This window comes from Pectobacterium carotovorum, from assembly GCA_016415585.1.
GTDB lineage: Bacteria > Pseudomonadota > Gammaproteobacteria > Enterobacterales > Enterobacteriaceae > Pectobacterium > Pectobacterium carotovorum_K.
Genome location: CP066552.1, coordinates 3748639 through 3804664, shown reverse-complemented (window position 1 = coordinate 3804664; position 56026 = coordinate 3748639). Strand labels below are relative to the sequence as shown.

Here is a 56026-nt window from a genome sequence, read left to right as displayed (position 1 = left end):
TACCGCTGGCACAGCGTGCCGCCAGCGTCGTTGGTGTAGAAGGGGTGGCCGCGTTAGTTGAGAAAGGACGCGAGAATGCCCGACGCAATGGGCTGCCCAATGTCACATTTTTTCACCAAAATCTTGAAGATGACGTCACGCAGCAGCCGTGGGCGGCTCAAGGTTTTGATAAGATATTACTTGATCCGGCACGTGCGGGCGCGGCAGGCGTGATGGAGCAGATAACCAGACTGGCACCTGAACGGGTGGTGTATGTCTCCTGTAATGCCACGACGTTAGCGCGCGATAGCAAAGTATTACTGGCAGCGGGTTTCAGGCTGGCGAATGTTGCGATGCTGGATATGTTTCCACATACCGGTCACCTTGAATCGATGGCACTGTTTTTGCACGATACCGGCACGCGAAAGGCGTAATAGGCAGCAAAGCGGCGTCGTTTGCAGGGTGAAGGGTAACGTAGGGAGAAATTATGGTTGCGGTAAGAAGTGCGCATTTGAATACGGCAGGTGAGTTTGTCCCTGATGCGTGGATTGCTTCACTGGGTATTTCCAGCCAGCAATCGTGTGAACGTTTAGCCGAAACCTGGCGTTACTGTGAGCAGCAAACGCAAGATCACGCCGATGCGTCGTTATTGCTGTGGCGCGGCATTGAAATGGTGGAAATCCTGTCCACGCTGAGCATGGACAATGATAGCATGTGCGCAGCGCTGCTCTTTCCGCTGGCAGACGCGAACGTGGTTGATGAGGCGACGCTGGAAGCCGCGTTTGGTAAAAACATCGTTGATTTGGTGCATGGCGTGCGCGATATGGATGCAATCCGCCAGCTCAAAGCCACGCAGAATGATTCCGGCGCGTCTGAGCAGGTCGATAACATCCGCCGCATGCTGCTGGCGATGGTGGAAGATTTCCGCTGCGTGGTCATCAAACTCGCTGAGCGGATTGCGCACCTGCGTGAAGTGAAGGATGCCCCGGAAGAAGAACGGGTATTGGCGGCCAAAGAATGTACCAATATCTATGCGCCACTGGCTAACCGCTTAGGTATCGGCCAGTTAAAGTGGGAGCTGGAAGATTTCTGCTTTCGCTATCTGCACCCTGATGAATATAAAAAAATCGCTAAGCTGCTGCATGAGCGCCGTATCGATCGTGCGCAGTACATTGACGATTTTGTCAAAACGCTGCGCAACGCGATGAAAGAAGAGGGCGTGCAGGCGGAGATCTACGGTCGTCCTAAGCATATCTACAGCATCTGGCGCAAGATGCAGAAGAAAGCATTGTCGTTCGATGAGCTGTTCGATGTCCGTGCGGTACGCATTGTCGTTGAGCGTTTGCAGGACTGCTACGGGGCGCTCGGTATCGTGCATACCCACTATCGCCATCTGCCGGACGAGTTTGACGACTACGTCGCTAACCCCAAACCAAACGGTTATCAGTCCATTCACACGGTGGTGTTAGGGCCGGGTGGAAAGACGCTCGAAATCCAGATTCGTACGCGACAGATGCATGAAGATGCCGAACTGGGCGTTGCAGCACACTGGAAATACAAAGAAGGCTCCTCCGTGGGCGGGCGTTCCGGCTACGAAGGCCGCATTGCCTGGCTGCGGAAACTGCTTGCCTGGCAGGAAGAAGTGGCGGATTCGAATGATGTACTGGACGAAGTCCGCAGTCAGGTGTTTGACGACCGCGTCTATGTCTTTACGCCGAAAGGTGACGTGGTGGATCTCCCCACGGGCTCCACGCCGTTGGATTTTGCTTATCACATCCACAGCGATATTGGGCACCGCTGCATCGGGGCGAAAATCGGCGGACGTATTGTGCCGTTTACCTACCAACTGCAAATGGGCGATCAGATTGAAATCATCACCCAGAAGCAACCGAACCCGAGCCGTGACTGGCTGAACCCGAATCTGGGATATATCACCACCAGCCGTGGGCGTTCTAAGATTCAGAACTGGTTCCGTAAGCAGGATCGTGACAAAAATATTCTGGCAGGTCGGCAGATTCTGGATGATGAACTGGCACACCTAGGCGTCAGCCTGAAAGCGGCGGAAAAATTGCTGTTGCCGCGTTATAACGTGAATTCACTGGATGAATTACTGGCCGCTATCGGCGGCGGTGATGTCCGTCTGAATCAGATGGTGAATTTCCTGCAATCGCAGTTAAAACAGCCTACTGCGGAAGAGCTGGATCGTGAAGCGTTGCGCCAGTTGACGCAGAAGTCACATCAGCCGCCGGTACGCAGTAATAATAAGGATAACGGCCGCGTGGTGGTGGAAGGTGTAGGCAATCTGATGCACCACATTGCCCGCTGCTGCCAGCCGATTCCGGGTGATGAGATCACCGGGTTTATCACGCGCGGACGGGGCATTTCAATTCACCGCGCCGACTGTGAACAGTTGGACGAACTGCGCGCCAGTTCGCCGGAGCGCATTGTTGATGCAGTATGGGGCGAAAGCTATTCCAGCGGCTATTCGCTGGTGGTGAGGGTGATTGCCAACGATCGTAGCGGCCTGCTGCGGGATATCACCACGATTCTGGCGAACGAGAAGGTTAATGTACTGGGCGTCGCCAGCCGCAGCGATACCAAGCAGCAACTGGCCACGATTGATATGGATATCGAGATCTACAATCTGCAAGTGTTGAGCCGCATTCTGGCGAAGCTCAACCAACTTCCAGATGTGATCGACGCGCGGCGCCAACAGGGGGCGTAAATGGTGGTTTCACCATCTGCCAGTTGAAAACCTTGGCGGGTGTGGTGAACAGTTTCGTGCGTGATTAGCCATATTGTTCTTTGTGGCACCATTGCCACGCCCGACTGAGGGATGCTCAGACGCCGCATCCCTCAGAACCCAGGCTTTTGGCGAGAATTGTGCCGCGATGCGGTTCCTTCGATGAACATGCCCGCTGTCGAGCCGCCTGTGACGCGTTCCATACGCGGCACAGGCTTTCGCCGCGTCCATGCGGCTCACTCGGCGGTCATGTGCATCTCAGCACAATTTTTTACGCCGTTGAAATGAAAATAGTGATGTCTTTGCGCTTTTTAGCCGAAGTTGGCTGCCGTGTTTTGCTATTTTTATACACATTTTTTCAGGAATATTATGACCGTATCTTTGACGAATTTATCCTCCGTCGAGCGCCTGCTCGCCATCATGAAAACCCTGCGCGATCCTGAAAATGGTTGTCCGTGGGATAAGAAACAGACGTTTGACACCATCGCGCCTTATACGCTGGAAGAAACGTATGAAGTGCTGGATGCCATCAGCCGTCAGGATTTTGATGATCTGCGCGGTGAGTTAGGGGATTTGCTGTTTCAGGTGGTGTTTTACGCGCAAATGGCGCAGGAAAAGGGCTTGTTCGATTTCTCCGATGTCTGTAACGCCATCAGCGACAAGCTGGAACGTCGGCACCCGCATATTTTCGGCGATTTGACGCTGACGGACAGCGATGCCGTGCTGGCAAACTGGGAGCAGACCAAAGCGCAGGAGCGGGCGGAGAAAGATCGTCATTCGCCGTTGGACGACATTCCTGATGCGCTGCCTGCCTTAATGAAAGCGCAAAAAATTCAGCAGCGTTGTGCCTCTGTTGGCTTCGATTGGGACAGCCTGGGGCCGGTGCTCGATAAAGTTTACGAAGAGATCGACGAGGTGATGTTTGAGGCGCGGCAAGCCGTTGTCGATGAAGAAAAATTAGGTGAAGAGATAGGTGATTTATTGTTCTCCACAGTCAATCTCTCTCGTCATCTGGGGCACAAGGCTGAGAATGCATTACAGGCGGCAAATCGCAAGTTCACTCGTCGTTTTCGCGAGGTAGAACAAATCGTTACGGCATCGGGAAAAACGCTGGAACAGGCGACGCTGGATGAAATGGAAGCCGCATGGCAGCAGGTGAAAAAACAGGAAATAGGCCATTAATCCGTTTTTAATCACAAACCCTGTTTTTATCGATTTTAATTAATTTATTCTATTGTTATTAAAGGTAATTATTGGTTGTGGTGAGAGCGGTTTTACTTCACCTTCGAGGGTGTTGGAATCGCCACATTGTGTAAAACGAACATTTGTGGCGTTCATCAGGTTCAGGTATACTACTTTCCCGTCTTGGTACCTCCATCGTCTTTAAACCTAAACTCTCAGGTTCAGCATGACAACTAATTATATTTTTGTGACCGGCGGGGTCGTTTCCTCTCTGGGTAAAGGCATTGCCGCAGCCTCTCTGGCGGCTATTCTTGAAGCCCGTGGCCTCAACGTTACCATCATGAAACTGGACCCGTACATCAACGTGGATCCGGGCACGATGAGCCCGACGCAGCACGGTGAAGTGTTTGTCACCGAAGACGGCGCCGAAACCGATCTGGACTTGGGTCACTACGAGCGGTTCATCCGCACCAAAATGTCGCGCCGCAACAACTTCACCACTGGCCGTGTCTACTCTGATGTCCTGCGCAAAGAGCGCCGTGGCGACTATCTGGGCGCGACCATTCAGGTGATCCCGCATATCACCAACGCGATTAAAGAGCGCATCATTGAAGGTGGCGAAGGCCACGATGTCGTTCTGGTCGAAATCGGCGGTACCGTCGGCGATATCGAGTCTTTACCGTTCCTTGAAGCGATTCGGCAGATGGCGGTGCAAGTGGGCCGCGAACACACGCTGTTTATGCACCTGACGCTGGTGCCGTATCTGGCGGCAGCGGGCGAAGTGAAAACCAAGCCGACGCAGCACTCCGTTAAAGAACTGCTTTCCATCGGTATTCAGCCTGATGTGCTGATTTGCCGTTCCGACCGCACCGTGCCTGCCAACGAGCGTGCAAAAATTGCTTTATTCTGTAATGTGCCAGAAAAAGCAGTAATATCCCTTAAAGACATTGATTCGATTTATAAAATCCCGTCGCTATTGAAATCACAGGGGCTGGACGATTATATTTGTAAACGATTCAGCTTGAACTGTCCCGAAGCCAACCTGTCAGAATGGGAACAGGTTGTGTATGAAGAAGCGAATCCGGGCGGTGAAGTCACTATCGGTATGGTCGGCAAATATGTTGCTCTGCCGGATGCCTACAAATCCGTTATTGAAGCCCTGAAACACGGCGGGTTGAAGAACCGTCTGACGGTGAATATCAAACTGATCGACTCACAGGATGTTGAAACCCGTGGTGTCGAAGTATTGAAAGATTTAGACGCTATTCTGATTCCTGGCGGTTTTGGCTATCGTGGCGTCGAAGGGAAAATCATGTCGGCGCGTTACGCCCGTGAGAACAATATCCCTTATCTGGGCATTTGCCTGGGGATGCAGGTCGCATTAATGGAATTTGCCCGTAACGTTGCCGGAATGGAAGGCGCAAACTCAACGGAGTTTATGCCAGACTGTAAGTATCCGGTGGTTGCGTTGATCACAGAATGGCGTGATGAGAACGGCAATGTTGAAGTCCGTGATGAAGCAAGCGATCTGGGCGGCACCATGCGCGTTGGTGGGCAGCAATGCCATCTGACCGAAGGCAGTCTAGTGCGTCAGATGTACGGTGAGCAGACGATTATCGAACGTCATCGTCATCGTTATGAAGTTAACAACATGCTGTTGAAACAGATTGAAGCGGCGGGATTACGGGTTGCTGGTCTTTCCGCCGACCGCAAACTGGTGGAGATTGTTGAATTACCCGATCATCCCTGGTTCGTTGCCTGCCAATTCCACCCGGAATTCACGTCAACGCCGCGAGATGGACATCCCCTGTTTGCCGGCTTTGTGAAAGCCGCTGGCGCGTACCAGAAGCGTCAGGTGAAGTAAGAGTTATATCAGCAACGCGCGATCTATCGCGCGTTGCTCGTCTAGGGTTTTAGTTCTATCTAAAGTTTTAGTTTAACTTGTACTGAGGAAAATCTAATGTCCAAAATTGTTAAAGTCATCGGCCGTGAAATCATCGACTCACGCGGAAACCCAACTGTTGAAGCGGAAGTTCATCTGGAAGGTGGTTTTGTAGGTCTGGCTGCTGCGCCATCAGGAGCTTCTACTGGCTCTCGCGAAGCACTGGAACTGCGTGACGGTGACAAATCCCGTTTTCTGGGCAAAGGCGTAACGAAAGCTGTTGCTGCTGTTAATGGCCCGATTGCTCAGGCTGTACTGGGTAAAGACGCGAAAGATCAGGCGAACATCGACAAGATCATGATCGACCTGGATGGTACTGAGAATAAATCCAAGTTCGGTGCTAACGCCATTCTGGCTGTTTCTCTGGCAGCCGCTAAAGCAGCTGCTGCGTCAAAAGGCCTGCCACTGTACGCGCACATCGCTGAACTGAACGGCACCCCAGGCAAATACTCTATGCCACTGCCAATGATGAATATCATCAACGGCGGCGAGCACGCGGATAACAACGTTGATATTCAAGAGTTCATGATTCAGCCTGTTGGCGCAAAAACGCTGAAAGAAGCCATCCGTATGGGTTCTGAAGTGTTCCACACTCTGGCTAAAGTTCTGAAATCCAAAGGTATGGGTACGGCTGTTGGTGACGAAGGTGGCTATGCGCCAAATCTGGGTTCCAACGCCGAAGCGCTGGCTGTTATCGCTGAAGCGGTAAAAGCAGCAGGCTACGAGCTGGGCAAAGACATCACGTTGGCGATGGACTGTGCAGCGTCTGAATTCTACAAAGACGGTAAATACGTTCTGGCTGGCGAAGGCAACAAAGCGTTCACCTCTGAAGAATTCACCCACTTCCTGGAAGATCTGACCAAACAGTACCCAATCGTTTCTATCGAAGACGGTCTGGACGAATCTGATTGGGCTGGCTTCGCTTACCAGACTAAAGTTCTGGGCGACAAAATCCAGCTGGTTGGTGACGATCTGTTCGTAACCAACACCAAGATCCTGAAAGAAGGTATCGAGAAAGGCATCGCTAACTCTATCCTGATCAAATTCAACCAGATCGGTTCTCTGACCGAAACGCTGGCTGCGATTAAAATGGCGAAAGATGCAGGCTACACGGCTGTTATCTCTCACCGTTCAGGCGAAACTGAAGATGCCACCATCGCTGACCTGGCAGTAGGTACAGCGGCTGGCCAGATCAAAACCGGTTCTATGAGCCGTTCTGACCGCGTTGCTAAATACAACCAGCTGATTCGTATCGAAGAAGCGCTGGGTGATGCTGCACCGTTCAATGGCCTGAAAGAAGTTAAAGGCCAGTAATTACGCCTCTGGCGTTATCAGGTCGCTGAGAAAGCGGCCTGATACGCGCCCAGCGTGATTAACTATAAAAATCCAGAAGCGTGAAAACGTTTCTGGATTTTTTTCGACTGCGTATCACTACAAGGTTCGAAGAACAACCATTCCCGGTTTTGAGCGCATATATTCAAGAAATGGCGAGTCGACAACTTTTCTGTTTGTTTCGAGCGAAGAAGCGTTTCTGAACCATAGGGTGTTATCCTGATGGATGGCGATCCCTACGTGTGAAACATCCAGTCCTTCAAGCGGTGAATAAACACCTACGTAATCGCCTGTTTTCAGATGGCTGATTACCTGCGCATCAATTAAATTGCCTGGGATGAAATTTATTGCCCGCGGGATAATTCCTAATCCTTTAACATATTCCCCGCCCTGCGGGTTATAATTAAGTCGTTTATTGACAGTGTCATAATTTGGACTGATATCTGCGGTTATATCCAGAGCGTTATGTGGATTCTTGGTACTCCAGTCAGTAAAAAAGTGGCGGCGGGTAAGGTAGGTGACACGACAGTCGATATAGCGTGTCTTGACGAGATTTTTCAGAAATGATGTTTGATCTTGGCTCTGACTGAGTGCTTCAACGTAATCTGCGAGCGTGAAACAGTCTACGCCGTTGAAATCAGCAACCAATGCCTCAGCTTCTTCAGGAGAACCAATTAGTGTGCCTGCTTTGTAGGGCGTATTGAGGAAGGCTGATGATACCTGACCGATAATTTCTCCTCTGCTTTTACCTGGTGATGTGGTGACTTCTGAATTAATAATGAAGCTGATTTTCTCGATGGTCGTTTCATCTATAACAGTACGATATTCTTGATTATTAGGTGAAGTGCCGGAGGCTAAAGGGGCTGGAAGATTTTGACGTGAGGACATTGATGCTTTCACCATATATACCTAATTACGTTAATGTGTGTAATTAGTATTATTGACCGGTTTATTTATTTGTGGCTGTAAAAAAATGCTTTATTTTCTTAAATTCATATTTGTATCATATGCATATGTAAATATTTATATTCGTAATATTTTAGTTACATGTATATTGGCAGTGTTACTCAGTGCGCCTCACCCTGTGGATACACTGCAAATCTCGTTCAAATCTGTCCCAGAAAAATTTGCCAGTCGCCCAAATCACTGACTCGAGTAAGTGATTTGGGCTTCAGTGAAAAACATCCGGTCTCCCACTGAAGCCCAACTGTTGGCTGGTCAAATTCATTCACGACGAATTTTTTCTTCTCTTGCCACCTGATTGATGTAGGGTATAGCGCGGGTTAAGCTAACTGTTTGAGAATCGCTTTAGCGACCACTTCCGAGCTGGCTGGGTTCTGACCGGTGATCAGCTTGCCGTCTTCAACGAGGTACGGTGCCCAATCTGGGCCTTTTTCGTAGAGCCCGCCGAGTTTCTTGAATTCATCTTCAATCAGGAAAGGCACCACGTCCGTCAACTGAACCGCCGCTTCTTCACCGTTGGTGAAGCCTGTCACTTTGCGGCCTTTAATCAGTGCATCGCCATTTTCTGCTTTTACATGAATCAGTACGCCCGGAGCGTGGCAGACAAAACCGGTCGGCTTGTTGGCGCGCACAAAAGCTTCGATGAGCGCGATAGAGACTGGCGATTCTGCCAGATCCCACAACGGGCCGTGACCACCGGGATAGAAGACCGCATCGAAATCCTGTTCGCTGACGGTATCCAGTTTTACCGTATTCGCCAGTTCCTGTTGCGCAGCCGGGTCGGCTTTAAAACGGTGCGTCAGTTCGGTTTGAAAATCGGCCAAATCGCTTTTCGGGTCAAGAGGCGGCTGGCCGCCAGCAGGGGAGGCGAGCACCAGCTCGGCACCTGCGTCTTTAAAGGTGTAATAAGGGGCGGCAAACTCTTCCAGCCAGAAGCCGGTTTTATTACCCGTGTTGCCCAGTTTGTCGTGAGAAGTCAGTACCATTAAAATTTTCATCATTTTTCTCTCTAGGGTTGCAGGATGATCGGGTGAATAGACGCTGGTTACCCTTTCAGGGCGGCGACAATCGCGTCTTGTTTCTCATGGTAAGGCGCACGCAGTGTCAGGTTAGACGCGCCATCTTCACTTTGTATGACAATCGGTTTGGCGTGGCTGAAACGGCGGAATCCGTGAACGCCGTGATACGCGCCGATGCCGGATGCGCCAACGCCGCCGAACGGAAGTGTGTCGATCGATACGTGCGTCATCACATCGTTGATGACCAGCGCGCCTGATGTCGTTCTGCTGGCGAAGCGTTGCTGCATGGCTTCATCGTTGCTGAACAGATAGGCCGCCAGCGGACGTGGATGCGCATTGATGTAGTGAATCGGTTCCTCTGCGGCCTGATAGGTTTTGATGGGCAGCAGCGGGCCGAAAATTTCTTCCTGCATGATCGTCATCTCATCGCTTACGCCGAACACCAGATGCGGGGCAATCTTACGGCTTTTGGCGTCGTAGGGCGCTTCGCCTTCCGGTGCCAGACTGACGACCGTCGCGCCTTGCTGCTCAGCCTCTTTCAGGATGCGGATCAAACGATCGTAATGTCTGTCAGCAATGATAGACGTGTAATCTGGATTCGCCTGTAACGTCGGGAAGCTTTTCTGCATAAAGGCTTTTGCGGCATCGCGGAAAGCCTGCTCTTGACCTTCGGGCAGCAGAACATAGTCCGGCGACAGGCAGATTTGTCCGGCGTTGAAGGTTTTCACCGTCAGCGTGCGTTCAACGGCTTCAGTGATATCCGCGCTGCTATCAATTACGACCGGTGATTTGCCACCCAGCTCCAGCGTGACCGGCACCAGATTCTCTGCCGCCGCGCGCATCACCAGTTTCCCAACGGCGGTGCTGCCGGTGAAGACCAGATGATCGAACGGCAGCTCGCTGAATGCTTGACCGATTTCTGCATCACCCAGCACCACGGCCAATTCCAGCGGATCAAAATAGTGGGCAATCAACTCCGCCAGCAGCTCAGACGTACGCGGCGTGAGCTCTGACGGTTTCAGAATTGCGGTATTACCGGCAGCAAAAATGTCAGCCAGCGGGCCGAACGACAGATTCACCGGGAAGTTCCACGGGCTGATCACGCCAATCACGCCCAAAGGCTGATGTTGAATCCATGCCTGCATGCTGGGAGCGGGCTCATCCACGGGTTCTGGCTGCATCCAGCGTTCAACGTTGTCGATGGCGTTCTGGAGTATTTTCAGCGTGATGCCGATGTCGGCGGCGAAAGAGTGATACAGGCTGCGATGGCCGAAATCGTCACTCATAGCCTGCGCGAGCGCCGCATGGTTTTCACGGAGCAGGTTGATGCTGCGCTGTAAGCGATCTTGACGCAGTGAGGCATCGGCGGGGCCAGAGGCAATGTGAGCGCGCTTCATCGTATTCAGGATAGCGTGTAAATCCTTTTTGGATTGTTGTGTCGACATGTTTTGTCTCCTTTTCGTCGTCGAGTACCAGAGAAAACAGAAAGTTAGCCGGGTTTTCCGGGTCACTCAAGATGGGGTAAAGGATACGGCAGGGGTTGATCCGCCCGCCAACAAGATTATTATTCGGGGGGTATAAATAATTTTATGGCCCATACCCGTCATACTTCAAGTTGCATGTGCGTTGGCTGCGTTCACTCACCTGAATCACTTACTTGAGTAAGCTCATCGGGATTCGCTCTCTTGCCGCCTTCCTGAAACTCGAATTATTTAGGGTATAAATATCTATAGGTATCGTATGTCACTTATCCGTCTACGCACGTTTGTGGAAGTCTATCGGCAGCGCTCAATTAGCGGTGCGTCACGCGCGCTCAATCTGACTCAGCCTGCGGTATCGCAGCATATTGCCGGGCTGGAGGTGGCGGTGGGGCGGCGGCTTTTTGAACGTCAGGCAAATGGCGTAACGCCAACGTCGGCGGCAGACGACTTAGCGGCGGATCTGGGGGACAAGCTCGATGAGGCCGAGGCGGCGCTGGCTTCCGCCCGCGCAAGATCGATGGACGTCGCGGGGACGCTGCATATCATTGGCCATGCGGATTTCATGGCCGAAGTGGTGTCGGAACAGCTGTTACCGCTGCTTGAAGCGGGTGTGCGGGTGCACATGCATACTGGCGACGGCGATTTGATTAAACAAATGCTGCTTGAAGGGCACTGTGATTTGGGCATAACGGCGCACCCGGTGACGGATAAGCGGTTGAAAAGCGATCTGTTGAAGAGTGCGACATTACAGGCGGTGGCGGCGCCTGCGATTGTCGAACGACTATTGCAGACGGGCGATCTGCCGCAGGCGATGGCGCAGGAACCGATGCTGGCGTATGACCTTGAGTTTCCTCTAATCGATCACTGGTTGAAGAAGAACCGCATGGAGGAGAAGGGACTGGTGCCTGCCGTGGTGAGTCAGGATCTGCGTGCGCTGCGTCGCGTGCTAACCAGTGGATTTGGCTGGACGGTGATGCCGGTGTATTTATGTCAGGACCTGCTGGATGCGGGGGAGCTTGCCATTATTCCGCCTCCCGTTGGCACAACGCAGCTGGATTACTATCTGGCCTGGGTGCCAGGTGCTCTGCGCCAGCCGCGTTTAGCCCACGCGCGGCAAACCTTCCTGTGGCGACTGCAGCACGCTGAATAGCGCTAGTCTCTGCTAAAAAAAACGCCATTTTTCAAGACATCACAAGGCAACGTCCGTTGGCGACGTTGCCCTTCTTCCCGCTGACTTCCTATCTTCTATCCTGTGATCGCCATAAACGAACTGCTAGTTTCGTTCAGTTAAAATCGCTTTTTATAAAATCTTTGAAGCGGATCGCACCAATCTTCCCTGTGCTGCCAGCGTGGGGCGCGTGGTGGCAAAAGCGCAAAGGTTTTCACGATCGCCGGGCGCTACCGTATCAGCGTGACACCTTCATAATTAAAAATGTTCGGGGAAGGATGGCGATGAAAACGCGTAAGATCGGTTTGGCTAACTATTTAGCCTACGGTTCAGGGGACTTTCTTGGTGCGGGTACCACCGCGCTGACGGCTGCCTGGTTACTCTATTTTTACACCACGTTCTGTGGCTTAACGCCGATTGAGGCAACGTTTATTTTTGCGATGGCGCGCGTGCTCGATGCCGTCGTCAGCCCGCTGATGGGCTTCCTGACCGATAACTTTGGTTCAACCTGGCTGGGCAAACGCTTTGGCCGCCGTAAGTTCTTTATTCTGCTCGGTATTCCCTTCGTGTTCAGCTACAGCTTCATGTGGGTCGGGGATATGGGCTATTGGTACTATCTGCTGACGTACCTGCTGTTCGATGTCGTTTATACGATGGTGCTGGTGCCGTATGAAACGCTGGTGCCGGAAATGACTGATGACTTCAAACAGAAGACCAAGTTCTCCGGCGCACGTATCGCGCTGGCGCAGCTGTCTGCGATTTTGGCCGCGTTTCTGCCGGGCATCCTGCTGGGCTACTTTGGCAAAGACAATGCGGTGTCCTTCTTCTATTCGAGTCTGGTGTTCTCCGTTATCTGTGCGCTGGTGCTGACGCTGGTCTATTTCTTTACCTGGGAACGGCCGCGCGATCAGATGTCGGAAGCGTCGCTGCGGGCGGAGAAAGAGCGTCAGTCTCTGACGTTAGGCCAAAGCCTGAAACGGCTGAACGTTGAGCTGGTTTCCACTCTGCGTATTCGTATTTTCCGTCAGCATCTCGGAATGTATCTGGGCGGGTATATCGCGCAGGACGTGTTTAACGCCGTGTTCACTTACTACGTGGTCTTTGTGCTGATGCAAAGCCCGACGATGGCGTCGAACCTGATGGGAACGATGGCGATTCTGCAATTTATCGCGGTTATCGGCATGATTCCGCTGTGTATTCGCTTTGGGCCGGCCCCGTCTTACCGATTGGTCGTGTGCCTTTTTGGCGTGAGTGCGCTTTCCTATGCGGTCCTGTGGTACAGCGGTCTGCATGACACCTTCTCTCTGCTGCTGTTGATTTCTGCGCTGGCGGGCATCGGGCGCGGCGGGATCAACTACGTACCGTGGAACACCTACACTTACATCGCGGATGTGGATGAAGTGATCACCGCACAGCGTCGCGAAGGGATCTTCGCCGGGATTATGACGCTGACTCGCAAAGCCTCTCAGGCTGGTGCGGTGATGCTGGTGGGCGTGGTGTTACAGCTCTCCGGCTTCGTATCCGGGCAAAGCGTACAGGCACCGGGCGTCAGCCACACGATTCTGATGATTTTGAGCTTCGGCACCGTGGGCGTGCTGGCGCTGGGCTTCCTGGTTTCTCTGCGCTTTAAACTCAACCTGCAAACGCACAGCGTGTTGCGTGAAGAGACGCTGAAAATGCGTGAAGCCGGGCGTCCTGTGCCGGAGAAGATTACGCCGCAGGCGCGCGCAACGGTCGAAATGCTGGCTGGTATGCCGTATGAATCGCTGTGGGGCAACAACAATATCGGCTATCTGAACCGCCACAAAGGCGACAAGCCGGTCACGCACGCCACACAGCCGTAACTGTATTGAACTGTTAACTGATAACTCAATTGGATGAATGACTATGACCGTATTCAGTGTAAAACATAGCCCGCTTTTACGTCAGCCAGAACGCTTCATCTCCCGCGAGGATCTGAAAGCGCTGATTTGCCGTATCACCGACAATCTGGTGAATATTGAGGACAAAACCGGTGAGTTCTTGTTACGGCTGGACGATGGTCGTGTGATTGATACCAAAGGCTGGGCGGGATGGGAATGGACGCACGGCATCGGGCTGTACGGGATTTATCAGTATTACCAGCAAACGGGTGATGAGCAGATGCGCGCCATCATCGACGACTGGTTTACCGAGCGTCTGGCGGAAGGTACGCCGACGAAGAACGTGAACACCGTATGCCCGTTCCTGACGCTGGCTTATCGTTATGAAGAAACGGGCGATGCCCGCTGGCTGCCGTATCTGGAGCGCTGGGCGGAGTGGGTGATGTATGAAATGCCGCGCACGGACAAGCAAGGCTTGCAGCACATTGTTTATAACAATGAAAACCACCAGCAGCTGTGGGACGACACGCTGATGATGAGCGTGCTGCCGCTGGCGAAAATCGGCAAGCTGCTAAATCGACCGGAATTTGTAGAAGAAGCCACGTATCAGTTCCTGCTGCACGTGCAATACCTGATGGATCGCGAAAGCGGCCTGTGGTTCCACGGCTGGACGTTCGAAGGGCAGCACAACTACGCTAAGGCTCGCTGGGCGCGTGGCAACAGCTGGTTGACGATCGTTATTCCTGAATTTATCGAACTGCTGGATCTGCCAGAACACAACGCGACGCGTCGCTTCCTGTTGCAGGTGCTGGAAAGCCAGATTGAAGCATTGGCAAAATATCAGGATGACAGCGGCCTGTGGCATACGCTAATCGACGATCCGAATTCATACCTTGAAAGCTCGGCAACCGCTGGTTTTGCCTACGGTATCCTGAAAGCGGTACGCAAACGCTACGTCGACCCGAGCTACGCTGAGGTGGCGGAGAAAGCGATTCGTGGCGTGATTAATCACGTCAATAAGGACGGTGAGCTGACGCAGGTGTCATTCGGCACCGCGATGGGCAACGATCTGGATTTCTACCGCAACATCGCCCTGACCTCCATGCCTTACGGTCAGGCGATGGCGATCCTCTGTCTGGCGGAATACCTGCGGGTGTATCTGTAACTGGATTAACGCGAGCGTTGCCTCTTAGTCATATCGGTTATGCTGGCTAAGGGGCAGTTTCGTGCGCCACACCGTCGCTATTCATATGCGATACCGTATACGCGCCCGACGCAGGGCGCTCAGTCGCCGCCGCCCTGCGAACCCAGGCTTCCGGCTAAATTATGCCGCTGCGCGGTGCCATCGGTGTTCATGACCGCGATTCGAGCCGTCAGTGACGCGTTTACTCGCCCCATAAATGTGGCTCGCCCTTCGGGCCAGCACAAGTGCTGTTCAAAAACGTCCCTGACGTTTTTGTCCGACGCGGCACTGACTTTCGCGGCATCCATGCCGCTCACTCGGCGGTCACGCCCACCGCTGCATAATTTTTACGCTGGATAACGGCAAAAGCCGTAATAATTGGCAGCATTTGTGTATAAGAAATTAGCGAAGATAAGAGGGATGTTTTATTTCCCGCCCGCTAGATCGATAAAATTCCCTGTGACGTAAAGCGCCGTTCGTCATGTAACCGTCAGTAGCCAAAATAAAAAGATTTTGTACAAAACTGTTCACCCTCTTCACCAAAGTTTTTTATTTTTAATAATCAACAGATTAATGGGTGGTGAGTTGGTGAACAGGTGATGAGTCGCTCATCACTCTATAGTGAGATTTAAGAAGTGTATAGCTATTTACTACACAATTGATTATGATTTTTGTATAACGATTAGCTATACAGGAGGCGGTTGTGAGAACAGAAGCGAAAGAAGCGCCGATCAACATTCGGGCTAAATCATCACAACGGGAACTGATAGACGTTGCCGCGAAGCTGCTTTCAAAGTCACGTACTGATTTTATCCTTGAGGCTGCATGTCGTGAGGCAGAAGAGGTGCTATTGGATCAACGCCTGTTTCTGGTTGATGACTCACAATTTAATGCTTTTATTACCGCGCTGGAAAAACCTGTCGCAACCAATGAACGGTTACAGGCGTTATTAGACAGGAAATCACCGTGGGAATAATGGCACCTGAATTATTATTACCTCAGCATGCCGTTGTTGATTTCCGAAGTTCAGAACCGTCACTGGACGACTGGCTGAAGCGTAAGGCGCTCAAGAATCAAACCATTGGTGCATCACGCACTTTTGTCGTGTGTGAATCGGGTGGGAATCAGGTTATTGGCTTTTACGCGTTGGCAACTGGTAGCGTGCAGCGCCAATCCGTATCGGGTGCGTTACGGCGCAATATGCCTGATCTGCTGCCCGTATTAGTCTTGGGTCGTCTGGCGGTAGATGAACGTTACCAGCGCCGTGGAATTGGCGCGGGACTATTAAAAGATGCGACCTTGCGTTCCCGGCAGGTTGCTGAACAGGTAGGGACGAAAGCGTTATTAGTTCATGCGCTGTCTGAGGAAGCAAAAGATTTCTATCTGCATTGGGGCTTTACGCCCTCGGAAATCCAGCCTAGCGCATTGCTTCTACCACTCTGGTAAGTCTATGTTTGCATAGTGAAAAACTTGATGAAGCCTGTTCTGCTGTTGGGGGGAGCGCGCTATCTCTATCCATGCTACTTATTGATGAATATAGGGAATATCACTTTTTCCTGTGGATCGATACCTTTGGCTAACAGAGATAGTTTTTCGTCCCTTATTGCGCGGGCGTCGGCTAGCGATAATGCTGGGTAAGCCCCAAATCCGATCATGGTGCGTTGGCCGGTCACTGGTTTCTGGTAACGGAATCGCCACAGCTTTTTTCGCAAGAAGCAGGTTTCTTACTCGTAGCAGCTGCAACGTCGTGAATCGTCCATCATCACCCGCCAAAGGAAAGAATGCCTGGCGGCTGCGTTCCCCATGTTTCACTGCATTGGTGTTACCAACGGGAGCACCTGCACCGATACGTTTTCCTCCCCAACCGGACGATCTTGATTGTTGGTTGTGTTTTTTGTTGTCTTTCATGGTTGTGTGAGGGCTTTACTAGCGTAATCTTTTTATTGCATCGTCATATGCTTCGGAGCGCTCACGTTTGCCAACTGACACAACAAAAACCACCACTTTTTCATCTTGAACCTGATAAACCAACCGATAACCGGCAGAGCGCAGCTTTATTTTGTAGCAGTCCGGCATACTCCGTAATTTGTTGGCTTCGATACGTGGGGCATCCAGAATGTCGGCCAGTTTCTTTTTGAATTGATTACGAATAGTCTCGCCCAGCTTGCGCCATTCCTTTAGTGCGCGTTCGTCAAAATCCAGAAAGTACGACATTAAAGATCATCCAGCGTCACGCGTACTGGTTTGGGATTGCGGAGACGTTCACGAACAATTTCAATCAATTCAGCATCTTCATCACTAAGTAATGCCTGTTTAAAGGGAAGTCGTTCATTTTCAGCAATGTATTCCAGTGTAAGGCGCAATGCTTCAGAAGGTGTAACCCCCAGTTTTTCGAGTGCGGCGTAGGAGCGTGTTTTAAGATCATCATCGATACGGAGATTAATGCTGCCCATTATACTCACCTTTGCAGTTACATTTGTCTTTACGTAGTTTCGCTCTTTTTTTATTCAGTTGCAAGGTGTGAGTAGGTTCCTGTCAAATGGACTCTAAATAGCTTTGCATAATATCGCTACACTTGTTGAAGGAGGCACACCCCCAGCTCTGGCCTCGTCAGATGAGAAGTGAAGCATCAATGCGCGAAGTTATTTAGATGCTATTCAGGCCAGTTCAAATGAAGCTAATTCTTTTAACAGGGTATTCGTGATAGGAAGATAGAGCGAATTAGGCTTACGTTGAAAGGCAACAAATCCATACTTCAGATAAAAATCCTTCGCAGCCTGATCTTTGGCATCGACATGCAAAGCCCATATTCCTGTCGTCGAGCGTGATACATTGAGGATCGTATCAACGAGTAATGAACCGCCTATGTCTTTTCCTGCAAATTGAGAATCAACGGCAAGGCGGCCAAGTAACGCTGCAGGTACAGAAGGATAACGCGGGAGTTTCTTGATAATCGTATCGGGAAGGCCGCTGATGTCGATCGCACTGGAAGATAACGTATAAAAGCCTGCTACGTTATTGTTTTCATCAACGGCAGCATAACATTTAGTAAAGCGTTCCAGGCTGTCCTGCCCAGCATACTTTTGCAGGTAGGTATTTAATTCAGGAACGCCGCAATTAAAGTCTTTCTTGTTATGGTTTTTGGCAAGTAGCGTGTAGGTCAATAAGCTCATTTTATCTTCCCAGCGCTTTACGCCTTTTCATTGCGCCTAGTAATGCAGGGGAAACCGGTGATTCAGACAGTAGCGAGTCAGCAAATTGCTTTTGGTCTTCCATTGCCAGTCTCAGGATTGCGGTTTCCTCTACGGCTCTTTTAGCGGCTTCCTGCGTTGCTGTGATAATAAAATCCGTCATTGTACGACCCTGTAACTCGGCGGCATGTTTGATCAAGGCGTGGAGTTCCGAAGGGATGCGCGCTTCCAGTCTTGCGGTGGTAGGCATAGCCACCTCATATGCATTGTTCCGGCAAATTGCCGTACAGGTAGTATATAAAAGATACATATCAAAAGATAGTCTGAGTATTTGCATTGAGGATGAGCGTGCTTATCTCAAAATAAAATGATTTTGCGAAAAACTGTTCATCCTCTTCATCTTGTGTTTTTTATCTTTATTTTTAGTGAGTTAATTGATGAACAGTGAATGAACAGGTGATGAGTAACTCACCACCCTTGCAGGTAAGGTATGCCTAGGCCGTAATTGTGGTACTCTTTATCGCATATATATGCGGATTAAAGGTGAAAGCACATGCGCTATGAAATGGCAGTACTCGCGGCTCTAGTACAAGAGGATTCCCCGAATACGCAATCTATCGTCACCGCTACGGGTATCTCTGAAAGAAAAGTACAGGACGTGTTAAACACGCTCCAGTCAACGATGGATATCAGCATATCACGCGTAAAAAGTGGCAAACGGCAAGCCTTGTCTATCTCGTCATGGGGCGTGTTTGGTGACGGGGAACGGCTGATCGAAAAACTGAAAAACACCGACCTGTCGATATTTAGACAGCATCGGAAAATCACCACAAAAGTGTTGCCAAACAAAACGCGATCCTCGCGTATGGTGACGCTGGATGAAAAGCGCGATTATTACAATCAGGTGAAACTCAAAAACTATCGGGACAGTATGCGTCTTGAAGGATTCAGCGTTGAGGATACGCCGCTTCCCGCTGACAAGCAGGAAAGGGATGCGCTGAGAAAAAATCTGATTGCCATGTATAAAGCCGGTGGCTATGTCTGATAAATACGGCTCAGGGCAAGATCCTTATACCTACCCCGATAGCGATGTTCTGATAAACAAACTCGGCATCAACGATGACAGTCAATTCGACGATGCAGAGCGTCGGTTATCCGAACTGGCTGTTCTCGATATTGAATTTGAAGAACCACCTTACGACCTGCATTACTGGTGTGGGCTGCACGGGAAAATATTCGGGGATTTATTCGCATGGGCAGGAGAAATACGGCGTATCGATATTTCTAAAGGTCAAACACGTTTTTGCGCCGTATCCCGTATTGCAATTGAAGCCAATAAAATTTTTACCCAACTATCCAATGATGATTTTTTACAAGGCCTTGAACGTCCAGCGCTAATCACTCAGTTAGCAGAATACTATTCAGATTTGAATGTGATTCATCCGTTTCGGGAAGGAAATGGACGTTCTCAGCGTTTATTGTTCGAGCATATGATTATCAATTGTGGCTATGGTGTCTCTTTCGAAAATATCGGTGTTCAGAAATGGTTAGCGGCTAACGTGGCCGGATACCACGGCAATACTCAACCATTAGCCGATATTTTTGAGAAAAGTATTCTCTGACCTCTCCAATAAAAAATTTTTCACGAAACTGTTCGCCCTCTTCATCACAGAGTTTTATTTCTACTAATCAATAGATTGCTGGGTGATGAGTCGGTGAACAGATGATGAGCCACTCATCACCTTGATAGATAGGTTGCACAACAAAATAGCCGCGAGTTGAAAACTGTCCGCGCTTATAGTCGGTCTTTGGCTGCTTTATAAACTTCTTGTAGCAGTCAGCCATTCCGTGAAGATGATTGGCGGGAACGTGGGGATTTTGTAAAAACTCTTTCAGTTTTTTGGTGAACTGCTCCCGCACGGGCGCGCCCAGCTTCTTAAATTCTTTCAGTGCGTGCTCTTCAAACTCCAGCTTATAACTCATCCAGATCGACCTTCACATGTTTCCCCTTCATCCGGGAACGGGCAATTTTGGCGAGTTCGATATCTTCCTGATAGTCGGCCAGCGCTTCCCATGTTTCAGGAGAAACATAGTAGCCAGAGATACGGCCATTGGTTAGCACGGCTACAGGTTCGCCGTTAGCTTCTTTAAGCGCGGCATTAGGGGACTTTTTAAAGTCGCTGATACTCACGGCTGCATTTGCAAGGATAGGTTGTACGGACATAATCAGCCCCTTTTAAGTATGATATTTGATACTGAATTTAGCGCTTAACCAAAAAGGCAGTAACATCACGGTATAAATGTGACACCAAATAAAATAATATTGAAAATACATTAAAAACAGGGAGGTTTAATGGATACTACCGAGGAACTTAATAGCACGTATTACTATCACGGGCATGGGAATTTAACTGCCGGAGAGTTATTTAACCTGATCTTTCTTGAAAATTTTTCTTCTCGTACCGATTTGGAAATTACAGCGGCGGCGCTGATCCTCTCAGGGCAACCTTATCTAAAGGTGTCAGGAAAACTATCTGCCGCCACAGCAACACCCGGAACGAGTGTTGCTTCCAAAGTATCACGAGCATTGCTCAGAGATTTACGTTTCCCTTATGGGCTAAGGCCACTTACGCCTATGGGAAAAAATCTTGCGACATTGAAGATGGTTCCAACGAATAAAATTGCCTCTTTTGCTGGTCGTTATATTCCATGGATAGGCTACGTCCAATTGATTGCTATAATGCAATCGGTAGCAAGGGACACCCGTCGACAGTATAACCTGATCGCTAGGCCAGAAGACCGCATTGAATGGACGTATTTCTGATGAACAAAAGAGATATCGAAAATGAGATTATTCAATATCTCATGGAACGTTACCCGATTAGGAAAAATTGGTTTAAATCCGGAATTAGACAAGTCACTAAAGACTGGACGTTACAGGATGATTATCAGTTTCTACCAGAGGATGCTCACGATTTCCTTCTTGATGTATTCGGACATTTTAATATTGAGCATTCAAACTTTGATGGAAGAAATTATTTTGAATATGAGTATCCAATCTGGCAAAAGAAACCACTATCGAAAGCGTTAAAACCGCTCACTGTCGGGATGATTATTGAGTCAGCTAAAGCAGGGAAATGGTTATACCCTGGGGGAAATTGAATTTTAGCCATAAGTGTATGTTTTAATTTATTTTAAAGTTTTGTTATTTTTGTTCATATAACTAAACGTATAACTAAAACAAAAAGTCACTCTAAAAAATAGTCTTCGTATGGTGATAGAGTCTCGTTTGATGTGCTGGTTTTTAGTGCTGGGTGCGATGTAAATTTAATTTTGCTTTACGACGCTCCAACACCATCATTTTTCGGGTGTGTTGCCATAGAATCCCATCTAGCAACATAAACTCGCGCCACTCGGTTGTACCCAAAGAAAGAGATCTGTGCATCAACTCGCCTACACGTTCAGCAAGTAGTAGGTTTCTTACTCGTAGCAATTGCAACTGCGTGAATCGCCCATTATCACCAGCCAAAGGAAAGAATGCCTGGCGGCTGTGTTCCCCATGTTTCACCGCATTGGTGTTACCAACGGGAGCGCCCGCACCAGTACGTTTCCCGCCCCAGCCGGACGATCTTGATTGTTGGCTATGTTTTTTGTCGTCTTTCATCGTTGTGTAGCTGTCAGCCGGTGGATGTGCGTTCGTTAAAATTCATGAAAGTGGTTATTCACCATTTTGATGGTAAACGTCTGTGCGTATGAAAGACGCGCAGAATCTGGAACATATTATCTTTCACACGGTAGGGGATGATGTAGGGATAATGCGTTAACACCAGCTCACGCGTTCCTGGCACACGGCCTGGCCTTCCTATTGCTGGCTGTTGCGGTAGTAATTCCGTTAATCTTTGGACTTCATCTACGAACTGGCTGGCAGCCTGTGGATCGTCTTGCGCGATATAGAGGTATTCGGCTTCTAAATTGGCCGCAGCTTTACGCAGCCATTTAATTTCCATGTCTTGCCGTTCCTAGCTTTTTAAATAGATTGTTTATCTCATCTGATGAGACAAAATCGCCCGCATCGGCTTCTTTAATGGCCTGCTCAATCTCTGCTATCTGCCAGGCTTCCCGCGCAAGATAATCTTCAATGGCTTGTCCAGCCAGAAAAGAGCGGGTACGCCCTGTAGCTTTAGCCAGCGCATCAAGTTGCGCGGTTGTTTCATCATTTAAGCGAACGGACATGACGCCCATATTCTCACCTCACTACGTTGTATGTTTTGTATACATTGTAGTGGGGTGGGAAGAGAGAGGCAAGTGGCTACTCAGTGGTAGCTGGAATGTCGTTCTCTGTGCTGGTGTGAGTTAATCGCTGATCGTCTGTTAAGAGTGAGTAGCAGACATTGTGCATTTAGAGACTAGTGTAACACCAGGACTCTCTGTGGCTGTTTAATGTAGCCTTAGGTTGCTAAGGATGTATTGCTCAAATTCTGCTGTATGTAATCAATGAGTGCTCGCGTTTTAGCTGGCAAATAACGCCTGTCAGAATAAAGTGCGAACAATTGAAGTGGGGCTGGCGGTTGTTCAAACTTAATCTCGATCAGCCGTCCATCGTCGATGTAGGGTTGGCAGGCCTGTTTCGAAAGAATGGCGAAACCAACACCCGCTACCGCCGCGCGTCCTGCCATCTCTCCGCTGTTTACCCTGTAATGGCCTTTAACCTTAATCGTCTCGAATCCCCCCTTTTTATTCATAAACTGCCAGGGAGCACCTTTAAGTGCATTTACCGTGGTAATACAGGGTAATTCTTCAAATTGCTGTATATGAGAAGGGATGCCATAACGCTGAATGATGGAGGGGGCTGCAACGATAGTGCAAGGGATTGTCACCAGATGACGGGCTATGTAATCACTGTCATCCAGTTGGCCACGGCTCACAATGATAGCTAAATCCAGATCGTCTCGCAGGGATTCAAAACCAGACAAATTTGTGACACAGCTAATTTCCAGATCCGGGTGCTGGCAGGCAAAATCGGCAACCACAGAACCCAGCAGTGCAGGACCTATTTCATTGGGAATACAGATACGTAGTGGCCCCTTGAGCTGCATTTGCCGCAACGTTAATTCTGTTTCAGTCTGCTCAAGCGCTTCCAGTAATGGCTTCGCCCGGGTATAGAGCAGGTGTCCCGCCTGGGTGAGTTTCATATGTCGGGTGTTGCGCTCAATAAGCTGAAGATTCAGTCTGTCTTCTAACTGAGAAATACAACGACTCACGTTTGATGTCGGCATTTCAAGGATTTTCGATGCCCCAACAAAACTGTCTCTTTCAACCACCGCAATGAAAACTTTCAGGGTATTAAAATCAAGAGCTGGCCGCATAAACTATCCCATAAATGATAACAATAAGTGTCAGTTTTACCATCTAATGAACCGAATTGATAGCAGTTAAACTCAGATATCTTTCATCCACAGGTCGCTTGCTATGTCACTGGTCACAACAACGTTTAATCATAAAGCCCTCATCCGGATAGCGGTTGTCATGGCTTTTATCCAGTTCACGAATGCACTGGAATATATGATGTTCAACCCTGTTTTTGCTTTTATGGCAGCAGACTTCGTCGTTCCCGTATCATTCTCAGGCTACGTATCCGGCATGTACACCTCCGGGGCAGTCCTCTCGGGAATTATCGCCTTTTACTGGATTGGTCGTTTCAATAAGAAACGTTTTCTCTTCGTCAATATGGCACTCCTGGGGATACTGACATTTTTGACGACATTCACCTCCAGTTTTAGTCTTCTGCTTGCATTACGATTCTGCGCAGGACTGGTAGGAGGCACAACAATGGGGGTGGGTATCAGTATATTGATAAATCTCGCACCGGCTAACTTGCGCGGAAAAATGTTGGCGACGGTCATTGCATCATTTTCGATGGTAAGCATTGTCGGAATGCCCGCGATACTATTTTTGTGTGCTCATTACGGCTGGCATGTCGCTTTGTGGTTTATCAGTACGCTGTGTTTGTTGGCATTGCCACTGATTGTTTCCATCATCCCTCCGGATCCACTCTCTTTCGACACACCCCACGCACTGCCACTCGACGTTAATACTTTGCTGTTCGCTTCCAGTAATGCGCTGGTACAATTTAGCCCGATGCTGATCATTCCTGTTCTGGTACCATTAATGACCCAACTGCTGGGCGCCTCTCAAGACCTGCTGCCATGGCTGTTTTTCGCCGGGGGCATTGCAGGATACCTGTCAACAAAAATGACAGGCGCGTTAACTTCCCGTTTCTCTGCTTTGGTTCTGGCTACAGGGTCAACCATCGTCTTTATAGTGAGTTTGCTAATACCCATTCTGGGCTATCCGCATGCGGGGTTATTTATTACTGTATTTCTCGGTGCATCATACAGTCGTCTGGTTTCCTCCTCGGCGCTGACCATTCAGTTTCCTGATGACAGGCAACGAGCGGGATTCTCTTCATTGCAGTCATCAATAATGTACATGATCACAACGGTCGCATTTTTTCTGTCAGCTTTTCTATTACCTGGGCACGCCATAGCACCACAAAATATGAACACGTTGCTGGGGGTATGTGCAATTTCCGCATCAGGGTTCCCAATCATGGTTATCATTCTGAAAAAGAAACTGGCTAAGCGTACGCTCCAACCGAATCATCTCATCAATGATTAGCATAACGTCCGCTGTTGGCACATAGCAGACCGTCGAGTTTAGCCGATCTCCAGCAGTGTTTTACTCGGCTATAGATCGAAACCGTCCCTAATCTACCATTTCAAGCACGCTCCCCATACCATTCCCCGCCGTGCCGACATCGCCAAAAACCATAGCATTTCGATACATGTGTACCGACCAAAAAATTGATTTCAAATTGAATAAAATGAGGCGTGGCGCGGGTTTCAGCGAGGTACGCAGTTCGCACAGCAATGTGCACAACTGCGTACCAAATTGCGAACTAAACTGCGAATTTTTCCGTACCCGCTCAGTGTCGTTTTGCGTGCTTTCTTGCTGGCAATGGTTTAACCCATCATGATTTTTGTGTGCGCAAATTCTTATAGATAAGCAAAAGTGGGTCGGTTCGGTAGGTTCAGTCGGTTCACGCAGTCAACTGATTGATAGGTAAAATAATTATTTTCAGAATTGAACCGACCTAGGGGTAGGTTCACGCGGTGTGAAAGTCGGTTCATCAAGCCAGCCAGAATAGTTAAATCGCCAGATTTTAGATCCGCTCGATTTCACCAGCAGATACAACCCATCCCCATCCCCATCCTGTAGCGTGTATTCCTTCTCGGCAGGTTTGGCGGCTTTGATCTCGGTATTGCTCAGTGGTGTAGTTATACGAGCCATCGTAGTTATACGCTTTTGTAGTTATATGGGACGGTATAACTAAGCGTATAACTAAAATTTCAGGCTGTAAACGGGGTATACCGATAGATAACAGGCAATAAAAAACCCGCAAACTCAGTGAGAATGCGGGTTTTCATGGTGTTTCCGGTAGTAAACGATACTTGCCGGATACGAATGGCTGGGGGGAGTTGAATTTATTATTTATCTTAATGATTTAAATGAACTAATAGTCAGATAAATTTTCCATATGGTCCTAATGGTGGGCCTAAACGAAATTATTAAACCCTTTATTAGAGTGTGTTAGACATGGTCATAAATCCTCATGAGCAGGAACAGTAGTACAAAAGATAATACAATTTTACAGGCGTGGCCTGAGCGTTAGTGTTTCAGTGAAATACCAGATATTGAATTTTATTTAAGTTATTGATAATATTTTTTTTGATTTTCGCCGATTGGTTAAGATAATTTAAATGCTTGTGCCACTTTGGAGTTTGTCCATAGATAGCTAGCAGGTGATATTCTATGATTCAGTCTAGCTACTGCCTTCTTGATGGTAATTTCTAAGCAGAGGCGGCAATTTATTTGATATAATTTAAATGTTTTCTTAGTGAAGTTATATTGATTTTAGAATTTATATGATTGAATTTTTCTAATTATTTTTGCACTATATTTTTCACAAAGTGAGTTTATGAATAAAGGCTCAACGCTTGCGCAGTATGATAAATATCCTTGAAGATATTTTCTTTTATCGGTTGGCAACGTCTCCCATTTATGTATTAAACTACGAATCTCTCTCTTTTTATCTCTGCCGATTGATATGTTTCCTTGATTAGTTATAGTTAGACCCGTTACCAACATTCTTCTCTTTTGAGATGAATGTAAGGTTTTAGATGTGTTTATGATTAAGTTTTTTGGGTATTCTAAGTTTCTTAAGACAGCTATAACTTTTTTGGGCACTTGGTTTAATATGTTTGGGGTATTCGTTGAAAGGTAAATGTCATCTGCATACCTGCTATACGTTAAAGCATCATGATTACATATTCCTTCTATTGCTCTATCGAGTTTTTCACATACTAAATTAGAAAGCATAGGAGATGTTACAGCTCCCATAGTCAATCGTCCTTTATAACAAACTAGCTTCAAAAAAAGTTCCGTGTCGTCATCTATCCAAGTAGAAGATAATTTATTTTCTTGTAAATAAAGGAATATGTCATTGTGTGTAATAGATTTGAAAAAATTAACAAAATCCAATCTAAGTAAATATTTATTATCTTTATGCAATTCTGCATTTAATTTTACTGTTGACCCATTTCGATAAGCAGTACAGGCATTGTGAACAGGCATTTTTGTTAGAAAATCGTCATGCAATACTCTTTGAAGTAACTTTAACTCTTTATTTGGTTGATAGATTACCCTTGTACCGCCGTTTTTTTTAGGAACACTGAATTTGTTATAGCAATCGCTAGAACTATCTGCAAGATTAAGTATGAACTGCTTTGTTAATATCAAGTTTTCCGAAAGATGTTCAATCAGCATTTTTCATAACCTTACTTAGTTCTTTTTTAAATGAAGGAATCATGATTAAATCAGAAAGAGCTCTGGCTCTCCCTCGAAGGATTTTAACTAACATTTTTTTCGTGGACTCATGATTAAAGAACTTATCGAAATCAACACAAGAGTAATAATTTTTTTCATCGATTTGTGTTTTCTTAAATAATCCTAGAGCAATCCCAAGCGATAACATAAAACTGATATTTTTTTTATTTCCATCGCGTAACTTTATTATCTCTAATGAAATGTTAGATATTTCTTTTTCCCCTATAGGGCCAAGCGATGCAATGACGAACAAAAGGAAAAATAGTAAAACTTTAGGTGAGTAATTATATATACCATGAAGGTTGTTTCTTGATACAGAGGATTTAATTTGTCTGTTCAATCTATCATTAATTTGTGGTATACACGTTAGTATAGTTTTGAAATCAGTATATATTGTGGGGCTAAATTTTGAGTCATTGTTGATCCACATTACTGGACCAGTGTTTATAAATGATGCATGCCTTTCAAATTGTCGATCCAAAATAGGAAGTAATTTTTTTCTTAGGCTAGGGCTTAAAGAAAAAGCACCTAATTCCGCTACTGTGCCAAAGCTTTCTACTAATATAATAACGATATCTGAAATATCAGCTAACCACTCTTCTAATGCTAATGCATTAACATTTTTACCTTTATCATTGGAGCTAATCACTTCCCATGCAAGTTCCGCTCGGAAAGTTAAATACTCTTTATGATGTCTTTTTATATAATGCTCAAGAAATCCTCTATTCTTACAGGTTTTATCTTCCCCGCCACATATGAAAAGAATTTTAGGTAACGAATAATTTAATTGATTCAGCTCGCTAGGTGAGAAGTTTTTAATGAAATCTTTTCTTGCGTTAAGGTATTTTGGATGCCTAAACCACATAAATAATTGCCCTTACATAGGTTACGAGGCGTGAGCTCGAGACGTGGCTCGAGGATGAGATCCTCGTGACGCGGCTCGATCTTGCGACGAGAAACCAAACAATATAATCGGGTCGGCTAAGCACCAACCGCAAGAAATGCAATAAGCACTTCCAGACTAAGGGTGTTTTAAAAGTAACACTAAAAATTAGTTATTGGAAGAGAAATTAGAATCCAGTTAATCAACGTATCCAATGATGCGTTGCACCAGAAGCTAGACTTACACTGCGCCAAAATTTCTTTATGAAGCTACTAACGCGCTACGCTTGTTGGCTCCAGAATGAATTTCTATACCATAGAAATTCATTCTGGAGCATAGAAATTTATATATGGCAAACATATGTCTCAAAACACTCTTTACTGTAGCAATAGCAATTATCTAGGTAGGAATGTAGACCATTAATTACCGAAGACAGTGAAGTGAATCTCTTTTCAATTTTACCACTTCATTATGGCTACCTCTCGCCTCATCATGTCGTCCCATGTTCTCGCCCCATAGTATAGGGCGAACGGATGAGGCGAGAACATGGGGCGAAAGAACGTAGTCGCTTTACGACCATGTGCCGGAAGGTATGCTTTCCGGCACGAACGGCGTGCGCCAGTTCATGCGGGCTGGACGCCCTTATTGCCTGGCTCATGGGGGTAATGTCGCGGCTGGACGCCACGCCAAAACCCCCAAGGTCAACGGCGGCACACCGTCACGCGCTACGCGCGACCAACCCCTTTAAGACGCGCGTTTAGCCTGTTATTTCTCTTCCTCGCAGGCTCGGTGCGAAATAACGGGAAACTCAGCTTTAAATGGGTTGGTCGCGCCACGCTACCGGCTTATGGCCGGAGACTTACCCTCAGTGTCAGCATAGTTGTCACCCCCTCTGAAAATAAACGCGAGGGTGATGGAGTGACAAATGAAACGTATTTCCCCTGAACGAAAATCCGGAATACTGGCAAAACTGCTGCCGCCCTACAATATGACCGTGGCTGCTGTTGCACAGATGGAAGGAATATCCGAAGCTACCCTCTATAACTGGCGAAATCAGGCTAGATCAGAGGGAAAACCCGTGCCCAGAGCAGAGAAAACAACAGACCAGTGGTCAGCAGATGCGCGCTTTGCCGTGATAGTCGAAACCGCCACACTCAGTGAGGCAGAAATCGCGGAATACTGCCGTAAGAAAGGACTCTACCCGGAGCAACTTGTTCATTGGAAACAAGGTTTTATGCAGACTGAAAATCCCGATGATAAAGCAGCCCTCAAGCAGAGTCAGAAAGAAAACAAACAGCTAAAGAGAGAACTTCTCCGTAAAGAAAAAGCCCTTGCGGAGGCGGCAGCCATACTGGTATTGCGAAAAAAGCTCACAGACTACTACGGGGAAACCGACGGGGACGACTGACACCTGAAGGTGAGCGACAGCAGTTTATTCTCTGGATAAATGAAGCGGTAACCTCGGGAGCGCGACTGGCCATTGCCTGCCGTGAAGTCAACATCAGCCTGCGTACCTGGCGACGCTGGCAGTACTTTCCCCGTGACCGGCGAGCTGAGGCGGTAAGACCCGTGCCGTTTAATCGGCTGAGTCCGGAGGAAGAAAACCGGATACGGGGTGTCTGTCATGAACCGGAATATGCCAGCCTTCCCCCCTCACAAATCGTGCCGCGTCTGGCCGACAGGGGTATTTACCTGGCCAGTGAGTCAACATTCTATCGGGTGTTGCGTCGCTCAGGTGAAGTCCATCGCAGAGGACGTCAGGCACGGCAGCAGAAGGTATCAGCACCGACAACCTTTATAGCGTCTGGGCCTTGTCAGGTGTGGTCGTGGGACATCACCTGGCTACCCTCTGTAGTGCGTGGTCGCTGGTTTTATCTGTATATGATACTCGACCTGTACAGCCGAAAAATCACCGGTTATGAGGTGTATGAGACGGAAAGTGGTGAACAGGCAGCGGCACTGATGCAACGTAGCGTGATACGGGAAGGCTGCTGGCGTCAGCCCCTGGTGTTACATGCTGATAATGGTGCGGCGATGAAATCGCAGACGCTGCGGATGAAACTACATGAACTGAATATCACAGCGTCTCACAGCAGACCGCGAGTCAGTAATGATAATGCGTATGCAGAGTCGCTGTTCCGGACGCTGAAATATGTCCCACAGTGGCCGTCATCAGGGTTCCGAAGGCTGGAGGATGCCCGTCACTGGGTGAATCAATTTATCCGCTGGTATAACGAAGAGCATCGTCACAGTGGAATACGCTATGTGACGCCGGCAGAACGACATCGTGGTGAAGACAGAGCTCTGCTGACCCAGCGGGATGAACTGTATAGTCAGGCACAGAAAGCGCATCCTGAGCGCTGGTCAGGGAAGACAAGAAACTGGCAGCCGGAAGGCCCGGTAACGTTGAATCCGGAACGGGAAAAACAGGCGGCTTAAATTAACCAAGGGTGCCAACTACCTTGACACTTACCGCTTAGCGGCGACGGTGTGCGGGGCTAACGCCCCCCAAATAAACCGACGCGTGGGCGCGTCTTTTTGCTCGCTGGGGCGGCAAAATTTATTCGGCTCCCCCCGACCAGCTCGATTCACTTGGGGTGAACGCTCGCCAGTGGGTTCGGGCGACGCAAATTAGCCATTTCTGCGAAATTGAATTTACTCGCCTTACGCCACTTTTTAATCCATGCTGGGTGCATGAATTAAAAAGCCTAAAATCGTTACGTTCTGTGCCAGACCTACCCAGATACTGCCCAGCTTTTTCGTGTGGGATGATTGTATTTACTATGTGGTGAGTTCTTTTATTACATACAACAAAGAGCCTGCCGTTATATGCAGCAGAACGGCAGGGTAATCTTCGCGATTATTATCATCCTCTAATCTGAAATTCCATTTCTGTATTTCCTGTGCTGCCCATTGTTATACCGCGAAGGCCAGATCTCTTCAGGACGTCTATGCAAGGCTTCGGCAATTAAGCGTTCTCCTTTAGGCCAATGTCGTGTTAGTGCGTTTGCCAGTGTGGACGATGCGAGTCCCGCCTCTCTGGAAACCTCTGCCAGCGTTGTACCTCTTTTTCTTAAACCAGCGATGATATCTGCCGGATGCCAGTCTTGTTCAATCATCGGAAGTTACCCATGGTTATGGCTTATAGATAGAGCCAGAGAAGAATTCTCTTCTGGTTCTGCCCGTGCTTGCTTCATCTTTAGTAACTCTAAAGATAATGAATCTTAAGGAATGCTAAAGATGCTGTCAACTTAGTCACCAGTGGCAGATCCTTATGATCCCTGAACGTCTTAAAAATGCGAGGTTACGGGCTAATCTGACGCAAGAGCAGCTTGGCGTATTAGCTGGCATTGGAGAAGAGACGGCCTATTCCCGTCTCTCACAGTATGAGAGTGGAACGCATACGCCGTCGTTTAAAACGGCTTGTGCTTTTGCGCACGCATTGAACGTACCGGAGAGCTATTTCTACACGGTGGACGATGACTTTGCCGAGGCGCTTCTGAAGTTGTATGTCGGTGATACCGTTCAGTGGCAACGCACACCAAATGGCAGATAAATAGTAAACGGCACGAAGTTCGCAATCATCTTTATAAACTCTAAAGAAAATTCATATTGAGGAATGCTAAAGATTATCGCAATACATCAACTGCCGGTAATAACTGAATGATTCCTAAGCGTTTGAAGGCAGCCAGATTAAGAGCGAATCTCACGCAGGAGAAGCTTGGTGTACTGGCTGGTATCGAAGAGGCGACCGCCTATTCACGGCTGTCTCATTATGAAAATGGCACGCATAAACCCACGTTTGAACTCGTCTGCGAATTTGCCCGTGTGCTCAATGTACCGGAGTGCTACTTTTACATTGTTGACGATGAGTTTGCGGAAGATGTGCTGAATTTGTACCTTGATCGAGTTCGTCGCAAAGAAAAATAACACGTCTCCGATTTCACACCATCACTTGCTTATGGTGTGAAATCGGAGAAAAACACGGCTTCATATTATCACCCAATCGCCTTCAGTCCCCGGATTCCGCCTTCCAGCACGCTGCCATTATCCGCCGCTTTCACAAAGTCGGCCCACCATTGCATCATTGGGCGGCGTTGTTCAAGGTAGTCGCTGCGATTATAGGCTCGGCGTACTTCATTCTTATCCACATGGGCGAGAGCGGCTTCGATAACATCGGGCAGGAAGCCTTGCTCATTGAGTGCAGTGCTGGCAATTGAGCGCATTCCGTGTGATACCAGAATGCCGCCCAAGCCAGCACGTTTTAGTGCGGCATTGACTGTCTGACTATTCATTGGCTGTAACGGCTTAATACGGCTGGGAAACACATATTCCCGATGGCTGCTTAAAGGCCGCATAAGTTCCAGAATAGCTAATGCCTGTTCTGAAAGTGGAACGATATGTACCCGCTTCATTTTCATGCGTTCTGCTGGAATACGCCATTCCCTAGCGTCCAGATCGATCTCTTGCCAGCGTGTATCGGACGCTTCAGCAGGACGGGTAAGGGTGAGAAGTTGCCACATAAACAGACAGCGGGTTGGTAACTCGATATTTGCCAGCCGCATCGTTTGCATCAGTTGCGGTAGTTGATCCGGTCGGATGCTGGGCATGTGTTTTTTCTGCGGTTTCTCGAATGCTTTGCTGATGTTGACGCTGGGAGCGGCATCAATCAAACCAACGTTCATGGCATAGATCATCACCTCATTAATCCGCTGACATAAGCGCCTTACTGTTTCCAGTGCGCCTCTGGCTTGTACAGGTTGGATAGCCTGCACCAAGGTACGTGCTTTAATGTCTGTAATACTCATTTCACCGATGGCAGGAAAGATATCCTTTTCGAGTGAGCGCCAAATATCTGAGGCATAGTCAGCGGTGATGCTGCTCTTTTTTAACTGTAGCCATTGTTCAGCAACAATTTTAAAGGGGTTGGATTTGGCTTCCAGTGCTTGCTTGCGTAGGGAATGTTGGTGTTCGTAAGGATCGATATCTTTTGTCAGAAGGGTTCGAGCTTCGCGGCGACGTTGCCGAGCATCGGCTAGGGTAATTTCGGGATAAGGGCCAAACGTAAGTTTGGCTCGTTTTTGGGTGAAAGGGCGAAAATAGCGGTATTGCCAGACTTTCTTACCGTTGGTTTTGATCAGCACTTGCAGGCCTTCACCATCATGTAGCGTGTAATCTACTTCTTTAGGCTTGGCGGTTTTTATCTCTGTATCCGTGAGCGGTTTTGTCAGACGAGCCATAGGTACCTCTACGATTTAGGTACCCGATAGTTAGGTACCTAGCTGCTGGGTACCTAACAAGGTACCTAAAGGCACCGGAAGTCACAAGACATTCGAAGATGTCTAAGGACACAAAAAAGCCCGCGGGGCTTGCGCCATGCGGGCTTTTCGTACTTCATCGGACTTATCTGGTAATACCCGATGTCTAAATTGGTGGAGCTGGGGGGATTTGAACCCCCGTCCGGAACCACTCTACCGTCGGTACTACATGCTTAGTCTATCTTTACATTCGCTTGCCAGCTGCGAATAGACACGCCACTAACAAACTAGCCTGATTAGATTTAGTGCTTCAACCCCAGGCAAGGCATCCACACGATCTCTTTTGGGTTTGACCTCTCTTGATCCCCGTCCTAAGAGCGGAGGCTAGGGAGAGAGGGCTCAAAGCAGGTTATTAAGCTGCTAAAGCGTAGTTTTCGTCGTTTGCGACTATTTTTTTGCGGCTTTTTACGAGGCAAACCGCCCCTCGGCATGCACCTTGGGCTTTGCAAATCCCGTCGAATCCAGAATCAGCCCCCAAGAAACTGTCGCCAGTATACCAGAACTTACCGCCGTTAAGCCAGTGGCTTAGCGATTGGCGTTCTTCATGATACGGGCTTTGTCTAACTTCCATTCACGTTCTTTGATGTCATCACGCTTGTCGTGATCTTTTTTACCTTTCGCCACGCCAATTTTGACTTTGCTCCAGGCGTTTTTCCAATACATGGACAGCGCAACGACCGTATAGCCATCGCGACTGACGCGGCCAAACAGCGAATCCAGCTCGCGTTTGTTGAGCAGGAGTTTTCGCGTGCGTATGGGATCGCACACAACGTGTGATGAAGCCACATTCAGCGGCGTGATCGTTGCGCCAAACAGGTAAGCTTCACCGTTCATGAAGGTGACATAGCTGTCGCTGAGGTTTGCTTTGCCTGCGCGCAGTGATTTGACTTCCCATCCTTGCAGCGCAAGGCCGGCCTCAAATTCTTCCTCAATGAAGTATTCGTGACGGGCGCGCTTGTTCTGCGCAATGGTGGCGGAACCGGGTTTGTATGCTTTTTTCTTTGTCATAGTGCCGTCATTATACTGGATGTCATTGGGAATGAAATCCCCGCCGTGCGTCCGTGTCGTGGTTAATGATATCGTGCGATAAGCTTCGCAGAATTTTTGTCTGTCGGGCTATCAATGCTATTATTTTGCGCGTTTTATGAATCACGGAAAATAGTATGCCAAAGATAAGTCGTTCCGCACTGGTGCCGTTCAGCGCTGAACAGATGTACAAGCTGGTGAATGATGTCGCTTCCTACTCCGCGTTTTTACCGGGCTGTACGGGGAGCCGCGTGCTCTCCTCCTCAGAAGGGGAAATGACCGCCGCAGTGGACGTTTCCAAAGCCGGTATTAGCAAGACTTTTACCACCCGTAACTCGCTGACGCATAACCAGAATATCAATATGCAGTTGGTTGATGGCCCGTTCCGTCAGTTGGGTGGCGACTGGCATTTTACGCCGCTGAGCGCTGATGCTTGTAAAGTCGAACTGCATCTGGAATTTGAATTCACCAATGCCTTGATTGAACTCGCTTTTGGCAAAGTATTCAAGGAGCTGGCGGGAAATATGGTGCAGGCTTTCACGCAGCGAGCAAAAGAGGTCTACAGTGTCCGCAATGCAGGTTGATGTGGTCTACGCGTTGCCGGAACGTCAGTATCTACGCACGGTGAAGCTGGAAGAGGGTAGTACGGTTGAGCAGGCGATTGTGGCATCGGGTCTGCTGGAGCTGCGCCATGATATCGATTTGCAGGTGAATAAAGTCGGTATTTACAGCCGTGCTGCGAAGCTGGCCGACGTTGTTCAGGATGGTGACCGCGTGGAAATTTATCGCCCGCTGATTGCCGATCCGAAAGAACTACGCCGTCAGCGGGCGGAGCGTGCTAAGAGCAAATCCTGAACGATGTCGTTGAACGGCACATGACGTTTTACTGAGCGTCCTTATCGAAATGCCCTTACAAAAAAACACAGGCAAACCTGAAGTGTTCAGATTTGCCTGCTGTTATACCCGCTAGACATCAAGCCGCGTGTGCGTTGGCTTCCTTCAAGTACTCCGCCCATTGTGGGCTTCGTCTTAATGTACCGTTTCGGGCAGCCAGGAGCGTTCATCCTGATTCAGCAGAACGACATTGAAAGCATTAATCCAGCGCGGGCTTGTTGTTGATGTTGGTTAACACGCCACTGCCGCTGAAGGTGAGCGTCAGCGTCTGCTGTTTTACCGACTCATGACCAGGCTGCTGGCGGAAGACGTAAAACCAAGTATCGCTGCCAAACGGATCCTGCATCATAGGAGTACCCAGCGTATAAGCGACCTGTTGTTTGGTCATGCCGGTGTGAATTTTTGCAACGTCAGCCGGTGCCAGATAGTTTCCCTGATTGATGTCCGGCCGATAGACCACCTTTTCTAGTGTGGAACAACCGGCAGTCAGCATAACAACCACCGCGGCGACGACAGTCAGCGTTTTACAGCGCATAGTGATTACATTCCTTAAGGGCATAGGTTGCCGATGATAATAGACCTTGCAGGACTTGGAAACCTGCAAGGCGATTGTATGACCTCAGGAAGGTAAAAAAGTTGAGCTTTTTTACCTGTGATGCACCTTTCTTGCCCTGTCGGCGGTGAATTTTAGGCTGCCAGCAATTCTTTGGCATTCGCCAGCGTGTTTTTGGTTACGGCGCTGCCGCCAAGGAGGCGTGCCAGTTCTTGTAGCCGAGCACGCTTATCCAACGGCTGCATCAGGGTTTCTGTTTCTGCACCGTCTGTTTGTTTGCTCACGAAGAAGTGCTGATGACCGCAGCCCGCGACCTGCGGCAGGTGCGTCACGCACATAACTTGCGTAGATTCGCCGAGTTGGCGCAGCATTCTGCCGACGATGGCGGCGGTTGGTCCGCTAATGCCCACGTCAACTTCATCGAAGATCATCGCCGGTGTGTCCATTTTCTGCGCGGTGATCACCTGAATAATCAGTGCGATACGCGATAGTTCACCGCCCGAAGCCACTTTCGCCAGCGTCTGATGCGGCTGACCGGGGTTGGTGGTCACGCGGAACTCGATACTGTCGGCACCGGTGGCCGTCAGGTTGTCCGGTGTAAACTTCACATCAATGGTGAAGTGGCCGTGTGGCATTGCTAGCTCACGCATATTGGTGGTGATGAGTTGTGCCAGTTCGCTGGCATGGTGCTGGCGGCGCACGTGCAGCTGTTCTGCAAGGTGTAGCGCCTGCTGATGATATTCGCCAACGGAAGCGCTAAGCGCATCATGATCGCTTTCCTGCTGCTCCAACTGCTGCTGTTCTTCCAATAGCTGCTGATGGAACGCTGGGAGCGCCTCTGGAGCAACATGGTGTTTGCGTGCCAGCGCGAGTTGACGCGACAGGCGCAGTTCCAGCTCATACAGCCGAATCGGGTCGAGATCCATTTGTTCACTGTAGTGGCGCAGTTCATCGCTGGCTTCGCTAAGTTGAATGCCTGCTTCTTCGAGCATGGACAGCACGCCAGACAGTTTGTCATCCATGCTGATGAGTTCGCCAAGCTGATGTTTTACGCTGTGCATCATACTGATGATGTTCTGCTCTTCGTCTTCGCTCAGCAGTTGCATAGCCTGTTGGCTCATTGTCAGTAGCTGGCCGCTATTCGCCAAACGTTTATATTCAACGTCAATCTGTTCGTATTCGCCGGGCTGTGGGGAGAATTCATTCAGCTCTTTTAATTGGTATTGCAGCAGTTCCCGGCGAGCTTCGCGCTCAATAGCCGCCTGTTGTAACTGCGCCAGCGCGCGGCAACTTTGGTGCCACTGATGCCAAACCTGCTGCATAGCAACCAGCAGTTTCGGTTCATCTGCATAGGCATCCAGCAGGTGTTTTTGATGATCGGGGCGCAACAGCAGCTGATGAGCATGCTGGCCATGTACCTGAATCAGGTGCTGGCCGAGTTCGCGCAGTTGAGACAGCGGCACGGCGGTGCCGTTAATAAAGCCGCGTGAACGACCATCGGCGCTAATCACGCGGCGTAGCAGGCACTCGTTGCTGTCATCCAACTGGTTTTCTTCCAGCCACTGATGTGCCGTCGGCGTATCCGCCAGCGCAAAGCGGGCGCAAATGTCGGCGCGGGCAGCGCCCGGCCTGACCATGCTGGCGTCAGAACGATTTCCCAGACATAAACCGAGGGCATCAATCGCAATCGATTTCCCCGCACCGGTTTCCCCGGTGATCACGCTCATCCCTGACTGAAAATCGATTTCTAATTCGCGCACGATAGCGAAGTTACTGATAGTGAGTTGCGCCAGCATGATAAACCCCTGTATGTAATCACATGTGATTACATACAGTATAAACTGGTTTTATATACAGTAAAGTAGCTGGATAGAATTTTAGAATAATTTTTTTGACCAGCCGAGTTTTGAACTTAGTGTGTTGAAATAGCTATAATTTTTCGGATGGATAAGATTCAGGTAATGTTCGCTGCGGCGAATCAGTACTTCTTCACCCTCTTGCACTGGCAGCGCAATCTGGCTGTCACAACTGATCTCCAGATCGTTGGTAATGCAGGAAAATTTCAGCCGAATCGTGCTGCTGCTGTTGATGACCAGCGGACGGGCGGACAGCGTATGCGGGAACATGGGCACCAGCGCAATCGCATCCAGAGACGGCGTCAGGATTGGGCCGCCAGCGGAAAGGGAATAGGCGGTGGAGCCTGTGGGGGTGGAGATAATCAGGCCGTCTGAACGCTGAGAAAAGGCGAATTTGTCGTCAATATAGACTTCAAATTCAATCATATGTGCGACTTTTCCGGGGTGAAGCACCACTTCGTTAATGGCGGTACTGATGCTGTCGGGCTGGTTTACGCGGCAAACGTGCGCTTCCAGCATGAAGCGCCGTTCGCTTAGGTAATGGCCGTCGAGCACGTCAGAAAGTTGTTGCTGTGCATGGTCAGGATCGAGATCGGTCAGAAAACCGAGGTTGCCACGGTTTACACCGATCACCTTGATGTCATAGCGCGACAGCACACGTGCCGCGCCGAGCATGTTGCCATCACCGCCAACGACAACCGCCAAATCCGCCTGCTGGCCGATGTCAGCAAGGCTACCAGTCGGCGCATCTTTCAGATTCAGTTCACGGGCGATCTGTTGCTCGATCAGAACCGAGTAACCCTTGTCGGTGAGCCAGTGGTAAAGCATCTCATGCGTTGCCAGCGCCGTTGGGTGGCGCGGATGACCGACAATGCCAATACAATTAAACGGCCTGTTCATTGTAAGCGGTGTGTTCATTGCTGTTTTTGTCCTCAGCGTGGTGTATCGGCAGCGGCTGGAACCAATATGTGACTGGTTCCCTTGAATCCCCGATTTTGATCCCCATAATAAGCAACTAGCGAGATTAATGCTAAACCGCGGAGAATTTCATGAGTAGTAAAGAACAGAAAACGCCTGACGAGCAAGTCCTGGATCAAAAGGAAGCAGCAAAAGGGCAGCAAGCGGATGCCACGCCAGAGACGGCAGACGTAGCTGACCCGCGTGATGCGCGCATCGCCGAGCTGGAAACCCAGTTGAGCGAACTGCAACAGCGCGAACGTGACAATATGCTTCGCGTCCGTGCTGAAGCCGATAACATTCGCCGCCGTGCGGAAATGGATGTTGAGAAAGCGCATAAATTTGCGGTAGAAAAATTTGCCAGCGAAATGCTGCCAGTTATCGACAATCTGGAACGTGCGCTGGATACGGCGGACAAGGCCAATGAATCACTGGCTGCAATGGTTGAAGGTGTTGAACTGACGCTGAAATCGTTGCTGGATGCCGTGCGTAAATTTGGCATCGAGGTTGTGGGTGATGTGGGTGTGCCGTTTAACCCAGAAGTGCATCAGGCTATGACGATGTTACCTTCGGCCGATCACCAGCCGAACCACGTCATGATGGTCATGCAAAAAGGCTATACGCTGAACGGCCGTTTGCTGCGTCCAGCGATGGTTGCGGTATCAAAAGCGCAAGACTAATACACGCACCCTGTTTACAACGTAGCTTTATTCCGAACCCCGTGCCTACCGCATGGGGTTTTTTGTTTATATGCCCCGTCATACTGAATTATTTAGTGTACATTTTGTTAAGATTTGTTTGATAAAAAAGATGTTTTTTAGGTTTTGAATGACTCATCATCATTAGCTATCAAAAGAATTGGTATTACCACTCTAAATGCACTTGATAATCATTATCATTTTTGTGAGAGTAATAAGACACCAGTGTTAGAAGGGTCATACGATGCCGGGTAGCCGTGTTATTGAGTCAACAAGCCGTACATCAAGGAAGGTTAAACTTTCTTTGATGGGCCCGGCGTTTATCGCGGCGATTGGTTATATCGATCCGGGTAACTTTGCCACTAACATCCAGTCTGGAGCGGCCTATGGCTATACGCTGCTGTGGGTGGTGGTGTGGGCGAACCTGATGGCGATGCTGATCCAGCTGCTGTCCGCCAAATTGGGGATCGCAACAGGTAAGAACCTGGCGGAACATATCCGCGATCGCTTTCCGCGTCCGGCCGTTTGGGCGTATTGGGTGCAGGCCGAAATTATTGCGATGGCGACCGATCTGGCCGAGTTTATCGGTGCGGCGATTGGTTTCAAGCTGCTATTGGGCGTGTCGCTGCTGGAAGGTGCGATCCTCACTGCCATTGCCACCTTCCTGATTCTCATGCTGCAACAGCGCGGGCAAAAGCCGCTGGAGATGGTCATTGGCGGCCTGCTGCTGTTTGTGGCGGCGGCGTATATTGTCGAATTGGTCTTCTCTCAGCCGGAGTTGTCCGCATTAGCCAAAGGCATGGCAATCCCAAGTCTGCCTACCTCCGATGCCGTGTTGCTGGCCGCGGGTGTGTTGGGGGCGACCATTATGCCGCATGTGATTTACCTGCACTCTTCCCTGACGCAGCATGAGGGCAACCATACTCGTGCCGAACGTTATTCGGCAACGAAAGTCGATGTCGCGATTGCGATGACCATCGCCGGATTCGTCAATTTGGCGATGATGGCAACGGCCGCGGCGGCGTTCCATTTCAGCGGCAATCAGGATATTGCCGATCTGGATAAAGCCTACCTCACGCTGGAGCCGCTGCTGGGTAAAGCCGCCGCGGTCATTTTCGGTCTGAGTCTGGTGGCGGCGGGTCTGTCTTCTACCGTTGTCGGTACGCTGGCGGGGCAGGTGGTGATGCAAGGATTCGTGCGTTTCCATATTCCACTCTGGGTACGTCGCACGGTGACAATGTTGCCATCGTTTATCGTGATTCTGTCCGGTATGGATCCGACGCGCGTGCTGGTGTTGAGCCAGGTTGTGCTGAGCTTCGGGATTGCGCTGGCGCTGGTTCCCTTGCTGTCCTTCACCGGCAACCGTGAATTAATGGGAACGATGGTGAACGGCAAATGGGTACAGCGCATCGGCCAACTCATTGTGGTGCTGGTGGTTTCCCTGAATATGTATCTGCTGATTGATACGATGTTGGGGATATAATTCTGGGGGAGCGGCACATTTCTCTCTACCGAAATTGTGCCACGTTATTGATCCAGCGTGGCCTTACCAACATAGTGTGGCCCTTCCCATAGCGTCCATTCGCCGATGCAAGAAAGTGTTTCAAGTTGCTCTGCGGAAGCGATAACAGTGACGGTGGCTGAGGTTGTTTCTCCGGAGGTGATTTCACCGTCAAAATGAAATTGCCCCATAAAATATGCTCCGCTGATCGGGTCTTTATGGTTAGGTCGATAGCCAGAGCGGCAGGGTGAGCGTCTTATTGATTCAGCGGCTAAACATAGCCTTACTTTAAACTCAGCGGTTTTATGTTTTACCATCACGACACCAGTTCAGAAAAACGCTTAACAGTTCTGCCAGATTACTGACGCCGCAAAAGCCAATAAATTGCAGATTTTCCGTTTTGCAAAATATCCAGTCGCTGCCTTCTGAATGTGCACTACGACTTAGAGATGTAAAAGGCTTATCAGCAAGTGAGGTTTCAGCCAGATCTATTTTTACTCTCCAGCCTGGGTTGTCCAGTGTATCGATGCTAATGCCGAATGCGTGCTCCCACTTCCCGTTACACTGCGCCTGATACCACCGTTGAATCTCCTGTAACTCGTTCATTAATCATTGTCTCATGAGTATTCAATATGGGGTTTCTTCATGGTTTGCTGGTGTTTCAGCATCGGGAAAGATTTCCTGTAATTCCACTCGCTTGCAGATGACAAATCCAGAATCAAACAGTAATGCTTTAACGTCACTTTTCATTTCAACGGATGGAACGAAGCGGGTTGTAAGTACGCTGGATAACGCTTCTTGATAAGCATCCAGTAAGGGTTTAGGCCCTTGCGCGAGTAATCCATTGCCATTATTGCCGAATGTCGGCTCGTCCTGATGCCGATAAGCGTTGATATAGCGGTTCATCGGGCGCCAGTCGTTGAGAATACGTGTGTGAACACTCCAAACTCGCCCAAGTAGTTCGTAGCTTGATGCTGCTGCTGTGGTGGAATAGTACAACCCACCTCTCGGCGCGTTGTAGTCCCACAATAGTGGATGCTGATCGGTAAAGGTCAGCTCGCCTGAACTAGCAGGTTGAATGTCATGTTCGACAACGCCACAACAGCAAATAATAAAATGACGAAGATAAGATTCAGGTGGTTCACAGTACACTGAGCAATGGTTCTGCTCGTCATAACGCCAGTTATCACAGCAAAAATGGATCGTTAGTGTATTTGTGCTGGTGTACTGCACGCTGGAAATATAGCCATTTAAGTCGTCGTACAGCGCATCGGCTAACTGTTCAATATCCATATTTTTTATCCTTTAAGCTGCGGACTCCCAGAGGAAGTGCAGGTATTCCTGTTCATATTCGGCAAATACGGATATCAGCATAAACGCATTGCGGTTAAACATGGTTAATCCATATCAGATTTATCGGAAGGTTTCCCTACTGCCTTCCTCAACTCCGTCACTGGCACGCCGCCGATCCCCCAGTTGTCCGTTTCAACTTCATCAATCACGACCACGGTGGTTTTCGGGTTCTTATTTAGCACATCGACCAGCAACTGGGTGACGCCTTCAATCAACTGACGCTTTTGTTCAGCGGTGACGCCTTCATTGGTGATTTTGATGTTGACGTATGGCATAGGTTCTCCGGGGTTATGGCGATGGGCGGCGGCGCGGTAAGCAGAGTCCGTCAGAATATTCATAACGCTATGCTCATAGCAATAAATGATGATGCTATCTTGCCCGAGTTCACACTAAATAAAAGTGAACATTAATGAGTTGGTTAATGAGACTGAGAGAATGTTTATATGGCGTGGTGAGAATTTTTAGCTTATGCACAGTTTTGTTAGTACTGGTGTTAGATTTTTTTCATCAATGCACATTTATGAAATATTTTTAGGTGATTTTTTAGTTTCAAGACTAATTGTTTCTATTTTTATTATTATTTGTATTGATTTCTTAATGGAGAGGTTTTATGTCGATTTTTATAAAATAAAAAATGCGCATTTATCTGGTTTTTAATAATGAAAGTTTTTAGTTAATACTGAATTTTTTTTCATCTGTAATGAAATTGAAACATAAATGTACAATAGTTTATATGTTTAGGGAAACAAGACTCGTTTCCATCTATGTGGCTGAATGGGTCAGTATTAGAAGATAAAACACAGTTAGAATTTCAGTCGCCTACATCCTGCCTTACGTCTACCATTCAAGTTGACAGGCTTGTTTTTTCGATGAAATCTGTCAATAGTAGTTTGTATGGTAAGTTATTTTTATGTAGGCCGCGATAATCTCATTGCTGTCTGGACTACACATGAAATTAGAATTTAAAACTAAATCTGACACACTTGCTGCTCTGTATCGTAATCTTAAATTCGCCAATATTTTGCCGAGCTATTCTTTCACTGTTCATGAATGGATATCTAACCGGCACGAAGTGATAGAGCACGTACTTGAAAATGACAGCCTCACATCTGATATTATCGTTCGTTCAAGCTGTACTCTTGAAGATACTTATTCTGGGAGCCGTGCCGGTGCTTTTCACTCAGCAAGAAGTTCACGAAAAGAGCATTCAATAACTAAGACGGTTAATGCTGTAATTGATTCTTATGGTCGTATTAATGCATCTGATAAGGTTCTTGTTCAGCCCTTTCTGAAAGGGACTAAAATGAGTGGGGTTGCGTTTAACCGCGATCCTCGGACCGGCTCACATTATGATGTCATAAATTATACTTTTAATGATGATACGTCTTTAGTTACATCTGGGCGTGGTACCGATCTGCAGACATATATCTCATCGCATGATACTGAGGCTAGGCATAGTGAGTTAAAAGGCGTAATTCTTCTTCTACGAGAACTAGAATCTCTTTATGGCGAGCAACCTCTGGATATAGAATTTGCTGTCGATTCTTCTCATCAATTGGTTTTATTACAAGTCAGGCCATTTGTTGGTGTTCCTATCGCCAGAGTGGAAGTATGCAGGCATCGTCAGCTCTTACGTGAAATACAGGATGCGACCTTAGAGTTTCTGGCTCCAGATTCACGGCTCTCTGGGCAAAAAGGGTTATTGGGGATTATGCCTGATTGGAATCCCGCCGAAATTCTTGGCGCTCGGCCTCGTCGGTTGGCGCTATCTTTATATCGGTTTTTGATAACGGATACCGTGTGGGCAATTGAGAGAAGAAAATATGGCTACAGAGATACACGATATATTCCATTGATTGTGAGTTTGCATGGTATTCCATATGTAGATGTACGTGCGAGCTTCAATTCGCTCGTACCAGCGGAGCTTTCCCAATCTATTTGTGATCGGTTTGTCTCATCTTGTTTGCAAAGGTTAACTGATAATCCCCAATTACATGACAAGGTGGAGTTTGAGGTTATTCCTACTTGCTATACTTTTGATATTGATTCCAAACTCGATAAGCTCTTGGATATCACTTCAGAAGATAAATTATCTATCAAACGTGCTCTGTTGAATCTTACGCAAAGCTATCTTTCGGGTAATGGTCGAAAAAGGATTGCCTCCGATCAGGCTAAGCTCAACAAACTTATGCAATTACAAAGAGAAGGCGAACAATCCAGCATTTCTGATGTAGCGCGGATCTATCAAACTCTGGTTGAGTGCAGAAAGTATGGGACGGCCCCTTTTGCAGGATTGGCGCGTGCAGCGTTCATTGGCATGGATATTCTGAGATCGGCTGTGAATAAAGGCATTATTTCCGATCGGACATATTCTCATTTTTTGGCTTCACTCAGAACTCCCGCCTCTCGGCTTCTTGAGGACATGTCTCGTCTTGAACGGGATGATTTTTTGAGAGTTTACGGTCACCTGCGTCCTGGAACTTATGACATAAGAGTTCCTTCTTATTCTCAAGACCCTGAGCGGTACCTTTCATTTGATATGCCATTTAGTAAAAACCGCATCAGTTGGCAGCTTGATCCAAAAGAGGAACTCGCACTGGAATCAGCTCTGGCGAAAGAAGGGCTGATAATCAGTGCCTATTCTCTGATGGAGTTTATACAGCAGGCTATTGTCGCGAGAGAAGAAGCCAAATTTATCTTTAGCCGATCGGTATCACGTGTGTTGGATATCATTCGTCATCTCGGGCTGAAGCTTGGATTTAACGAGGAGGCTCTTTCACACGCTGATATTATGGATATCGTTGAGTCTAGAACAAACAGCCGTGGCCTGAAGAGGACATTGGAAGTGTCGATTTACCGAGGGAAGGAGCACGATACAGAGACACATTCACTTACGCTCCCACCACTTATCGCCGCTCAGGAAGATATTTCTACCTTTCACATTCCAACTGCTCGGCCAAATTTCATAACGAGAAAGATTGCCGAAGGTTACATAAGATCTTCCGATTGCGGGGATCTGAAAGATGCCATTGTAATGATCCCTAACGCCGATCCTGGTTTTGACTGGTTATTTGGGAGAGGTATATTGGCTCTTATTACCGCCTATGGTGGTTCTAATTCACATATGGCTATCAGAGCTGCTGAGCTTGAGGTTCCTGCTATTATCGGGGCGGGAGAAGCGCTTTTTAATGCATGGGTATCTGCTAAAAAGCTTCGTATTGACTGTTCCGTAGAGCGCGTGGAGGTCATCGAATGAAATTTGCTGCTATCACCATGCGTAGTGACATGATTATTAGTCGAGAGGAACAGCGAGATAGTTTGGATATACGCTGGTATCAGTTTCTGAATGCGTTAGACGCTCAACCTATTATCTTACCGAATAATTGCTTTGTTGCCGAGCAGATCCTAGCTTATAGAAAAATTGATTTTATCATTTTGAGCGGAGGGGGGGATATATTTTCTATATCAGGCAACATGACTGAAAGAGATCAGATCGAAAAAATCCTTCTGAACTACTCAAGAAAAAAAAGTATTCCGGTTATCGGAGTATGTCGTGGTATGCAGAAAATGATAGAAGATTGCGGCGGTGAATTATGCAAAATTGAACGGCATACCAATATAAGGCATCAGGTAACGGGGGCTAACTATTCACAAGTTAATTCATTTCATGATTATGGTGTTAAGGAAATACCTGAACAGTTCGTGCCTTTTGTATTGGCTGATGACGGTACTATTGAAGCTTTTTTTAGCAAAGAATTAAAATGGCTTGGATTAATGTGGCACCCTGAGCGGGAGGAACCTTTTTCAAAAATTGATTTGGTTACCATTATGAATTTTTTAAAAGGAGTTAATCCATGCATGGTTTAATACTTGCTGCTGGGCGTGGTTCTCGCTTAGGGGAATTAACTGAGTATGCTCCAAAGTGTATGGTAAAAATTCATGGAGTTAGTCTGCTGGATAGACAGATAAATGCAATGAAGCTTGCGGGAGTGAGCAATGTGGCCGGTGTGACAGGCTATTGCTCTGAGTTAATTAATAGGTATTTTTCACATAATTTTAAAAACAATTACTGGTCAGTAACAAATATTGCAGGTTCATTGTGTTGTGCAGAGGCTTGGCTGAGTGAATGCACAACTATCGTTAGTTATGGAGACATTTTCTATCCTTCTAGTGCAGTATCTTCTTTAATAGATACCCATGAAGATATCGTTTTAGCTTATGATCCTGATTGGTTTTCCTTATGGGAGGCGAGATTCACTGAGCCATTTTCTGATGCGGAAAATTTTCAATTCATCGATGTAGATACGTCTGAGGTATGTGAGGGACATATACCTTTTGATAACGGGAAGGGGATATTAAAGAGCAGAAAGAGAATAACAAAAATTGGTGGCCGTGCTATGCCGAAAGTCAGAGTAGATGGTCAATATATGGGGTTGTTTAAAATAACGCCTAGGGGTTGGAAAGAACTGAAAGCATGCACAAGCGGCCTTGAAGATGGCGTGGTATTTTCACAATTAGATATGACATCACTATTTTCTTTTGCTATCAATAAAGGTGTTAATATTTATGCTGTTCCTATAAGTGGTCCATGGGGAGAGGTTGATCATCCAAGTGATATATCACTTTATGAGAAAATATTCCCTTCTTTTTTAAATTTATAATTCGACAGTTTTAGTGTGATTTTATTTTTGGGGAATACGTCATCTCTTTTTGTGTTTTTATAAAAAATGATCCAATTCTATAATTGGATTTGTCGTGAAATGGATTTTTCCCATAAAAAATAGACGAAAATGGGAATGATATTAAAACGGAAATGATTTTATACGTGTATCAATCTAATTTGATGAATAATAGGAAGAAAATGAAAATACCTTCGCGCCAAGAATGTTACGAGATTTTTGATAAATATTCTGTTCCAAGCCCGATCCGTCGGCATTGTGAAAAAGTGACAGATGTTGGGGGGCTATTAGGGAAACGCCTGCAAGAAGCAGGTGTTGAAGTAGATATGAATTTACTGGAAGCGGGTTGTTTACTTCATGATGCTTTCAAAGCGGCATCTCTTAAATCACTGGAGCCGCGTCCAGAATGGGGCTATGCACCTTCTGAGCGTGAAATAGAAATTTGGTCGGAGCTGCGTGAACGTTATGAAGGTATGCATGAAACCTTGATCGTTGCCGAAATTTTTAAGGATGAATATCCCGAGTTCTCCAACTTCCTGAAGATGATTGGTTCTACCGGTAACCCTTCGTATCTCCTTGGTGGTGTGGAACTTAAAGTGCTGCATTACGCTGACTGGCGGGTTCAACTGGTTGATATCGTCTCTTTCGACGATCGCCTTGCTTATCTTCGCGAAACTTACCGGGAAAGTTGGGAAAAACACGGGGTCTCGTGGGATGAGCGATATGATCAGGAAAAGCGTCTGGAAAAAGAAATTTTTATTCATCTGGATTTTGGGCCTGATAATTTAAATACCGAGCTTGAGAATGCACCCCAAGTAGCCATCGAGGGGAAATATTAATGTTTGAAATTGAAAGAAAATTTCTTATCGCTTCGGATGGATGGCGTGAAAAAATTGTTGATCAGATTCGGATACGGCAGGGCTATCTTACGTCTGATAACACAGCGAACTCGATTCGAGTAAGGACAGTAGGAAAAGAAGCCTGGATTACCATTAAAAGTGTTGGTTACCTAAAACGTCAGGAGTTTGAATATAAAATCCCTTTCGAAGATGGTCAGCAGATGCTTGAAAGCTTGTGTCCTGGTCATATTACCGAAAAGATACGGTATCGTGTCCTTGAAAAAGAAATTATGTATGAGGTTAATATATTTGAAGGCATGAATGCTGGCTTGAATATGGTCGAGGTTGAGCTTTCAAAAGAAGATGAAGTTATTCAGATTCCGTCTTGGGTCGGTCAGGAAGTTACACACGATAACAGATATTATGGTGCCTTTATTGGTGATAATCCATATACCCTGTGGGCGGTTGAAAAATGCTGATGAATGGAATTATTAGTGATAATAATGCAATAAAAGGGATTATTATTGAAGGGGTAGAGTGTAGCGGAAAGACCACACTCATTCAGCGTGTTCGCTCTGATGTCATTTCTTATGACTGCATAATGCTTGGGCACCAAAATGGTCCACAATTTGATCGTTACATGCGAGATTACATGGTTAATGATCGGGTTATATTCAATAGATCGCATTACAGTGAGTTGATTTACAGTCGTTTATGGAAACGAGGGGTTCCTTTCTCTGCGTCAGAGTTAGATGTATTGAATGATTATATTGTTCGGAATTTTATTACTATTCTTTGTACCGCTGATGTCTGTTGTTTGGCCGAACGATACGAAAAAAGGCAATACAAGCAGAAGGTAAATCTGAATGAATTGTCTGAAATTAAATCTATATTTGATGATGTTCTTACTCCCACAGCAGACTATATTTACAGCAGTAATGATGAACTGGAATTAGATAAAGTATTGAATTATGTAAAGGCCAGGTTAGATATTCGTCCCCAGGGCCAAGTAGATCATCTGTCTGATATTGCTATTACGGCTTCTGCTGAGAAACGGTAAATGATAATTACATGGGGGTTGGGAGCATCGCTTGCGCTGCTGGCAGCCTGTACTTCGGCGATTGCTGCAACGACAGGTGTTGGCGGTGTGCTCTTGTTGAGTGCACTTTACATGCTTTTGCCTGACCCACGTCTGGTGATTCCAATGCATGCATGCGTCAGTCTTGTCAGCAATGCGACCAGATTAATTGCTTACTGGCGTTTTATCGATGTGGGAATTTGGGCACGGTACATGATTGGCGCAATTCCCGGAGTGGCTGTTTCGACATTCATCTTGTATCGCTTATTCAGTGATTACGATGCAATATCACCTTACTTCATGATTATAATAGGGATTGTCGTTTGGTGGAGTACGTTATCTGGTTCAAAAAGGAGCGCGATAGAGCGTAGCCCAGCGGTGAATTTTTATGTAGTTGGAGCCTTTTCTGCACCCGTGAGTATGCTTTTTGGCGCTAATGGTGCCGTTTTAGCTCCCTATTTCCTTAAAACAGATATAGGGCGACAAAGGATTGTTGCTACATCCACAGCATGCCAATTTAGTCTCCATCTAATTAAGATTCCAGCAATTTACACGATTATTTATGGGTTGTTTTCAGGTGAAAATAGCAGTGTAGAATATGAATCAGTAATATTGTCAGTATTTTCCATGGTTACTGCATCAATATTAGGCACGCTACTTGGTGGGAAACTGCTAGAAAATCTGAATGAGAGTAAATTCAATGTAATATATAAGACGGCTATGTATTTAATTTCATCAAAGATATTATTTTTCGATGGGGTGTTAAAAATACCGTTTTTTTACTAAAAACCAATAATTAAATATATCAGAAAGGATAAGTATTATGCTATTTGAGAAAAATATTAGCCGTTGGAAACCAATGAAAGAAGTTAATTCACGTGAATTTAAGGCATTGTTACGTCCAGATTTTTTTGAAGGTTCGAGGGAAGAAGGGTACCAAATAGTTTGGGACAGAATTAAACAGGCTAGTTTAGCTCATGGTTTTGGTGTAGAGGATGTATCGGATCCATTCAGTGAAACACACAAAATAAAAGAGTACTTTGATACTGAAGATCTTGCGTTGCGAAAAAGAGGCCTTCTTATCAGACAAAATTCAAAGGTGGTCGATGGTTCAGTAGTTTACCCTGCATCTTTAACGGCAAAAGAGCTGGGAAGAAATACATACCGTGTTCTTGGCACAAGACTGGATTTTGCTGAAGGGATCACAGGGAAAAGCGAGGTTGAGGAAAAAATTGCACTGAACGATGAAGGTGCGCTTGATGGATATGTTGAGATTAAAAGAAAAATCTATCTGAGCCAACCCCGTGAAGCAACGACTCTCAGATACTTTTCGGAGATATTTCCTGAGCTTAAGCATGTCAGAATGGATATTGATACTGAGCTGAAATCTTACCGGATGCACAGCCATCGTATTTATCCAGGGGCTATTATCCTTACGGATAAACGGCGTATAACATTTGATATTGAAGCATGTTTATACGAGGGAGAAACCTCGCCATTTGTTGTTGGTTGCTCATATACCCTCGATACTCCCAAATATCATGATATGAACAAGTCGCACAAGAAAGCAGAGGATTTTCTCTGCTCAGTCATTGAAGGTTCGTGTAAGGATTTAATTTACCCTCGCGCTGGTCGATGGTTGGGCTCGAAATTGTCAATGATGCTTGAGCAGAATACAAACCAAATTTTAGGGTTTGAGAATTTGTAAAATATATCTTTCCTCACGGGTTTATGGTTGAAAGTGCCAGGGGGAGCGTTGTTCTGGATATGGAATTCTGATTAGCTGCGGAAAATGGTGTATCATTATTGCTGCTTTAAAAGCCCTGATCTTGTATCAGGGTAAGAACCTCCCTCTTTCTGTCCTGTTACCTGGGTTAAGCAATAGAACTTCCCCCTGTCATCAATCGCCGAGGTGTTTGCATGTCGTCCCCCATTGATATCATCGAAAAGAAGTTGCTATCTGATAGCTGGTATATCCTGCATAAATATACTTTTGATTTGAAAAGAAATAATGGTGGGGTGGTGCGCCAGATTCGTGAGGTCTACGATCGGGGGGATGGCGCGACAATCCTGCTGTACAACCGGGCGAAAGGCACGGTAATTCTGACACGACAATTCCGAATTCCCACCTACGTCAACGGTAACGAAAGCGGCATGCTGCTGGAAACCTGCGCGGGTTTGCTGGACGACCATTCGCCCGAAGAATGTATCCGTAACGAGGCCATTGAAGAAACCGGTTATGCGATCGGTAACGTAGAAAAATTGTTCGATGCCTACATGTCTCCTGGCAGTGTGACGGAACGATTGCACTTTTTTGCCGCAGAATACGATGAGTCGCTACGAAAAAATGCGGGTGGTGGTGTGGAAGATGAAGATATCGAAGTGCTGGAACTGCCATTCAGCGAAGCTATCGCGATGATGAACGATGGTCGTATTAAAGACGGCAAGACCATCATGCTGTTACAGCACGCGATTATCCGCGGTTGGTTTGCAAACTGAGGCTATGATGCTGCAACCGCGATATTGTGCTCGCCTATTGGGAGCGCTTTATTTTTCCGGTGTGATGCGGACGATATGAATAATCAGGTACAGCATTTCATCGTTAGAAATGTCGATATTGAGTAGGTTATGAATATAGTCTTTGATCAATCGACTGCACTTATAGGCATCAGGATATTCTTTGGTGACTTGCTCAAAAATAAAGTCATCATTTGAATGGATCAGGCTATTTTCCAACAGACGCTGAATAAAGAATTGCATATGCGTCAGGAAGCGGGAGTAGTTAATCGACTCTTTATCAATCACGATATGGAAGTTGTACTGGATGATATTAAAGATATCTTTCAGCATCTTGACCGACTGGAGCGTGTTTTCCATATTCTGGACGTCGGTTTGGGCGTTGACCAAATGAAACGCGATATTGCCTGCTTCCTCTTCGGGCAATTCCAGCTTCATCCGTTGGTTAATGTCGTTGAGTGCCCGCGAGGCAATCGCAAATTCCTGCGGGTAGAACCGCTTTACCTCGTAAAGCAGACGATTTTGTATGCTGATGCCTTTGCGATAGCGCTCAATCGCAAAGCTGATATGGTCGATCAGCGTAAAAAAGACCTGCTCGCTCAAGCGACCATGAAGCTGCCGGTTCGCATCATCAATAATCTTATTCACGATGTGAACATATTCTTCCCCAACGTGCTCAATCAGACGAGCAAATTCGCGTGGCGATGTACCATCCTTGAGAATAAAGGTCTTCTCAATTTTGGCCGGATCGAGAATATCTCCGGTCTTGCTGTTAAAGCCGATTCCTTTCCCCATAACAATGATTTCGTTGTTATCTGCATCGGAAGATAACACCAGGCTATTGTTCAGTATTTTTATTGCTTTTATCGGTTCAGCCATCATGCGTTTCTTAAGTGACTCAGTGGGAAAGTCAGTGGGATAAGCCTGCTTCATGATGTGTCACGTTGCGGGAAATAGGCTTCCTGCAACGTGACATATCCGGCGTCGTGCTCATCCCCGTTTTAACAACGTGTACTGGATATCGGTATCACGGGACGCTGGGAAATAAGCGCGCTCCATTTGATTCTATGACACCTTGATACCAGTAAAAACTTTTCTTTTTGATGCGGCGCAGATCTTTCAGATCGAATTCGTCGCGGTTCACGTAAATAAACCCGTAGCGTTTACCGTAGCCCTGATGGGTGCTGACCACATCGATCGCCGACCACGGGCAATAGCCAATAAGATCAACGCCATCGCTGATGGCGAGCTGCATCTGTTCAATATGGCGAGCAATAAAATCAATGCGGTATTGATCGTCGATCGTACCGTCGGCCTCGAGCTTATCCGGCGCGCCCATGCCGTTTTCCGTAATCAGGATCGGCAGATGATAGCGCTCGTAAGTTTTCCGCAGCGTTAAGCGCAAGCCAATAGGATCGATCACCCAGCCATAAGGCGTTTTATCAACGTGCGGGTTTTCCGCTGCGCGGTAGACGCCGGGTTCGCCCAGCATGATTTGCTGATCGCCCGCGCGGGCGCTGACATCCGACGCATCGCCTTTGCTGGCGGCAATGGTGGCGGTGGAGTAGTAGTTGATCGCCACGTAGTCGGGCTTTCCTGACTGTAGGATATCGTCATCGCCGAGTAATGTTTCCGGTGCCAGACCACGATCTTCCAGATAGCGCCAGGCCAGCGCGTTGTAACGGCCGTGCACGGCAACATCCAGAAAACTCCAGCAGCGCAGCGTTTCCCAGTTGTGTGCGGCGATAGCATCTTCCGGTTTGCTGGTGGCCTGATACATAGACGTGGTGTTGATCGCCGGACCAATCAGGCCATTGGGCGCGAGTTCGTGACACAAGGCCATGACCTGAGCCTGCGCCAACATCATGTGGTGGTTTTGCTGATACAGCTCTTTTTTAGACGGTAAAACGCCACCTTCCGGTAGGCCAATCGCACCGGGATGCAGAATCATGGTGTTCTGCTCATTGATTGTCAGCCAATATTTTACCTTGTCGCCGAAATGCGTAAACAGCGTGCGGGCGTAGTGAACAAAGGCATCAATCGTGGCGCGATTTTGCCAGCCGCCTTGTGCCTCAAGGCAATGAGGTAAATCGAAATGGTAGAGCGTGACGACGGGTTCGATATTGTGCGCGTTCAACTCATCAATCAGATTGTTGTAAAACGCGATACCCAGCGGATTGATGGCACCGGTGCCATCGGGAAGAATACGTGTCCAGGCGATAGAGAAGCGATAGGCCTTTAAGCCCAGCTCCGCGAAAAGCTGCACATCTTCTTTAAACCGATGGTAGTGATCGCTGGCGACGGTGAAGTCGGCAGTGTTTTCCGGGTGCTGGCATTGATCAATGATTGACGGGCTTTTCCCATCGGCCTGCCAGCCACCTTCTACCTGATAAGCCGACGTCGATGCTCCCCACAGAAAACCTGCTGGGAAGTGTTTTTGCTGTTGATAGTGCATATTTTTCTCACATACAGGAAGACTGAAAAGCATTGGGCACCTTGCCCAATGCTTTTATGGATCGTCAGGCGTTCACTTTAATGATGGTATCCATCGGGGCGATCGGCTGCGGTGCGGTGCAGACGACGCTGGCGTACTCATCGCTATTGATAATCACGACTGGCGTAACCGGGTCATAACCCAGACGCGTGATTTCATGGAGATCGAAGCTAATTAGCCTGTCGCCAGCGGTGACACGGTCGCCCGGTTTGATATAGCCGGTAAAGTGCTTGCCGTTGAGGTTCACCGTGTCCAGACCGACGTGAATCAGCAATTCCAAACCGTTGTCAGCCCGGATACCGATGGCGTGTTTAGACTCAAGGAACGTGATGATTTCGCCACTGACGGGCGCGACCACTTCACCGTTGTCAGGAATAATCGCCACGCCTTGCCCCAGTAATCCCTGTGAGAATACGTCATCGTTGATGTCACTCAGCGCGACCAATTTGCCGGACAGCGGGCTGAGTATAGTTTGTGGTTCTGCGTGGCCTTCTGCGGCCTGCGTTTTTTGAGCAGTATTGGCTGCCGGTGCCGCTTGGCGTTGATCTGCCTGAGCTGAGTCGGTTTGGGCACTGTCAGTTTCATCAACCGGATCGTCGAATCCCATGATCCAGGTGAGAGCAAACGTGACGACAATCGCAATGGCGCAGGTGATCAGTGCATGGACGATGTTCATCGGGTTTTCACCAATGAAAGCAGGCAGCGCTGCCAGCCCCGGTGAGACGAAGGCGTAGCGAACCAGCCCAGCTAAACCGGCATAGATGCCCGCACAGCCCCCGCCAATCATGGCGGCAATCAGCGGTTTCTTCAGTTTCAGCGTCACCCCGTACAGAGAGGGTTCGGTGATACCCAGCAACGCGGTGAAGCCCGCCGAAGAAGCCAGCTGTTTCAGATTCTTGTTCTTGGTTTTAAACGCGACGCACAGTGTGGCGGCACCCTGAGCAATGTTGGAAGCCAGCATACCGGGCCCGTTGATCATTTCGAAGCCGTTACGGGTAAGCTGCGAGGTGGCAATCGGCGTCATCGCCCAGGCCGTACCGGTGATCACCAGGAACGGTTGCAGGCCACCCATCAGCATCGGGATTAACCAGCTTGCCTTGCCGTCAATGATGGCCGCGCCGCTGGCGACCAGATCGTTGAGGAAAATACCGAAAGGCCCGATCACCACTAACGCCAATGGCGCGGTAAACAGCAGCACGATCATCGGTTTGGTGAAGAAGGTGATCATCGACGGTGAGACTTTTTCAGCGAATCTCTCGATGTAGGACATGATCCATACGGTGAGGATGATCGGTAACACCGATCCGGCATAGTCCGCCAGCCGTACCGGAATACCGATAAAGCTGATTGGCCCGCCTGATGCTAACAGCTGAGCCAGATTCGGGTGCAGCAATGCGCCAGCAATTGTCATCGCCAGAATTGGGTTACAGGCGAACTTGATGGAGGCACCGTAAGCCAGCAGCACGGGCAGGAAGAAAAAGGCCGCATCGGAGATGGTATCCAGCAAGCGATAGGTCGTGCTGTCGGCAGAAATTAAGCCCGTCAGCTTGAGGATTGCCAGCAGTGCTTTGATCATCCCTGCGCCAGTAATTGCCGGAATGACGGGGGTGAAGGTGGTGGAGATTACGCTGATGATTTGCGTGAAAATTCCGCCTTTTTTCTGCTGTTTGTTGCCAGCATTGCGCTGGCTGTTCATTTCGCCAATCTCATTCAAAATCGCCCGGTAGGTGACTTGAACGTCGTTGCCGATCACCACCTGAAACTGGCCGCCGCGATCGACCACGCTGATAACGCCGGGAAGTTTAGCAATTGCTTCTGCCTGTACGGCATGGCTGTCGTTGAACTCGAAACGTAAGCGAGTGGCACAGTGGGTCAGTTTGCTGACGTTCTGCTTGCCGCCGCTCAACGCGAGGATGTCGACTCCAAGTTTTTGATAATTCATTTTTTGATGATCCATAGTTTTACCCTGTGTTGACGCCAATTAGGCCAAAAAAAAAGACCAAAATAAAAATGCACCTCTAAAAAAGAGGAAATGCATTTTTATTTTGGTCTTGCCTGCCGAAGCAGTAGCACGCCGCGATAAAAATAGGCTGGTGCAACTTGTGGTGTTGCGCCGCAATATCAGCATGCGGCGCTGGAGTCATGCAATGGACTCAGGTGAATTAATTGATCTGGATCACAAACAATAACGCGGTTTGCGATCCTTTTGCGCGCGATATCGCAGTCTGCTATCGGTGTTTTACTGCATCGTCAGTTTACCGAACCGCCGCTTTACTTCAGCAACGCCTGCGCTTTTTCGACCACGTTATCGACGGTGAAGCCGAATGCTTCGAACAACAGCTCAGCCGGAGCCGATTCGCCGAAGCTTGTCATGCCGACAATCGCGCCG

60 protein-coding genes, 1 other RNA gene and 4 pseudogenes (2 of these 65 running past the window's edge) are annotated in these 56026 nt (G+C 47.9%); 31 read left to right on the top strand and 34 right to left on the bottom strand.

Annotated elements, in window-relative coordinates:
• The 5 genes from rlmD to eno form a co-directional block, all read left to right on the top strand.
• Window positions 1–413: the final stretch of a 23S rRNA (uracil(1939)-C(5))-methyltransferase RlmD gene (gene rlmD, locus JFY74_17050; GenBank protein ID QQG27756.1), read on the top strand. Its footprint begins 937 nt before the window's first position; 413 of the gene's 1350 nt are visible here — the last part of the coding sequence; the start codon falls outside the window, past its left edge; its stop codon occupies window positions 411–413.
• 53 nt (window positions 414–466) lie between these two features.
• The gene (gene relA / locus JFY74_17045; protein ID QQG27755.1) at window positions 467–2704 is read left to right on the top strand and encodes a GTP diphosphokinase; all 2238 of its coding nucleotides are present in this window, start codon (window positions 467–469) and stop codon (window positions 2702–2704) included.
• A gap of 387 nt (window positions 2705–3091) precedes the next feature.
• On the top strand, window positions 3092–3904 hold the full coding sequence (gene mazG / locus JFY74_17040; protein ID QQG27754.1) for a nucleoside triphosphate pyrophosphohydrolase: 813 nt from the start codon (window positions 3092–3094) through the stop codon (window positions 3902–3904).
• A gap of 226 nt (window positions 3905–4130) precedes the next feature.
• Window positions 4131–5768: a CTP synthase (glutamine hydrolyzing) gene (pyrG, locus tag JFY74_17035; protein QQG27753.1), complete on the top strand. Its 1638-nt coding sequence runs from the start codon at window positions 4131–4133 to the stop codon at window positions 5766–5768.
• A 96-nt stretch (window positions 5769–5864) separates the two neighbouring features.
• Window positions 5865–7160: a phosphopyruvate hydratase gene (gene eno / locus JFY74_17030; GenBank protein QQG27752.1), complete on the top strand. Its 1296-nt coding sequence runs from the start codon at window positions 5865–5867 to the stop codon at window positions 7158–7160.
• A 117-nt stretch (window positions 7161–7277) separates the two neighbouring features.
• On the opposite strand, the gene JFY74_17025 is transcribed toward eno, so the two are convergent.
• From JFY74_17025 to JFY74_17015, 3 genes are all read right to left on the bottom strand, one after another.
• A complete protein-coding gene (locus JFY74_17025) occupies window positions 7278–8066 on the bottom strand; it encodes a DUF1460 domain-containing protein (GenBank protein QQG27751.1) in 789 nt (262 codons plus the stop codon).
• 395 nt (window positions 8067–8461) lie between these two features.
• The gene (locus tag JFY74_17020) at window positions 8462–9139 is read right to left on the bottom strand and encodes a type 1 glutamine amidotransferase domain-containing protein (protein QQG30577.1); all 678 of its coding nucleotides are present in this window, start codon (window positions 9137–9139) and stop codon (window positions 8462–8464) included.
• 47 nt (window positions 9140–9186) lie between these two features.
• Window positions 9187–10605, bottom strand: coding sequence for a coniferyl aldehyde dehydrogenase (locus tag JFY74_17015; GenBank protein ID QQG27750.1), 1419 nt, complete (start codon window positions 10603–10605; stop codon window positions 9187–9189).
• A 295-nt stretch (window positions 10606–10900) separates the two neighbouring features.
• On the opposite strand from JFY74_17015, the gene JFY74_17010 reads away from it, so the two are divergent.
• The 3 genes from JFY74_17010 (at window position 10901) to JFY74_17000 (ending at window position 14836) form a co-directional block, all read left to right on the top strand.
• The gene (locus tag JFY74_17010) at window positions 10901–11791 is read left to right on the top strand and encodes a LysR family transcriptional regulator (GenBank protein ID QQG27749.1); all 891 of its coding nucleotides are present in this window, start codon (window positions 10901–10903) and stop codon (window positions 11789–11791) included.
• A gap of 302 nt (window positions 11792–12093) precedes the next feature.
• Window positions 12094–13653 (top strand): MFS transporter, encoded by a 1560-nt coding sequence (locus tag JFY74_17005; GenBank protein QQG27748.1) that lies wholly within the window; start codon window positions 12094–12096, stop codon window positions 13651–13653.
• Window positions 13654–13696: 43 nt separating this feature from the next.
• A complete protein-coding gene (locus JFY74_17000) occupies window positions 13697–14836 on the top strand; it encodes a glycoside hydrolase family 88 protein (protein ID QQG27747.1) in 1140 nt (379 codons plus the stop codon).
• A gap of 119 nt (window positions 14837–14955) precedes the next feature.
• Here JFY74_17000 and JFY74_16995 read toward each other — a convergent pair whose 3' ends face one another.
• Complete coding sequence (locus JFY74_16995; GenBank protein ID QQG30576.1) at window positions 14956–15162, bottom strand: hypothetical protein; 207 nt, start codon at window positions 15160–15162, stop codon at window positions 14956–14958.
• A 395-nt stretch (window positions 15163–15557) separates the two neighbouring features.
• On the opposite strand from JFY74_16995, the gene JFY74_16990 reads away from it, so the two are divergent.
• Both JFY74_16990 and JFY74_16985 read left to right on the top strand, forming a co-directional pair.
• Window positions 15558–15830, top strand: a complete 273-nt coding sequence (locus JFY74_16990; GenBank protein QQG27746.1) for a DUF1778 domain-containing protein — start codon at window positions 15558–15560, stop codon at window positions 15828–15830.
• Window positions 15821–16300: a GNAT family N-acetyltransferase gene (locus tag JFY74_16985; GenBank protein ID QQG27745.1), complete on the top strand. Its 480-nt coding sequence runs from the start codon at window positions 15821–15823 to the stop codon at window positions 16298–16300. The genes JFY74_16990 and JFY74_16985 overlap by 10 nt, the downstream gene beginning before the upstream one ends.
• Before the next feature lie 104 nt (window positions 16301–16404).
• On the opposite strand, the pseudogene JFY74_16980 reads toward JFY74_16985, so the two are convergent.
• The 6 genes and pseudogenes from JFY74_16980 to JFY74_16955 form a co-directional block, all read right to left on the bottom strand.
• Window positions 16405–16560, bottom strand: a pseudogene (locus tag JFY74_16980) (integrase arm-type DNA-binding domain-containing protein).
• Window positions 16556–16762: pseudogene (locus JFY74_16975) on the bottom strand (hypothetical protein). Before JFY74_16975 ends, JFY74_16980 begins: the two co-directional pseudogenes overlap by 5 nt.
• Before the next feature lie 18 nt (window positions 16763–16780).
• Window positions 16781–17068, bottom strand: a complete 288-nt coding sequence (locus tag JFY74_16970) for a type II toxin-antitoxin system RelE/ParE family toxin (protein QQG27744.1) — start codon at window positions 17066–17068, stop codon at window positions 16781–16783.
• Complete coding sequence (locus tag JFY74_16965) at window positions 17068–17307, bottom strand: type II toxin-antitoxin system RelB/DinJ family antitoxin (protein QQG27743.1); 240 nt, start codon at window positions 17305–17307, stop codon at window positions 17068–17070. The genes JFY74_16970 and JFY74_16965 overlap by 1 nt, the downstream gene beginning before the upstream one ends.
• A gap of 204 nt (window positions 17308–17511) precedes the next feature.
• A complete protein-coding gene (locus JFY74_16960; GenBank protein QQG27742.1) occupies window positions 17512–18027 on the bottom strand; it encodes a GNAT family N-acetyltransferase in 516 nt (171 codons plus the stop codon).
• A gap of 1 nt (window position 18028) precedes the next feature.
• Complete coding sequence (locus JFY74_16955) at window positions 18029–18295, bottom strand: DUF1778 domain-containing protein (protein QQG27741.1); 267 nt, start codon at window positions 18293–18295, stop codon at window positions 18029–18031.
• A gap of 303 nt (window positions 18296–18598) precedes the next feature.
• Between JFY74_16955 and JFY74_16950 the strand changes: the two genes are divergently transcribed.
• Both JFY74_16950 and JFY74_16945 read left to right on the top strand, forming a co-directional pair.
• A complete protein-coding gene (locus JFY74_16950; GenBank protein QQG27740.1) occupies window positions 18599–19090 on the top strand; it encodes a helix-turn-helix domain-containing protein in 492 nt (163 codons plus the stop codon).
• Window positions 19083–19667, top strand: coding sequence for a Fic family protein (locus JFY74_16945; protein QQG27739.1), 585 nt, complete (start codon window positions 19083–19085; stop codon window positions 19665–19667). The genes JFY74_16950 and JFY74_16945 overlap by 8 nt, the downstream gene beginning before the upstream one ends.
• Window positions 19668–19872: 205 nt before the next feature.
• Here JFY74_16945 and JFY74_16940 read toward each other — a convergent pair.
• Window positions 19873–20028 (bottom strand): annotated as a pseudogene (locus tag JFY74_16940) (type II toxin-antitoxin system mRNA interferase toxin, RelE/StbE family).
• Window positions 20018–20269 carry a prevent-host-death protein gene (locus JFY74_16935; protein QQG27738.1) on the bottom strand — a complete coding sequence of 84 codons (252 nt, stop codon included), beginning with the start codon at window positions 20267–20269 and terminating at the stop codon, window positions 20018–20020. The pseudogene JFY74_16940 and the gene JFY74_16935 overlap by 11 nt, the downstream one beginning before the upstream one ends.
• 129 nt (window positions 20270–20398) lie before the next feature.
• Here JFY74_16935 and JFY74_16930 point away from each other — a divergent pair, with 129 nt between their 5' ends.
• Complete coding sequence (locus tag JFY74_16930; GenBank protein ID QQG27737.1) at window positions 20399–20869, top strand: hypothetical protein; 471 nt, start codon at window positions 20399–20401, stop codon at window positions 20867–20869.
• A complete protein-coding gene (locus JFY74_16925) occupies window positions 20854–21207 on the top strand; it encodes a DUF1493 family protein (protein ID QQG27736.1) in 354 nt (117 codons plus the stop codon). The genes JFY74_16930 and JFY74_16925 overlap by 16 nt, the downstream gene beginning before the upstream one ends.
• A 142-nt stretch (window positions 21208–21349) precedes the next feature.
• Here JFY74_16925 and JFY74_16920 read toward each other — a convergent pair whose 3' ends face one another.
• The 4 genes from JFY74_16920 to JFY74_16905 form a co-directional block, all read right to left on the bottom strand.
• On the bottom strand, window positions 21350–21709 hold the full coding sequence (locus tag JFY74_16920; protein QQG27735.1) for a hypothetical protein: 360 nt from the start codon (window positions 21707–21709) through the stop codon (window positions 21350–21352).
• A 58-nt stretch (window positions 21710–21767) separates the two neighbouring features.
• Window positions 21768–22052, bottom strand: a complete 285-nt coding sequence (locus JFY74_16915) for a type II toxin-antitoxin system RelE/ParE family toxin (protein QQG27734.1) — start codon at window positions 22050–22052, stop codon at window positions 21768–21770.
• The gene (locus JFY74_16910) at window positions 22042–22287 is read right to left on the bottom strand and encodes a CopG family ribbon-helix-helix protein (protein QQG27733.1); all 246 of its coding nucleotides are present in this window, start codon (window positions 22285–22287) and stop codon (window positions 22042–22044) included. The genes JFY74_16915 and JFY74_16910 overlap by 11 nt, the downstream gene beginning before the upstream one ends.
• Before the next feature lie 206 nt (window positions 22288–22493).
• The gene (locus JFY74_16905) at window positions 22494–23411 is read right to left on the bottom strand and encodes a LysR family transcriptional regulator (GenBank protein ID QQG27732.1); all 918 of its coding nucleotides are present in this window, start codon (window positions 23409–23411) and stop codon (window positions 22494–22496) included.
• Window positions 23412–23514: 103 nt separating this feature from the next.
• Here JFY74_16905 and JFY74_16900 point away from each other — a divergent pair, with 103 nt between their 5' ends.
• Window positions 23515–24723 carry an MFS transporter gene (locus JFY74_16900; GenBank protein QQG27731.1) on the top strand — a complete coding sequence of 403 codons (1209 nt, stop codon included), beginning with the start codon at window positions 23515–23517 and terminating at the stop codon, window positions 24721–24723.
• A gap of 525 nt (window positions 24724–25248) precedes the next feature.
• Here JFY74_16900 and JFY74_16895 read toward each other — a convergent pair.
• The 3 genes and pseudogenes from JFY74_16895 to JFY74_16885 form a co-directional block, all read right to left on the bottom strand.
• Window positions 25249–25395, bottom strand: a pseudogene (locus tag JFY74_16895) (integrase).
• Window positions 25396–26019: 624 nt separating this feature from the next.
• The gene (locus JFY74_16890) at window positions 26020–26931 is read right to left on the bottom strand and encodes a retron St85 family RNA-directed DNA polymerase (GenBank protein ID QQG27730.1); all 912 of its coding nucleotides are present in this window, start codon (window positions 26929–26931) and stop codon (window positions 26020–26022) included.
• Window positions 26921–27856 carry a retron St85 family effector protein gene (locus JFY74_16885; GenBank protein ID QQG27729.1) on the bottom strand — a complete coding sequence of 312 codons (936 nt, stop codon included), beginning with the start codon at window positions 27854–27856 and terminating at the stop codon, window positions 26921–26923. The genes JFY74_16890 and JFY74_16885 overlap by 11 nt, the downstream gene beginning before the upstream one ends.
• A 943-nt stretch (window positions 27857–28799) precedes the next feature.
• On the opposite strand from JFY74_16885, the gene JFY74_16880 reads away from it, so the two are divergent.
• Window positions 28800–30313, top strand: a protein-coding gene (locus JFY74_16880) for an IS3 family transposase (protein QQG27728.1) whose coding sequence is annotated in 2 segments (ribosomal slippage) — window positions 28800–29247 and window positions 29247–30313 — 1515 coding nt in all. Because the reading frame shifts where the segments join, the coding sequence is not laid out codon by codon here.
• 434 nt (window positions 30314–30747) lie between these two features.
• Here the strand turns inward: JFY74_16880 and JFY74_16875 are convergent.
• Window positions 30748–30993, bottom strand: a complete 246-nt coding sequence (locus tag JFY74_16875; GenBank protein ID QQG27727.1) for a helix-turn-helix domain-containing protein — start codon at window positions 30991–30993, stop codon at window positions 30748–30750.
• Between the two features lie 155 nt (window positions 30994–31148).
• On the opposite strand from JFY74_16875, the gene JFY74_16870 reads away from it, so the two are divergent.
• Together JFY74_16870 and JFY74_16865 are read left to right on the top strand one after the other, a co-directional pair.
• Entirely contained in the window at window positions 31149–31430 is a 282-nt protein-coding gene (locus JFY74_16870; GenBank protein QQG27726.1) for a helix-turn-helix transcriptional regulator, read from the top strand.
• 107 nt (window positions 31431–31537) lie between these two features.
• The gene (locus tag JFY74_16865; protein QQG27725.1) at window positions 31538–31804 is read left to right on the top strand and encodes a helix-turn-helix transcriptional regulator; all 267 of its coding nucleotides are present in this window, start codon (window positions 31538–31540) and stop codon (window positions 31802–31804) included.
• A gap of 68 nt (window positions 31805–31872) precedes the next feature.
• Here the strand turns inward: JFY74_16865 and JFY74_16860 are convergent, their stop codons facing one another.
• The 3 genes from JFY74_16860 to smpB form a co-directional block, all read right to left on the bottom strand.
• Window positions 31873–33114 carry a tyrosine-type recombinase/integrase gene (locus JFY74_16860; protein QQG27724.1) on the bottom strand — a complete coding sequence of 414 codons (1242 nt, stop codon included), beginning with the start codon at window positions 33112–33114 and terminating at the stop codon, window positions 31873–31875.
• 190 nt (window positions 33115–33304) lie between these two features.
• Window positions 33305–33667, bottom strand: a transfer-messenger RNA (tmRNA) gene (gene ssrA, locus JFY74_16855).
• A gap of 50 nt (window positions 33668–33717) precedes the next feature.
• On the bottom strand, window positions 33718–34200 hold the full coding sequence (gene smpB / locus JFY74_16850; GenBank protein ID QQG27723.1) for an SsrA-binding protein SmpB: 483 nt from the start codon (window positions 34198–34200) through the stop codon (window positions 33718–33720).
• Window positions 34201–34355: 155 nt separating this feature from the next.
• Between smpB and JFY74_16845 the strand changes: the two genes are divergently transcribed.
• Window positions 34356–34802: a type II toxin-antitoxin system RatA family toxin gene (locus JFY74_16845; protein ID QQG27722.1), complete on the top strand. Its 447-nt coding sequence runs from the start codon at window positions 34356–34358 to the stop codon at window positions 34800–34802.
• Window positions 34783–35073, top strand: coding sequence for an RnfH family protein (locus JFY74_16840; GenBank protein QQG27721.1), 291 nt, complete (start codon window positions 34783–34785; stop codon window positions 35071–35073). Before JFY74_16845 ends, JFY74_16840 begins: the two co-directional genes overlap by 20 nt.
• 238 nt (window positions 35074–35311) lie before the next feature.
• Here JFY74_16840 and bamE read toward each other — a convergent pair whose 3' ends face one another.
• The 3 genes from bamE to nadK all read right to left on the bottom strand — a co-directional run bounded on the left by bamE (window position 35312) and on the right by nadK (window position 38421).
• On the bottom strand, window positions 35312–35647 hold the full coding sequence (bamE, locus tag JFY74_16835) for an outer membrane protein assembly factor BamE (protein QQG27720.1): 336 nt from the start codon (window positions 35645–35647) through the stop codon (window positions 35312–35314).
• Window positions 35648–35799: 152 nt separating this feature from the next.
• Complete coding sequence (recN, locus tag JFY74_16830) at window positions 35800–37461, bottom strand: DNA repair protein RecN (GenBank protein ID QQG27719.1); 1662 nt, start codon at window positions 37459–37461, stop codon at window positions 35800–35802.
• 81 nt (window positions 37462–37542) lie between these two features.
• Complete coding sequence (nadK, locus tag JFY74_16825; GenBank protein ID QQG30575.1) at window positions 37543–38421, bottom strand: NAD(+) kinase; 879 nt, start codon at window positions 38419–38421, stop codon at window positions 37543–37545.
• 149 nt (window positions 38422–38570) lie between these two features.
• On the opposite strand from nadK, the gene grpE reads away from it, so the two are divergent.
• Window positions 38571–39158: a nucleotide exchange factor GrpE gene (grpE, locus tag JFY74_16820; protein ID QQG27718.1), complete on the top strand. Its 588-nt coding sequence runs from the start codon at window positions 38571–38573 to the stop codon at window positions 39156–39158.
• A 262-nt stretch (window positions 39159–39420) separates the two neighbouring features.
• On the top strand, window positions 39421–40659 hold the full coding sequence (locus tag JFY74_16815; protein QQG27717.1) for an Nramp family divalent metal transporter: 1239 nt from the start codon (window positions 39421–39423) through the stop codon (window positions 40657–40659).
• A 44-nt stretch (window positions 40660–40703) separates the two neighbouring features.
• On the opposite strand, the gene JFY74_16810 is transcribed toward JFY74_16815, so the two are convergent.
• The 4 genes from JFY74_16810 to JFY74_16795 form a co-directional block, all read right to left on the bottom strand.
• Entirely contained in the window at window positions 40704–40868 is a 165-nt protein-coding gene (locus JFY74_16810) for a hypothetical protein (GenBank protein QQG27716.1), read from the bottom strand.
• Window positions 40869–40980: 112 nt separating this feature from the next.
• On the bottom strand, window positions 40981–41283 hold the full coding sequence (locus JFY74_16805) for an immunity 53 family protein (GenBank protein QQG27715.1): 303 nt from the start codon (window positions 41281–41283) through the stop codon (window positions 40981–40983).
• Window positions 41284–41304: 21 nt separating this feature from the next.
• Window positions 41305–41970: a hypothetical protein gene (locus JFY74_16800; GenBank protein ID QQG27714.1), complete on the bottom strand. Its 666-nt coding sequence runs from the start codon at window positions 41968–41970 to the stop codon at window positions 41305–41307.
• A gap of 104 nt (window positions 41971–42074) precedes the next feature.
• A complete protein-coding gene (locus JFY74_16795; protein QQG30574.1) occupies window positions 42075–42305 on the bottom strand; it encodes a 4-oxalocrotonate tautomerase family protein in 231 nt (76 codons plus the stop codon).
• A gap of 674 nt (window positions 42306–42979) precedes the next feature.
• Here JFY74_16795 and JFY74_16790 point away from each other — a divergent pair.
• From JFY74_16790 to nudK, 9 genes are all read left to right on the top strand, one after another.
• Window positions 42980–45286: a hypothetical protein gene (locus tag JFY74_16790; protein QQG27713.1), complete on the top strand. Its 2307-nt coding sequence runs from the start codon at window positions 42980–42982 to the stop codon at window positions 45284–45286.
• Complete coding sequence (locus tag JFY74_16785) at window positions 45283–45897, top strand: gamma-glutamyl-gamma-aminobutyrate hydrolase family protein (GenBank protein QQG27712.1); 615 nt, start codon at window positions 45283–45285, stop codon at window positions 45895–45897. The genes JFY74_16790 and JFY74_16785 overlap by 4 nt, the downstream gene beginning before the upstream one ends.
• Window positions 45885–46691: a phosphocholine cytidylyltransferase family protein gene (locus JFY74_16780; GenBank protein ID QQG27711.1), complete on the top strand. Its 807-nt coding sequence runs from the start codon at window positions 45885–45887 to the stop codon at window positions 46689–46691. Before JFY74_16785 ends, JFY74_16780 begins: the two co-directional genes overlap by 13 nt.
• Window positions 46692–46891: 200 nt before the next feature.
• On the top strand, window positions 46892–47548 hold the full coding sequence (locus JFY74_16775; protein ID QQG27710.1) for a hypothetical protein: 657 nt from the start codon (window positions 46892–46894) through the stop codon (window positions 47546–47548).
• The gene (locus JFY74_16770) at window positions 47548–48027 is read left to right on the top strand and encodes a CYTH domain-containing protein (GenBank protein QQG27709.1); all 480 of its coding nucleotides are present in this window, start codon (window positions 47548–47550) and stop codon (window positions 48025–48027) included. Before JFY74_16775 ends, JFY74_16770 begins: the two co-directional genes overlap by 1 nt.
• Window positions 48027–48608 carry a hypothetical protein gene (locus JFY74_16765; protein ID QQG27708.1) on the top strand — a complete coding sequence of 194 codons (582 nt, stop codon included), beginning with the start codon at window positions 48027–48029 and terminating at the stop codon, window positions 48606–48608. The genes JFY74_16770 and JFY74_16765 overlap by 1 nt, the downstream gene beginning before the upstream one ends.
• A complete protein-coding gene (locus JFY74_16760) occupies window positions 48609–49412 on the top strand; it encodes a sulfite exporter TauE/SafE family protein (GenBank protein QQG27707.1) in 804 nt (267 codons plus the stop codon).
• A gap of 37 nt (window positions 49413–49449) precedes the next feature.
• Window positions 49450–50334, top strand: a complete 885-nt coding sequence (locus tag JFY74_16755; protein QQG27706.1) for a hypothetical protein — start codon at window positions 49450–49452, stop codon at window positions 50332–50334.
• A gap of 212 nt (window positions 50335–50546) precedes the next feature.
• Window positions 50547–51125 (top strand): GDP-mannose pyrophosphatase NudK, encoded by a 579-nt coding sequence (nudK, locus tag JFY74_16750; protein ID QQG27705.1) that lies wholly within the window; start codon window positions 50547–50549, stop codon window positions 51123–51125.
• A 48-nt stretch (window positions 51126–51173) separates the two neighbouring features.
• Here the strand turns inward: nudK and JFY74_16745 are convergent, their stop codons facing one another.
• From JFY74_16745 to tkt, 4 genes are all read right to left on the bottom strand, one after another.
• Complete coding sequence (locus JFY74_16745) at window positions 51174–52022, bottom strand: PRD domain-containing protein (GenBank protein QQG27704.1); 849 nt, start codon at window positions 52020–52022, stop codon at window positions 51174–51176.
• Between the two features lie 148 nt (window positions 52023–52170).
• Window positions 52171–53598 (bottom strand): glycoside hydrolase family 1 protein, encoded by a 1428-nt coding sequence (locus tag JFY74_16740; protein ID QQG27703.1) that lies wholly within the window; start codon window positions 53596–53598, stop codon window positions 52171–52173.
• Between the two features lie 64 nt (window positions 53599–53662).
• Complete coding sequence (locus JFY74_16735; protein ID QQG30573.1) at window positions 53663–55579, bottom strand: PTS glucose transporter subunit IIA; 1917 nt, start codon at window positions 55577–55579, stop codon at window positions 53663–53665.
• A 329-nt stretch (window positions 55580–55908) separates the two neighbouring features.
• Window positions 55909–56026 carry the end of a transketolase gene (gene tkt / locus JFY74_16730; GenBank protein QQG27702.1) on the bottom strand. It continues 1877 nt past the right edge of the window, so 118 of the gene's 1995 nt are visible here — the last part of the coding sequence; its start codon lies off the right edge, out of view; it ends in the stop codon at window positions 55909–55911.

Excerpts from the sequence above, each read along its gene's own strand:
- JFY74_16915 (QQG27734.1), bottom strand. The coding sequence starts at position 22,052 with ATGGAAATTAAATGGCTGCGTAAAGCTGCGGCCAATTTAGAAGCCGAA.
- JFY74_16930 (QQG27737.1), top strand. The coding sequence starts at position 20,399 with ATGGATACTACCGAGGAACTTAATAGCACGTATTACTATCACGGGCAT.
- pyrG (QQG27753.1), top strand. The coding sequence starts at position 4,131 with ATGACAACTAATTATATTTTTGTGACCGGCGGGGTCGTTTCCTCTCTG.
- JFY74_16875 (QQG27727.1), bottom strand. The coding sequence starts at position 30,993 with ATGATTGAACAAGACTGGCATCCGGCAGATATCATCGCTGGTTTAAGA.
- JFY74_17000 (QQG27747.1), top strand. The coding sequence starts at position 13,697 with ATGACCGTATTCAGTGTAAAACATAGCCCGCTTTTACGTCAGCCAGAA.
- JFY74_16740 (QQG27703.1), bottom strand. The coding sequence starts at position 53,598 with ATGCACTATCAACAGCAAAAACACTTCCCAGCAGGTTTTCTGTGGGGA.
- JFY74_16890 (QQG27730.1), bottom strand. The coding sequence starts at position 26,931 with ATGCTGATTGAACATCTTTCGGAAAACTTGATATTAACAAAGCAGTTC.
- JFY74_17025 (QQG27751.1), bottom strand. The coding sequence starts at position 8,066 with ATGTCCTCACGTCAAAATCTTCCAGCCCCTTTAGCCTCCGGCACTTCA.
- JFY74_16745 (QQG27704.1), bottom strand. The coding sequence starts at position 52,022 with ATGGCTGAACCGATAAAAGCAATAAAAATACTGAACAATAGCCTGGTG.
- JFY74_16800 (QQG27714.1), bottom strand. The coding sequence starts at position 41,970 with ATGGATATTGAACAGTTAGCCGATGCGCTGTACGACGACTTAAATGGC.
- JFY74_16805 (QQG27715.1), bottom strand. The coding sequence starts at position 41,283 with ATGAACGAGTTACAGGAGATTCAACGGTGGTATCAGGCGCAGTGTAAC.
- JFY74_17010 (QQG27749.1), top strand. The coding sequence starts at position 10,901 with ATGTCACTTATCCGTCTACGCACGTTTGTGGAAGTCTATCGGCAGCGC.
- JFY74_17005 (QQG27748.1), top strand. The coding sequence starts at position 12,094 with ATGAAAACGCGTAAGATCGGTTTGGCTAACTATTTAGCCTACGGTTCA.
- JFY74_16765 (QQG27708.1), top strand. The coding sequence starts at position 48,027 with ATGAATGGAATTATTAGTGATAATAATGCAATAAAAGGGATTATTATT.
- JFY74_16925 (QQG27736.1), top strand. The coding sequence starts at position 20,854 with ATGGACGTATTTCTGATGAACAAAAGAGATATCGAAAATGAGATTATT.
- JFY74_16770 (QQG27709.1), top strand. The coding sequence starts at position 47,548 with ATGTTTGAAATTGAAAGAAAATTTCTTATCGCTTCGGATGGATGGCGT.
- bamE (QQG27720.1), bottom strand. The coding sequence starts at position 35,647 with ATGCGCTGTAAAACGCTGACTGTCGTCGCCGCGGTGGTTGTTATGCTG.
- JFY74_16965 (QQG27743.1), bottom strand. The coding sequence starts at position 17,307 with ATGGGCAGCATTAATCTCCGTATCGATGATGATCTTAAAACACGCTCC.
- JFY74_16945 (QQG27739.1), top strand. The coding sequence starts at position 19,083 with ATGTCTGATAAATACGGCTCAGGGCAAGATCCTTATACCTACCCCGAT.
- JFY74_16935 (QQG27738.1), bottom strand. The coding sequence starts at position 20,269 with ATGTCCGTACAACCTATCCTTGCAAATGCAGCCGTGAGTATCAGCGAC.
- JFY74_16920 (QQG27735.1), bottom strand. The coding sequence starts at position 21,709 with ATGAAAGACGACAAAAAACATAGCCAACAATCAAGATCGTCCGGCTGG.
- JFY74_16885 (QQG27729.1), bottom strand. The coding sequence starts at position 27,856 with ATGTGGTTTAGGCATCCAAAATACCTTAACGCAAGAAAAGATTTCATT.
- mazG (QQG27754.1), top strand. The coding sequence starts at position 3,092 with ATGACCGTATCTTTGACGAATTTATCCTCCGTCGAGCGCCTGCTCGCC.
- relA (QQG27755.1), top strand. The coding sequence starts at position 467 with ATGGTTGCGGTAAGAAGTGCGCATTTGAATACGGCAGGTGAGTTTGTC.
- JFY74_16910 (QQG27733.1), bottom strand. The coding sequence starts at position 22,287 with ATGGGCGTCATGTCCGTTCGCTTAAATGATGAAACAACCGCGCAACTT.
- JFY74_16845 (QQG27722.1), top strand. The coding sequence starts at position 34,356 with ATGCCAAAGATAAGTCGTTCCGCACTGGTGCCGTTCAGCGCTGAACAG.
- JFY74_16860 (QQG27724.1), bottom strand. The coding sequence starts at position 33,114 with ATGGCTCGTCTGACAAAACCGCTCACGGATACAGAGATAAAAACCGCC.
- JFY74_16865 (QQG27725.1), top strand. The coding sequence starts at position 31,538 with ATGATTCCTAAGCGTTTGAAGGCAGCCAGATTAAGAGCGAATCTCACG.
- smpB (QQG27723.1), bottom strand. The coding sequence starts at position 34,200 with ATGACAAAGAAAAAAGCATACAAACCCGGTTCCGCCACCATTGCGCAG.
- JFY74_16955 (QQG27741.1), bottom strand. The coding sequence starts at position 18,295 with ATGCCTACCACCGCAAGACTGGAAGCGCGCATCCCTTCGGAACTCCAC.
- JFY74_16735 (QQG30573.1), bottom strand. The coding sequence starts at position 55,579 with ATGAATTATCAAAAACTTGGAGTCGACATCCTCGCGTTGAGCGGCGGC.
- JFY74_16815 (QQG27717.1), top strand. The coding sequence starts at position 39,421 with ATGCCGGGTAGCCGTGTTATTGAGTCAACAAGCCGTACATCAAGGAAG.
- JFY74_16795 (QQG30574.1), bottom strand. The coding sequence starts at position 42,305 with ATGCCATACGTCAACATCAAAATCACCAATGAAGGCGTCACCGCTGAA.
- JFY74_16780 (QQG27711.1), top strand. The coding sequence starts at position 45,885 with ATGCATGGTTTAATACTTGCTGCTGGGCGTGGTTCTCGCTTAGGGGAA.
- JFY74_16970 (QQG27744.1), bottom strand. The coding sequence starts at position 17,068 with ATGTCGTACTTTCTGGATTTTGACGAACGCGCACTAAAGGAATGGCGC.
- JFY74_16960 (QQG27742.1), bottom strand. The coding sequence starts at position 18,027 with ATGAGCTTATTGACCTACACGCTACTTGCCAAAAACCATAACAAGAAA.
- eno (QQG27752.1), top strand. The coding sequence starts at position 5,865 with ATGTCCAAAATTGTTAAAGTCATCGGCCGTGAAATCATCGACTCACGC.
- nudK (QQG27705.1), top strand. The coding sequence starts at position 50,547 with ATGTCGTCCCCCATTGATATCATCGAAAAGAAGTTGCTATCTGATAGC.
- JFY74_16775 (QQG27710.1), top strand. The coding sequence starts at position 46,892 with ATGAAAATACCTTCGCGCCAAGAATGTTACGAGATTTTTGATAAATAT.
- JFY74_16810 (QQG27716.1), bottom strand. The coding sequence starts at position 40,868 with ATGGGGCAATTTCATTTTGACGGTGAAATCACCTCCGGAGAAACAACC.
- JFY74_16790 (QQG27713.1), top strand. The coding sequence starts at position 42,980 with ATGAAATTAGAATTTAAAACTAAATCTGACACACTTGCTGCTCTGTAT.
- JFY74_16870 (QQG27726.1), top strand. The coding sequence starts at position 31,149 with ATGATCCCTGAACGTCTTAAAAATGCGAGGTTACGGGCTAATCTGACG.
- JFY74_16755 (QQG27706.1), top strand. The coding sequence starts at position 49,450 with ATGCTATTTGAGAAAAATATTAGCCGTTGGAAACCAATGAAAGAAGTT.
- JFY74_17020 (QQG30577.1), bottom strand. The coding sequence starts at position 9,139 with ATGAAAATTTTAATGGTACTGACTTCTCACGACAAACTGGGCAACACG.
- JFY74_16905 (QQG27732.1), bottom strand. The coding sequence starts at position 23,411 with ATGCGGCCAGCTCTTGATTTTAATACCCTGAAAGTTTTCATTGCGGTG.
- grpE (QQG27718.1), top strand. The coding sequence starts at position 38,571 with ATGAGTAGTAAAGAACAGAAAACGCCTGACGAGCAAGTCCTGGATCAA.
- JFY74_17015 (QQG27750.1), bottom strand. The coding sequence starts at position 10,605 with ATGTCGACACAACAATCCAAAAAGGATTTACACGCTATCCTGAATACG.
- JFY74_16785 (QQG27712.1), top strand. The coding sequence starts at position 45,283 with ATGAAATTTGCTGCTATCACCATGCGTAGTGACATGATTATTAGTCGA.
- nadK (QQG30575.1), bottom strand. The coding sequence starts at position 38,421 with ATGAACAGGCCGTTTAATTGTATTGGCATTGTCGGTCATCCGCGCCAC.
- recN (QQG27719.1), bottom strand. The coding sequence starts at position 37,461 with ATGCTGGCGCAACTCACTATCAGTAACTTCGCTATCGTGCGCGAATTA.
- JFY74_16900 (QQG27731.1), top strand. The coding sequence starts at position 23,515 with ATGTCACTGGTCACAACAACGTTTAATCATAAAGCCCTCATCCGGATA.
- JFY74_16760 (QQG27707.1), top strand. The coding sequence starts at position 48,609 with ATGATAATTACATGGGGGTTGGGAGCATCGCTTGCGCTGCTGGCAGCC.
- JFY74_16950 (QQG27740.1), top strand. The coding sequence starts at position 18,599 with ATGCGCTATGAAATGGCAGTACTCGCGGCTCTAGTACAAGAGGATTCC.
- JFY74_16995 (QQG30576.1), bottom strand. The coding sequence starts at position 15,162 with ATGGATGCCGCGAAAGTCAGTGCCGCGTCGGACAAAAACGTCAGGGAC.